This window comes from Pseudomonas sp. GWSMS-1, from assembly GCF_049847425.1.
GTDB lineage: Bacteria > Pseudomonadota > Gammaproteobacteria > Pseudomonadales > Pseudomonadaceae > Aquipseudomonas.
The window spans coordinates 1-57513 of the sequence record NZ_JBMHHV010000001.1 but is presented as its reverse complement, the minus strand read 5'-3'; the positions used below and the strand labels follow the sequence as shown (position 1 = coordinate 57513).

48 protein-coding genes and 6 pseudogenes (1 of these 54 only partly in view) are annotated in these 57513 nt (G+C 56.5%); 27 read left to right on the top strand and 27 right to left on the bottom strand.

Going from position 1 to position 57513, the window contains the following annotated elements; all coding sequences use genetic code 11:
* From ACEPAJ_RS00270 to ACEPAJ_RS00250, 5 genes are all read left to right on the top strand, one after another.
* Positions 1–475: the 3' portion of a hypothetical protein gene (locus ACEPAJ_RS00270; RefSeq protein WP_069900554.1), read on the top strand. Its footprint begins 551 nt before the window's first position; only the last 475 of its 1026 coding nucleotides appear in the window; its start codon lies off the left edge, out of view; its stop codon occupies positions 473–475.
* 130 nt (positions 476–605) lie between these two features.
* Positions 606–893, top strand: coding sequence for a hypothetical protein (locus tag ACEPAJ_RS00265; protein WP_425912872.1), 288 nt, complete (start codon positions 606–608; stop codon positions 891–893).
* Between the two features lie 103 nt (positions 894–996).
* Complete coding sequence (gene istA / locus ACEPAJ_RS00260) at positions 997–2496, top strand: IS21 family transposase (protein WP_139134708.1); 1500 nt, start codon at positions 997–999, stop codon at positions 2494–2496.
* The gene (gene istB / locus ACEPAJ_RS00255; RefSeq protein WP_324747545.1) at positions 2489–3292 is read left to right on the top strand and encodes an IS21-like element ISPst3 family helper ATPase IstB; all 804 of its coding nucleotides are present in this window, start codon (positions 2489–2491) and stop codon (positions 3290–3292) included. The genes istA (ACEPAJ_RS00260) and istB (ACEPAJ_RS00255) overlap by 8 nt, the downstream gene beginning before the upstream one ends.
* Before the next feature lie 208 nt (positions 3293–3500).
* The gene (locus tag ACEPAJ_RS00250) at positions 3501–5039 is read left to right on the top strand and encodes an IS3 family transposase (protein ID WP_100773587.1); all 1539 of its coding nucleotides are present in this window, start codon (positions 3501–3503) and stop codon (positions 5037–5039) included.
* Positions 5040–5083: 44 nt separating this feature from the next.
* Here ACEPAJ_RS00250 and ACEPAJ_RS00245 read toward each other — a convergent pair whose 3' ends face one another.
* Positions 5084–5914, bottom strand: coding sequence for a hypothetical protein (locus ACEPAJ_RS00245; protein ID WP_286976168.1), 831 nt, complete (start codon positions 5912–5914; stop codon positions 5084–5086).
* A 24-nt stretch (positions 5915–5938) separates the two neighbouring features.
* Here ACEPAJ_RS00245 and ACEPAJ_RS00240 point away from each other — a divergent pair, with 24 nt between their 5' ends.
* Entirely contained in the window at positions 5939–6715 is a 777-nt protein-coding gene (locus ACEPAJ_RS00240; protein WP_092233637.1) for a hypothetical protein, read from the top strand.
* 334 nt (positions 6716–7049) lie between these two features.
* Here ACEPAJ_RS00240 and ACEPAJ_RS00235 read toward each other — a convergent pair whose 3' ends face one another.
* Positions 7050–7502, bottom strand: coding sequence for a hypothetical protein (locus ACEPAJ_RS00235; RefSeq protein ID WP_059395175.1), 453 nt, complete (start codon positions 7500–7502; stop codon positions 7050–7052).
* Between the two features lie 85 nt (positions 7503–7587).
* On the opposite strand from ACEPAJ_RS00235, the gene ACEPAJ_RS00230 reads away from it, so the two are divergent.
* The 4 genes from ACEPAJ_RS00230 (at position 7588) to ACEPAJ_RS00215 (ending at position 9507) form a co-directional block, all read left to right on the top strand.
* Complete coding sequence (locus ACEPAJ_RS00230; RefSeq protein WP_059395176.1) at positions 7588–7875, top strand: helix-turn-helix domain-containing protein; 288 nt, start codon at positions 7588–7590, stop codon at positions 7873–7875.
* Between the two features lie 322 nt (positions 7876–8197).
* Positions 8198–8464: an antitoxin Xre/MbcA/ParS toxin-binding domain-containing protein gene (locus ACEPAJ_RS00225; protein ID WP_080761430.1), complete on the top strand. Its 267-nt coding sequence runs from the start codon at positions 8198–8200 to the stop codon at positions 8462–8464.
* A gap of 442 nt (positions 8465–8906) precedes the next feature.
* Complete coding sequence (locus ACEPAJ_RS00220; RefSeq protein WP_034138156.1) at positions 8907–9095, top strand: AbrB/MazE/SpoVT family DNA-binding domain-containing protein; 189 nt, start codon at positions 8907–8909, stop codon at positions 9093–9095.
* Positions 9096–9318: 223 nt separating this feature from the next.
* The gene (locus ACEPAJ_RS00215) at positions 9319–9507 is read left to right on the top strand and encodes an AbrB/MazE/SpoVT family DNA-binding domain-containing protein (protein WP_034138156.1); all 189 of its coding nucleotides are present in this window, start codon (positions 9319–9321) and stop codon (positions 9505–9507) included.
* A 343-nt stretch (positions 9508–9850) separates the two neighbouring features.
* On the opposite strand, the pseudogene ACEPAJ_RS00210 reads toward ACEPAJ_RS00215, so the two are convergent.
* Positions 9851–11546, bottom strand: a pseudogene (locus ACEPAJ_RS00210) (phosphoethanolamine transferase).
* Between the two features lie 441 nt (positions 11547–11987).
* On the bottom strand, positions 11988–12257 hold the full coding sequence (locus ACEPAJ_RS00205) for a hypothetical protein (protein ID WP_425912868.1): 270 nt from the start codon (positions 12255–12257) through the stop codon (positions 11988–11990).
* Between the two features lie 44 nt (positions 12258–12301).
* Here ACEPAJ_RS00205 and ACEPAJ_RS00200 point away from each other — a divergent pair.
* The 3 genes and pseudogenes from ACEPAJ_RS00200 to ACEPAJ_RS00190 all read left to right on the top strand — a co-directional run.
* Positions 12302–12373 (top strand): annotated as a pseudogene (locus tag ACEPAJ_RS00200) (zinc-ribbon domain-containing protein); the annotation flags it as partial.
* A 118-nt stretch (positions 12374–12491) separates the two neighbouring features.
* A pseudogene (locus tag ACEPAJ_RS00195) lies at positions 12492–13333 on the top strand (cation diffusion facilitator family transporter).
* A gap of 162 nt (positions 13334–13495) precedes the next feature.
* The gene (locus ACEPAJ_RS00190; RefSeq protein WP_034138159.1) at positions 13496–13846 is read left to right on the top strand and encodes a DUF3147 family protein; all 351 of its coding nucleotides are present in this window, start codon (positions 13496–13498) and stop codon (positions 13844–13846) included.
* Positions 13847–13879: 33 nt separating this feature from the next.
* On the opposite strand, the gene ACEPAJ_RS00185 is transcribed toward ACEPAJ_RS00190, so the two are convergent.
* Entirely contained in the window at positions 13880–14206 is a 327-nt protein-coding gene (locus ACEPAJ_RS00185) for a DUF2790 domain-containing protein (RefSeq protein WP_034138160.1), read from the bottom strand.
* 689 nt (positions 14207–14895) lie between these two features.
* Here ACEPAJ_RS00185 and ACEPAJ_RS00180 point away from each other — a divergent pair.
* The 5 genes and pseudogenes from ACEPAJ_RS00180 (at position 14896) to ACEPAJ_RS00160 (ending at position 21710) form a co-directional block, all read left to right on the top strand.
* Positions 14896–15570, top strand: coding sequence for a heavy metal response regulator transcription factor (locus tag ACEPAJ_RS00180; protein ID WP_034138161.1), 675 nt, complete (start codon positions 14896–14898; stop codon positions 15568–15570).
* The gene (locus ACEPAJ_RS00175) at positions 15567–16985 is read left to right on the top strand and encodes a heavy metal sensor histidine kinase (RefSeq protein ID WP_034138162.1); all 1419 of its coding nucleotides are present in this window, start codon (positions 15567–15569) and stop codon (positions 16983–16985) included. The genes ACEPAJ_RS00180 and ACEPAJ_RS00175 overlap by 4 nt, the downstream gene beginning before the upstream one ends.
* Positions 16986–17370: 385 nt before the next feature.
* A pseudogene (istA, locus tag ACEPAJ_RS00170) lies at positions 17371–18393 on the top strand (IS21-like element IS1162 family transposase); the annotation flags it as partial.
* A gap of 56 nt (positions 18394–18449) precedes the next feature.
* A protein-coding gene (locus ACEPAJ_RS00165; RefSeq protein WP_169850854.1) for an IS3 family transposase occupies positions 18450–20002 on the top strand; the annotation gives its coding sequence in 2 pieces (ribosomal slippage) (positions 18450–18912 and positions 18912–20002; 1554 coding nt in all).
* Positions 20003–20402: 400 nt separating this feature from the next.
* A complete protein-coding gene (locus ACEPAJ_RS00160; RefSeq protein WP_034137073.1) occupies positions 20403–21710 on the top strand; it encodes an OprO/OprP family phosphate-selective porin in 1308 nt (435 codons plus the stop codon).
* A gap of 76 nt (positions 21711–21786) precedes the next feature.
* On the opposite strand, the gene ACEPAJ_RS00155 is transcribed toward ACEPAJ_RS00160, so the two are convergent.
* From ACEPAJ_RS00155 to ACEPAJ_RS00135, 5 genes are all read right to left on the bottom strand, one after another.
* Positions 21787–23784, bottom strand: coding sequence for a heavy metal translocating P-type ATPase (locus tag ACEPAJ_RS00155; RefSeq protein ID WP_034137072.1), 1998 nt, complete (start codon positions 23782–23784; stop codon positions 21787–21789).
* A gap of 171 nt (positions 23785–23955) precedes the next feature.
* Positions 23956–24279, bottom strand: coding sequence for a DUF2790 domain-containing protein (locus ACEPAJ_RS00150; RefSeq protein WP_034137071.1), 324 nt, complete (start codon positions 24277–24279; stop codon positions 23956–23958).
* 159 nt (positions 24280–24438) lie between these two features.
* Positions 24439–27600, bottom strand: coding sequence for a CusA/CzcA family heavy metal efflux RND transporter (locus tag ACEPAJ_RS00145; RefSeq protein ID WP_034137070.1), 3162 nt, complete (start codon positions 27598–27600; stop codon positions 24439–24441).
* 24 nt (positions 27601–27624) lie between these two features.
* Positions 27625–28875, bottom strand: a complete 1251-nt coding sequence (locus ACEPAJ_RS00140; protein ID WP_034137069.1) for an efflux RND transporter periplasmic adaptor subunit — start codon at positions 28873–28875, stop codon at positions 27625–27627.
* 66 nt (positions 28876–28941) lie between these two features.
* Positions 28942–30213, bottom strand: coding sequence for a TolC family protein (locus ACEPAJ_RS00135; protein WP_425912864.1), 1272 nt, complete (start codon positions 30211–30213; stop codon positions 28942–28944).
* Between the two features lie 405 nt (positions 30214–30618).
* Here ACEPAJ_RS00135 and ACEPAJ_RS00130 point away from each other — a divergent pair, with 405 nt between their 5' ends.
* From ACEPAJ_RS00130 to ACEPAJ_RS00115, 4 genes and pseudogenes are all read left to right on the top strand, one after another.
* Complete coding sequence (locus tag ACEPAJ_RS00130) at positions 30619–31962, top strand: OprD family porin (protein WP_034137067.1); 1344 nt, start codon at positions 30619–30621, stop codon at positions 31960–31962.
* 600 nt (positions 31963–32562) lie between these two features.
* Positions 32563–34077, top strand: coding sequence for an IS21 family transposase (gene istA, locus ACEPAJ_RS00125; protein ID WP_115287888.1), 1515 nt, complete (start codon positions 32563–32565; stop codon positions 34075–34077).
* A gap of 17 nt (positions 34078–34094) precedes the next feature.
* Positions 34095–34849: pseudogene (istB, locus tag ACEPAJ_RS00120) on the top strand (IS21-like element helper ATPase IstB).
* 203 nt (positions 34850–35052) lie between these two features.
* Positions 35053–35727, top strand: coding sequence for a heavy metal response regulator transcription factor (locus ACEPAJ_RS00115; RefSeq protein ID WP_034137066.1), 675 nt, complete (start codon positions 35053–35055; stop codon positions 35725–35727).
* Positions 35728–36015: 288 nt separating this feature from the next.
* On the opposite strand, the gene ACEPAJ_RS00110 is transcribed toward ACEPAJ_RS00115, so the two are convergent.
* Entirely contained in the window at positions 36016–36462 is a 447-nt protein-coding gene (locus ACEPAJ_RS00110; RefSeq protein WP_425912861.1) for a hypothetical protein, read from the bottom strand.
* A gap of 14 nt (positions 36463–36476) precedes the next feature.
* Positions 36477–36653: a hypothetical protein gene (locus tag ACEPAJ_RS00105; RefSeq protein ID WP_425912860.1), complete on the bottom strand. Its 177-nt coding sequence runs from the start codon at positions 36651–36653 to the stop codon at positions 36477–36479.
* 256 nt (positions 36654–36909) lie between these two features.
* On the opposite strand from ACEPAJ_RS00105, the gene istA (ACEPAJ_RS00100) reads away from it, so the two are divergent.
* Both istA (ACEPAJ_RS00100) and istB (ACEPAJ_RS00095) read left to right on the top strand, forming a co-directional pair.
* Positions 36910–38409: an IS21 family transposase gene (istA, locus tag ACEPAJ_RS00100; protein ID WP_139134708.1), complete on the top strand. Its 1500-nt coding sequence runs from the start codon at positions 36910–36912 to the stop codon at positions 38407–38409.
* Positions 38402–39205 carry an IS21-like element ISPst3 family helper ATPase IstB gene (gene istB, locus ACEPAJ_RS00095; protein ID WP_011911830.1) on the top strand — a complete coding sequence of 268 codons (804 nt, stop codon included), beginning with the start codon at positions 38402–38404 and terminating at the stop codon, positions 39203–39205. The genes istA (ACEPAJ_RS00100) and istB (ACEPAJ_RS00095) overlap by 8 nt, the downstream gene beginning before the upstream one ends.
* Positions 39206–39517: 312 nt before the next feature.
* Here the strand turns inward: istB (ACEPAJ_RS00095) and ACEPAJ_RS00090 are convergent, their stop codons facing one another.
* The 8 genes from ACEPAJ_RS00090 to ACEPAJ_RS00055 form a co-directional block, all read right to left on the bottom strand.
* Positions 39518–42172: a conjugal transfer protein TraG N-terminal domain-containing protein gene (locus tag ACEPAJ_RS00090; RefSeq protein ID WP_425912858.1), complete on the bottom strand. Its 2655-nt coding sequence runs from the start codon at positions 42170–42172 to the stop codon at positions 39518–39520.
* A 25-nt stretch (positions 42173–42197) separates the two neighbouring features.
* A protein-coding gene (locus ACEPAJ_RS00085; RefSeq protein WP_425912856.1) for an IS3 family transposase occupies positions 42198–43738 on the bottom strand; the annotation gives its coding sequence in 2 pieces (ribosomal slippage) (positions 42198–43276 and positions 43276–43738; 1542 coding nt in all).
* 46 nt (positions 43739–43784) lie between these two features.
* On the bottom strand, positions 43785–44009 hold the full coding sequence (locus ACEPAJ_RS00080; protein ID WP_425912855.1) for a conjugal transfer protein TraG N-terminal domain-containing protein: 225 nt from the start codon (positions 44007–44009) through the stop codon (positions 43785–43787).
* A gap of 8 nt (positions 44010–44017) precedes the next feature.
* On the bottom strand, positions 44018–45427 hold the full coding sequence (locus ACEPAJ_RS00075; RefSeq protein WP_346100254.1) for a conjugal transfer protein TraH: 1410 nt from the start codon (positions 45425–45427) through the stop codon (positions 44018–44020).
* The gene (gene traF, locus ACEPAJ_RS00070; protein WP_425912854.1) at positions 45424–46467 is read right to left on the bottom strand and encodes a conjugal transfer protein TraF; all 1044 of its coding nucleotides are present in this window, start codon (positions 46465–46467) and stop codon (positions 45424–45426) included. The genes ACEPAJ_RS00075 and traF overlap by 4 nt, the downstream gene beginning before the upstream one ends.
* 104 nt (positions 46468–46571) lie before the next feature.
* Positions 46572–47663, bottom strand: coding sequence for a DUF7146 domain-containing protein (locus ACEPAJ_RS00065; RefSeq protein ID WP_425912853.1), 1092 nt, complete (start codon positions 47661–47663; stop codon positions 46572–46574).
* 54 nt (positions 47664–47717) lie between these two features.
* Positions 47718–48344 (bottom strand): DNA primase, encoded by a 627-nt coding sequence (locus tag ACEPAJ_RS00060; protein WP_425912851.1) that lies wholly within the window; start codon positions 48342–48344, stop codon positions 47718–47720.
* The gene (locus ACEPAJ_RS00055) at positions 48344–48661 is read right to left on the bottom strand and encodes a hypothetical protein (RefSeq protein WP_425912850.1); all 318 of its coding nucleotides are present in this window, start codon (positions 48659–48661) and stop codon (positions 48344–48346) included. The genes ACEPAJ_RS00060 and ACEPAJ_RS00055 overlap by 1 nt, the downstream gene beginning before the upstream one ends.
* Before the next feature lie 247 nt (positions 48662–48908).
* Between ACEPAJ_RS00055 and ACEPAJ_RS00050 the strand changes: the two genes are divergently transcribed.
* Positions 48909–49715, top strand: a complete 807-nt coding sequence (locus ACEPAJ_RS00050) for a hypothetical protein (RefSeq protein ID WP_425912848.1) — start codon at positions 48909–48911, stop codon at positions 49713–49715.
* A 331-nt stretch (positions 49716–50046) separates the two neighbouring features.
* Here ACEPAJ_RS00050 and ACEPAJ_RS00045 read toward each other — a convergent pair whose 3' ends face one another.
* The 7 genes from ACEPAJ_RS00045 to ACEPAJ_RS00015 form a co-directional block, all read right to left on the bottom strand.
* Entirely contained in the window at positions 50047–50775 is a 729-nt protein-coding gene (locus ACEPAJ_RS00045) for a nuclease-related domain-containing protein (RefSeq protein ID WP_077749538.1), read from the bottom strand.
* Positions 50776–50814: 39 nt separating this feature from the next.
* The gene (locus ACEPAJ_RS00040) at positions 50815–51234 is read right to left on the bottom strand and encodes a TraU family protein (protein WP_425912892.1); all 420 of its coding nucleotides are present in this window, start codon (positions 51232–51234) and stop codon (positions 50815–50817) included.
* Positions 51218–51811: a TraU family protein gene (locus ACEPAJ_RS00035; RefSeq protein ID WP_425912847.1), complete on the bottom strand. Its 594-nt coding sequence runs from the start codon at positions 51809–51811 to the stop codon at positions 51218–51220. The genes ACEPAJ_RS00040 and ACEPAJ_RS00035 overlap by 17 nt, the downstream gene beginning before the upstream one ends.
* 30 nt (positions 51812–51841) lie before the next feature.
* On the bottom strand, positions 51842–52642 hold the full coding sequence (locus ACEPAJ_RS00030; RefSeq protein WP_425912845.1) for a TrbC family F-type conjugative pilus assembly protein: 801 nt from the start codon (positions 52640–52642) through the stop codon (positions 51842–51844).
* Complete coding sequence (locus tag ACEPAJ_RS00025) at positions 52609–53088, bottom strand: hypothetical protein (protein WP_425912844.1); 480 nt, start codon at positions 53086–53088, stop codon at positions 52609–52611. The genes ACEPAJ_RS00030 and ACEPAJ_RS00025 overlap by 34 nt, the downstream gene beginning before the upstream one ends.
* Positions 53082–53654 (bottom strand): S26 family signal peptidase, encoded by a 573-nt coding sequence (locus ACEPAJ_RS00020; RefSeq protein ID WP_425912843.1) that lies wholly within the window; start codon positions 53652–53654, stop codon positions 53082–53084. Before ACEPAJ_RS00020 ends, ACEPAJ_RS00025 begins: the two co-directional genes overlap by 7 nt.
* Positions 53655–53756: 102 nt before the next feature.
* The gene (locus ACEPAJ_RS00015; protein WP_228022317.1) at positions 53757–53981 is read right to left on the bottom strand and encodes a type II toxin-antitoxin system RelE/ParE family toxin; all 225 of its coding nucleotides are present in this window, start codon (positions 53979–53981) and stop codon (positions 53757–53759) included.
* Here ACEPAJ_RS00015 and ACEPAJ_RS00010 point away from each other — a divergent pair.
* Positions 53958–54507: pseudogene (locus tag ACEPAJ_RS00010) on the top strand (recombinase family protein). The gene ACEPAJ_RS00015 and the pseudogene ACEPAJ_RS00010 overlap by 24 nt on opposite strands.
* Before the next feature lie 3 nt (positions 54508–54510).
* Positions 54511–57477, top strand: a complete 2967-nt coding sequence (locus tag ACEPAJ_RS00005; protein ID WP_065990646.1) for a Tn3 family transposase — start codon at positions 54511–54513, stop codon at positions 57475–57477.
* The last annotated feature ends 36 nt before the right edge of the window (positions 57478–57513 follow it).

Below are 57513 nucleotides of genomic sequence, written 5' to 3'. Positions count from 1 at the left end.
GCAGCTGATGAAGGTCGAAGACATTGCCGCCGTGATGCTAAAGGCACGGATTCAGACCCGCCTGGTAGCCCTGCATACTGGGCTCGCTGATGGGGCCGTTGACTGCATCAAGCGTCGCCTGTTTCGCGAGCGCGTCATGTGCCAGTCATCTGCTGGCCGGATCAAGCAGGCGAAGGCCACTGTCACGGATTTGCCAATCCATAGCCTGGTCTTTGTCTGTTGCTATGTGATGCTTGCAGCTGACGCGATGCGCAGTGTGAACGGGCGAGGTGTCGTCGTTGCTCATGAGCAGTACAAGAAGATCACTACTGCCTTGGGCATCAGCAATGTCGACAGCCTCAGCAGCAGCAACGCATACGGGCTAGCGTCAGCGTTGAGGGCGCAGGAGATCGAGCTGAAGCCTTGCGCGTCGTGCGGGCAAAGCCACGTCCATCTCACTCTGTCTCCGGTTGCTTGCCCCTGGTGCGGTGAATAGCCCCAACCAGGAAAGGCGATACCCCATGAAAGCCCCTTCTCCCCCGGTTGGGGCTTTTTCGTTGGGTTTGGGTTCTGTCAGACCTGTGGGATCATTTACCCATGACAGATCAGATATGAAGGAGGTTGTCATGTCGGACAACAAGGTTCAGTGCCAGTGCTGCGGGAAGATGATGGTTCCTACTGTTCTGCGGTCGCGCGGGCTTTTTGTGGGCTGGCAGTATGGCTGGTGGTTCGGTGGTGGTAAGCCGGTATCCAGTTGCTGCCCGTTTTGCTTGAGTGAGGAGTGGGACGGTAAGCGTGACATCCGTGACACCATGATGTGGCGTCACGTTGGTTTCATTCTTTCGGTAATCGCCTTTTTCCTGATCTTTATGGTCGGCATGAAATTGAATGAGGTGATGATTTGTTGCCGCTGACCGAAAACTGACCCAGTAGAGGCTGTTCTGCCGACTGAAAACTGACCCAGGTGTTCAACTGCTTCTGCTCAATTTTTGAGCAGGAGAACACAGGGTGATCAGTATGGAAATGATGGGCAAAATTCGCCGGATGTATTTCCGCGACAAGCTGTCGCTGCATGAGATAGCCAAGCGCACCGGGTTGGCGCGCAACACGATTCGCAAGTGGGTCAGAGCACCTGAGGCCAAGCCGCCGGTCTACCAACGCCGCGCGATCTTCAACAAACTCAGCCCTTTTCACGCCACGCTGGAGCAGGCGCTAAAAGCCGATTCGCTGCGGCCCAAGCAACAGCGGCGCAGTGCCAAGGCGCTGTTGGCGCAAATCAAAGCCGAAGGTTATGACGGTGGCTACAGCCAGCTCACCGCGTTTATCCGTGCCTGGCGAGGGGGACAGGGCAAGGCGTCGCAGGCCTTTGTGCCGCTGACCTTTGCTCTTGGCGAGGCGTTTCAGTTTGACTGGAGCGAGGAAGGCTTGCTGGTCGGCGGCATTTACCGGCGTATGCAGGTGGCACATCTGAAGCTGTGTGCCAGCCGTGCGTTCTGGCTTGTGGCGTATCCGAGCCAGGGCCATGAGATGTTATTTGACGCCCATACACGCTCGTTCGGCTCCTTGGGCGGCGTGCCGCGCCGGGGCATCTACGACAACATGAAGACCGCCGTCGACAAGGTCAATAAGGGCAAAGGCCGGGCGGTGAATGCGCGCTTTGCGGTGATGTGCGCGCATTACCTGTTCGATCCGGACTTCTGCAACGTCGCCGCTGGTTGGGAAAAGGGCATCGTTGAAAAGAACGTGCAAGACAGCCGCAGGCGTATCTGGCTAGACGCCCAGGACTGCCAGTTTCACTCCTTCGAGGAACTCAATGCCTGGCTGGGCCAGCGCTGCCGCGCGCTTTGGAACGAGCTGACGCACCCTCAATACAGCGGGCTCAGTGTGGCCGAGGTACTGGAGTTGGAGCGCGCCGAACTGATGCCTATGCCCGCGGCCTTCGACGGTTACGTCGAGCGGCCTGCGCGGGTCTCCAGCACCTGCCTGGTCAGTGTCGGGCGCAACCGTTACTCGGTGCCGTGTGAGTACGCGGGTAAGTGGGTCAGCAGCCGTTTGTATCCGACCCGCATCGAGGTGGTGGCCGATGATGCGCTGATTGCCAGCCATGCGCGCTTGCTGGATCGCGAACAGGTCAGCTACGACTGGCAGCACTACATCCCGCTGATTGAGCGCAAGCCCGGCGCGCTGCGCAACGGAGCGCCCTTTACTGATCTGCCAGCGCCGCTGCGTCAGCTTAAGCACGGTCTGGGGCGTCATGCCGGCGGTGACCGGATCATGGCGCAAGTCCTGGCTGCCGTACCGGTCGCCGGACTCGATGCCGTGCTGGTAGCCGTTGAGCTGGTACTGGAGAGCGGCAGCCTGAGCGCCGAACACATCCTCAATGTCGTGGCACGGCTGACAGCATCCGAACCACCACCCAGCGTCGAAACCCACTTGTCGCTCAAGGAAGCCCCCGTCGCTAACACGGCGCGCTACGACCGCCTGCGTGGCCAGGCCGAGGAGGTCGGTCATGCGTGATTTGATGGCGGAACTCAAGGAGCTGCGCCTGCACGGCATGGCCACGGCCTGGGCGGAGTTAACTGCACAGGGTGAGTCGAACACAGCCTCGTCCAAGTGGCTGCTCGAACACCTGCTGGAACAAGAGCACACAGATCGCGCCATGCGCTCGGTGAGCCACCAGATGAACATGGCCAAGCTGCCGATGCACCGCGATCTGGCCAGCTTCGATTTCAGCGCCTCCAGCGCCGACGCTCGCTTGATCAGCGAGCTGGCCAATCTGAGCTTTACCGACACCGCGCAGAACGTGGTGCTGATCGGTGGGCCAGGCACCGGTAAAACCCACCTAGCCACCGCGCTGGCCGTGTCCGGCATCACCCGGCACGGTAAGCGCGTGCGCTTCTACTCCACGGTCGATCTGGTCAATCTGCTGGAGCGCGAAAAACACGACGGCAAAGCCGGGCGGATCGCCCAGGCACTGCTGCGCATGGATCTGGTCATCCTCGACGAACTGGGTTATCTGCCGTTCAGCCAGGCTGGCGGTGCGTTGCTGTTTCACCTGCTGTCCAAGCTGTACGAACACACCAGCGTGGTGATCACCACCAACCTGAGCTTCGCCGAATGGTCGAGCGTGTTCGGCGACGCCAAGATGACCACCGCCCTGCTGGATCGGCTGACCCACCACTGCCACATCGTCGAAACCGGTAACGAGTCCTATCGCCTGCAACACAGTAGCTTGGCGGCCCAGGCCAAGATCAAATCACGGGAGCGAAAGCGTAAGGGCGGCCAAGAACCGGAGGACGATGAGCCGTTCTGATTTCATGGCGACGACGGCCTGCTACATGGCTGCGTGTGGCAGGTCTTAAACAACTGAACTGGGCTAGCGAAGGAGTGGGGGCAACAGCAGCTGCGCTGGTAGACTTATCCACAGTTGCTGGTAACAAAATCAGCAATCCGCCCTGGGTCAAATTTCAATCGGCAGGGTGGGGATGCGGCGGAAATCTTGGACTACCTGGAGGTAGTTCATGTACTCATACGAAGACCGTATCCGAGCGGTCAAGCTCTACATCAAACTGGGCAAGCGAACCGGGGCAACTATTCGTCAGTTGGGCTACCCGACGAAGAACTCTTTGAAGAGCTGGCACGCAGAGTATGAGCGATGCCTCGACCTGCCGCGTGGCTACGAGAACTCGAAGTCGAAGTACTCACTGGCCCAAAGGGAAAAGGCTGTCGGGCACTATCTCGAATACGGTCGCAACATCGCCGCTACCATCAAGGCGTTGGGCTACCCCGCGCGGGATTCGTTGCGTGCCTGGATTTACGAAATGCACCCCGAGTTGCATACGCGTATTGTCGGTCGATCAGACGGGTTAGCCCGGCCGCCAGCGGTGAAGCAGGCAGCCGTCATCGCGCTGTGCACGCGAAAAGAAAGTGCGAAAGCCCTGGCTCAAAAGCTGGGCGTGTGCAGGCCGACCTTGTACAACTGGAAAAACCAGCTACTCGGCCCAGAGGTATCCCCATCCATGAAGTGTCGGCTTGAACCCTCATGGTCACCGGAACGAGAGGAGTTGCAGCGGCAACTCGAATCTCTCCAGCTCAATGTTCGCCGTTTGCAGCTTGAACATGACCTGTTGATGAGGGCGAATGAACTCATAAAAAAAGAGACGGGCATCAACCGGCAAGTCCTGACCAATCGGGAGAAGACATTGCTGGCTGATGCCCTGAGGCAGACATACTCCTTGTCAGAGCTGCTTGAAGCACTGAGCTTGGCCCGAAGCTCCTATTTCTATCATCGAGCCCGAATGCAGGTCGCGGAAAAGTACACCGAAGTGCGTCGTGCCATGGCGGACATATTCGAGCGCAATCATCGTTGCTATGGCTACCGTCGGATGCAAGCTTCGTTGAGCAGGCAGCGTGTGCGCCTTTCAGAGAAGGTGGTGCAGCGCTTGATGAAGGAGGAGTGCCTAGTCGTCGCCAAGCCGAAACGGCGTCGATACGGTTCCTACCTCGGGGAGATCAGTCCGGCGCCGGAAAACCTCCTCAACCGCGACTTCACGGCCCTAGCTCCGAATGAGAAATGGCTGACCGACATCTCGGAGTTCCAGATCCCGGCCGGCAAGGTGTACCTGTCCCCCATGATCGACTGCTTCGATGGGAAGGTCATCAGTTGGTCGATCGGCACGCGTCCCGATGCCGAGCTTGTGAACACGATGCTGGATGCCGCTGTCGAAACGGTGGTCAGCAACGATAAACGGCCTGTTGTTCACTCCGATCGTGGCGCTCACTACCGCTGGCCCGGCTGGTTATCGCGCATCGCTGATGCGAAGCTGATTCGTTCGATGTCGCGCAAAGGCTGCTCACCTGACAACGCGGCTTGTGAAGGTTTCTTCGGCCGACTGAAAACGGAGCTGTTCTATCCTCGCAACTGGCAGTCAACGAGCATCGAGCAGTTCATTCAGGCCTTGGATTCATACATTCGCTGGTACAACGAAAAACGTATAAAGATTTCCCTCGGCGCGCTCAGTCCCATTGAGTATCGTGAAAGCCTGGGCTTCGCGGCATAACCAGTCCAAGTTTTTGTCCGCATCCCCGGTGGGTCAATTTTCCATCAGCGCCAACATTCGACGAACTCTAGCGCCTCAGGATTTGGATTTGCCGCTTCGCAGGTCAATTCGCAGGTGTAATCGAACGACTCATCCAATTCGGCTCCATCGCCTCTTCTGAGATCAGAGTTAGATCCCCACTGCAGTGTTACCCCTATGCTACCGCTTACCCTGATGTGTACAGTCTCTGAGGTAATACTGGTAACCTCATGCGATTCCACATAGATTTCTTCAAGGGAATAGTGCGAGGCTAGCTCATCTACAGCGTCCAAACTTTCCCCAACAATCTGCTGGACCGTCGCATCATTGATCGCATGCGATAAACGATCCCCGACGGCGGCTCTGCACTCTTGGATGCAGGCCATCAGTCCGGCCACGGCTTCGATTGTTTCTACTGCGAGGTGCTCGATGTCGTCCTCCTCCATGAGGAAAACTTCTGGTGTGATGTGGACGTACCCGTTCAAACGGACTACGGCATCTCGAAGCTCCTCAAACTCCTGAGCGAAGTCCAACCGGAGCTTTGTTCGCACGTAGTGGTTGGAAAGCCCGCCCTGCGTTGCATACACACACCGCTCGACTCGCGTTACCTCCGGGACAACGCCTTCTGCCTTCTGCTGCCACCATATGCACTTTTTGACCTCGGCGTCTGGAGCCAGGCGCTTCAGCGTGTGACCCACCAGCTCGCGCATAGCAAAGGCGAAGTTATGAAAGCGAAGCCTGTTCCTGCGGTCTTCGAGATTAAACATCGCAGCTTCATAAAGGCAACGCTCGAACTGAGCATCACCGATTAGCTGCAAGATCCTTTCGTCCATGTTCTTCCTCTCGTCTACGACCATTCCGCATCATTGCTCAGAGCGGGGATGGAAGTCACCTACAGGCTAAGCACAACGGATGTTAAGCGCATCAGCTGGCCATGCAGTCAGGGCTTGGCCAATAATGACCGAGCAAGGGGCAACAACCCCAGATCCACACGATACACCCACGAGGATGTACTCGGCGCGGTAGGGAAGATCGCAAAGAAGAAAGGAAAAGGGAATGCAACTGTTGACGACATTGTCGCGAAGGTCCCCTTTGGATTCTGGGAAACGATTATCAAAGGCTTGAAGCATAAATCGCACCCTGCTGGCATGCAGGCTAGCGTTTTATCAATAGCATTTCCAAACGCCCCTGACCTTGCTACGACGCCATACGATGATGCGGCGTTTGTCGATAGACTGGCCAACCTACTTAGCCAAGTACGAGATGTTCGAAATAGGATTGGCCATCACGATCAGATCTGGAGAACGCCGGAGTTTGACTCCTATGGCAATCTGGGCTTTATACCTCGCCGGCCACGCCAAACGGTAAACAGCCTCCGTTTGCTCGCAAACCAAATATCTTGGCTAGCAGGCTGGATAGATCCCGAAATTACTAATTACATTAAGGCGTCCGATCACTGGTGGTCCCTGCAAGCTCTGCTGACAAAAGAAGCATTGACAGTCTATCGGAAGAACGGTGGTAGGGTCGGTACCTACGAGGCGGTGATTCGGATGACACCACAGCATGAAGCCGTCACTTGGCCTAACAAGACTCCTCGTACACCTGAAAAAATCCATAGGATCAATCGTCGCAGAGTAACTAAAAATATTTTCTATTGAAGCCAGTTACTGTTGATGAGCCGTTCGTTAGTCTTGAAAAATTCATAACCTGAAGGCCTATGCTCATACTGCACTGGGTAGCGCAAGCCTCTCCCCAAAATACACCTGGGCCAGCCTAGGCTCACTGACAACCAGTTGATCGCTGGGTGGAGAAAGTCCTAAGCTTACTGGCAGGAGATTAAACAGTTTAGGATGACAACATCTGAAACTCGCCTCCATAAAGATAGCACTGATTGCAGCTAATTCAATAGTAAAAACCAAGATAATTACTCTAGAATAGTCTATTTGCCTTCTAAAAGCCGTAACGATAAATTAAATGCGTAAGCTACTTTAATCATCCACTCACGCGTAGATCGCGCTCAGCCAAAAAAATAATTTCAGTGACCTTGAGGTTATCTCGCTGAGTTGAGTGATGAATGCTGTAACAAGCCCCGCCTACTACCTTATAGATATAGCCCTCTTCTGTTCCTGACGCGTCTTCAGCAATGCTCACTTCCTGAAGCGGTTCCATCACCCAGTCGTTACCGCCTCTCATGTGACCAGGTGACATCAGATGTGCTTGCGCGAGCCATGAGCGGTCATCAAGCTCCGAAAGCATCTGCTGTAGGATCGGTACCGTGGGGATCATCAGCATGCTGCCCACGATGTCGTCACCGTAATCGCGCACAAGCTCCACGTAAAACCATGGGTGGTGCAGCTCCAGCTCAATAAATTTCCAGTGACGGCTGGCGGGCTCGCCGAAAATACCGGCTGGGCTGAGTTCGGCATGGCTATAGGTCTTGAACATCGAAAAACCCTCAAAATATTAACAATAGTTAATGGATGTATGGCGTTCAAGACGGCTTCATCATTCCTTTTGTAGGAATGAAAAAATGGAGCTGAAACAGGCATTTGGTAAGGCCATGAGGTTGCTGAGGAAATCTCGTAGCCTCAGCCAAGAAGAGTTCGGCGGCCACAGTAGCCAAACCTACCTTAGTCAACTGGAAGCCGGAGGAAAGGGCCCTACCCTCGAAATGGTGCATGGGCTCGCCTCTGTCATGAATGTTCATCCTTTGACGATCTTGACCCAGTGCTACCTTTTTATGGACAAGGATGCCACTCTGGATTCAATCATTGAGCGCGTTCGTGAGGAGCTAAGCGTGACGCCATCGGACCGATGAGGAGGGGCGCCTGTCCCCCTTCAGCATGGACTGAGATGTCCGATCGGATGCAACCAAAGTCTGCGCGATCTGACCCTGCGGCTGGTTTGATCTTGGGCGCTACCTACGTGGAAGAGGAGAGGCAATGAAGGGCCGACGGAAGGTAAAGACTGATAAGTGGCGTATAAAGTCGGAAAATGAAGACGACGCCCGAAGGCTTTTGCGAAGGCGGGTACAGACGCAAGGAAGGTTTCTCGACATAGCAGCACATGCCGGCAAAGGAATGGAACCTGTTGGCCGAATTGCCGGTTGAGAGATAGGCTTTCACCTTTGAGGTTTGCAAATGAAGGATCCTCAGATATTAGCGCTGTGCCCATGCTCGCCGCAGGGGTGCTGGAGCATCGACCACCGAAGCTTCAAGGGCAGGTGCGAAGAAATCGTGCATCTGGCAACGCTGGTGCTTGGCAGTCGAGTGCTTGCCGCGCAATGGCTGTACAAGCCAGCAATCGGGCTAAGGCATCAGTCACCTTGCAGCACCTTGGTGACTCGATCGGGCTACCAGCAAGTTGTGACACTCCTAGGACGAATTGAACACGGTGTCTACACTTAACGCCGTTGGGTTCCATGCCAGAGGACCTGTCTACATCTCGTCTGACATAGGATTAGCTGTGTCTATCGCAGGATCTAACTCGAACCGCATCAAGCGTATGCCTAAGGGGAAGCCCCTTTGTTAGGAAGGTATTCGAGCGAACGGGCTCACGCTCCGCGGTAAACAAAGCTCTGTCTCGGATGGTGCTCAGTGGTTCGATAGCGCGGTCATTAGCGACTGGCTGCTTGCGACCTCAAGCAGACACGGCCCTAAGCTGAGTTGTCAGCGCCATCGCCGCCAGCCGGAAGCAGGATTATCACTAAACTCCTTCATACTTGCGAAAGCAGAGCTTGCCGGTGCTGGCTCCAACATCCAGCCTTCGCAGTGGGTCGAATGCTGCCAGTAGGGGGCAAGTGGGCGTAGGATGGAGGCTTCCCCATCAGCTCATAAGGAGCCGCCCCTTATGAATGAATCCGTGCGGACAACCTTGAAATGCCAAGAACCAGGTGATGGTACTGGGGATGTCATCACTGACCTCCCGGACGATATCCTCGAACGCATGGGTCTCAAAATCGGTGATTCCCTGAGCATACAGCTGATAGGCGGGAGCATAGTGCTAAAGCCAATTAGTGATGCAGACGCCCAGCCCTAAGGCAGCTTTCGACCTCAAGCAGACACGGCCCTAAGCTGAGTTGTCAGCGCCATCGCCGCCAGCCGGAAGCAGGATTATCACTAAACTCCTTCATACTTGCGAAAGCAGAGCTTGCCGGTGCTGGCTCCAACATCCAGCCTTCGCAGTGGGTCGAATGCTGCCAGTAGGGGCAAGTGGGCGTAGGATGGAGGCTTCCCCATCAGCTCATAAGGAGCCGCCCCTTATGAATGAATCCGTGCGGACAACCTTGAAATGCCAAGAACCAGGTGATGGTACTGGGGATGTCATCACTGACCTCCCGGACGATATCCTCGAACGCATGGGTCTCAAAATCGGTGATTCCCTGAGCATACAGCTGATAGGCGGGAGCATAGTGCTAAAGCCAATTAGTGATGCAGACGCCCAGCCCTAAGGCAGCTTTCGACCCACAGCGGTCGTTGTCGACCGGCCGCTTCATAGGTCGATTACGCTCAGTCGCCACCTGCTGCGACCCAGGTTACCCATGACTAGAACGGCAGCAACCGAGATGCCAGCCTAGGTCTCAACACTGGTCAATGCGCTTGATTGGCCCGAATTGCTTGAACGTACACTGCAGGCGCATCGCTCGCGGTACAAACGGATCGTGGAACACTGCGGTGGCAAGGTCGACATTCACAGCGAGCAAAACCTGGGCAACCAGATTCAACTGACTTTTCTGCTCTCCAATTGAATATTGCAGCTGATACGAGCGAGTATTTCAATCGCACTTCGAGCATTCAGAGGCCGGAGTACGTGCTTCCGGCCAAGGGCTTGCAAGGGGCAGTGAAGTCTAGGGCTGAGCGATACGAGGATGTCTGGACGCTCATCATCCCGAGCACCGTGTGGAACAGGTTGTCATGGCTCAATGGCGAGTTTGTCTGGGCTTTCAAGCAGCCCATATTCAGCCGTTCGCTCTTCGCGATAGAGTCAGACATCCAGAGCACCATTGGCACCTTGGTTTGCTCGTCCGGGGCCATCGCATAGGGCAGCCCATGTAGGTAGAGGCCACCCTCTCCCAGTGACTCCCCATGATCCGAGACGTACATGAGCGCAGTGTCGAATTTGGTGTTCGCAGCCAGGATGTCGATCAGCCCGGCCGTTACGTAGTCGGTGTAGAGGATCGAGTTGTCGTAGGCATTGATCACCTCCTGCTGCTTACATTTGTCGAGCTCATTGGTCTCGCAGACCGGCTCGAATTTCTTGAACTGCGAGGGATATCGCTTGTAGTAGGCTGGGCCGTGGCTGCCTTTGTAGTGGAGCACCAGGACAGCATCGCCTTCCTGACGGTTGATGAAGTCCTCCATTTCCGAGAGCAGCACCCCGTCCTTGCACTCGTCGCTGGTGCACAGCTGAGCATCCGCATGTTGGGTAGCCTTGTGGTTAGGCACCCGGTCACAGACCCCTTTACAGCCCGAATTGTTGTCAGTCCACATTACGCTGATGCCTGCGCGCTGAAGCACATCGAGTAGCCCTTCTCGGCTCTTGGCCAAGCCGTCCTTGTACTCATCCTTGCCGACGTCCAGGAACATGCACGGCAGTGATACCGCGGTGGCGGTGCCGCAGGAACTCACATTTGAGAAGCTTATGACATTGCGTTTTTTCAGTTCCGGATTCGTATCACGGGAGTAGCCATTGAGGGAGAAGTTGGCAGAGCGTGCTGTCTCCCCCACTGCCAGCACCAGCAGCTTGGGTTTGCGAGCTGCTCCCTGCCTTTTCACTACTGCATCGGTACCGATGGTGGTCAGTTCTTTCGGCGTGGCCAACTGACGTTTCAGGTAGCCATGACTGGCCGCAAACAGGTTGGTGGGAACCAGAATGAGCCGAATCTCCCGGTTGTTGCGCAGCAAGGACGCATAAGACTGGTATTGGCTCAGCACAATGCCGGCAAGGGTGACTAGGGCAAGCGAAAGGACAATGAGTCTACTGGCCAACGCTTTGATCCAGGGCTTACGTCGGAGCGGCACCTGACTGATCAGGTAAACGGGCAATCCCCCTACCATTGCCACCAGAGGCCGAGCTTCCAGTTCAGTAGCTCGGAGACCTCACTGACGTCGGTCTCCACGACGTTGGTGAACATGGTGTAATCAATGACGATGCCGTAAGCATTCATGAAGTAGCTGGCGAAAGCCGCACTGATCAGGATCAGGCACAGTAGCGGTTTGGCGAGCCGTGCCCATGACAGCAGACTGAGTATGGTAAACACCCAAGCAACACAACAACTGGCAGGCTACTCGCGAGCAGCCAATTAACTTCATCGGCATTGAAAATCAGCCGCGTAAGAACACGCCAAAGCTCAGCGTTCGTAAATAGCAACAACCAAAGAGTTACCAGCCCGATGAGCAGATTGGTGCTGATGCCTTTTTGTCGAGTACTGCGAATAGCAAAGATCAATCTACTGAACAGGGTGTGAACAATGGATTTCGAAGGTGTCATTATCAAACTCTAGGAGGCTGCTGATCCATGACGCATGGCTATGGAATCCTCGGTAGCTACCAGGCAAACCATCGACAGATACTGTGCGAAGGTGGGCGTGCGGAGCGCCAGAGACCCCGAGCCCTATGGCTTAAGGGCGCTTAGGATGTTTGAGGCAAAAGAATTGAATGAGAAGTAAACTCTCGCTAGGCGCATTATTTCCGGAACACGATAACGACACGATGACCTCGTGATTACAATGCTGTCAGAATCGCAGCAATGGCTTTTTTGATTGTGATCGACCAGGCTATGATAAAAAATCGGACACGTTCGACTGCTGTGTGGTTAGTGCCACCAGCGAATTAAATTAAATTTCATAAACAAAATGGGCTTGTTTTGTCGTACGCTCATTTTGAACTTTTACTTCAATTTAGAAGTCTTTCTCGCGAGCAGAACACTTCCTTAACTTTTGCCCGTGCTTATGTCACTTATCAATGAGGGACGAACACCATGAGCTTTTTCAAGAACATCTTGGGCGGCCACCACGGCCGGGGAAACCACGGCGGTGGTAAGCACCACAGTGGTGGGCACGGGAGCGATCGGCATGACCGCTATGACCAGCAGCAGAGCTGCGACGGCAATGACCGGGTAATTGACAGTGGGCGGGCAATATCCCAAGCCCCAATCACTGATCTGCAGCCTTGCAGGCAGTGCCGGACCGCTAACGCCCATCTGCGCGCTTTTGTCTAAACTGCGGAACACCACTATCGAGTGGCTGCAAGGCCTGCGGCTCCTCGCTGACGTCAGGAGCGAAATTCTGCAGCCAGTGCGGCCAAGCCACGCCTTAGCGCCTGGCCACCCTGGTAAGCCAACGCGACCACCCCCCTGCGCAAGGAGAAATACGTGTGATCGAATCATGATCATGGCAGTGCAGCAGTACGTGAGGGACATCAGAAGAAGCTAGTCATGGCATTGGCCCTGACTGGCAGCTTTATGATTGCTGAAGTAATCGGTGCATGGATAACCGGCAGCTTGGCGCTGCTGTCGGATGCATCTCACATGTTCACTGACACCGCCGCCTTGGCGATATCGCTGATTGCGCTCCAGATAGCCAAGCGGCCGGCGGATCAAAAACGAACCTTTGGCTATGCGCGGTTGGAGATCCTGGCCTCCACGCTCAACGCAGTCCTGCTCTTCCTGGTGGCAATGTACATCTTGTACGAAGCCTACCAACGCTTCTTCATGCCGACGGAGATCGCCACTGGCGCGATGATGTGGATCGCGATCGCTGGCCTGATCATCAACCTTATTTCGATGCGTCTTCTGGCATCTGCCAGCAACGAGAGCCTCAATGTCAAAGGGGCTTACCTCGAAGTTTGGAGCGACATGCTCGGATCGTTGGGCGTAATCATCGCGGCTCTCATTATCCGCTTCACTGGCTGGACCTGGGTCGACACGATTGTCGCTGTTGCAATCGGCCTCTGGGTACTGCCGCGGACATGGCAGCTGCTTCGCGAGAGCCTGGGCATCCTCATGGAGGGTGTCCCAAGGGGCTTGACGTCGCGGCAATCGAGACCACCATCCGCAACGTTGATGGCGTCACTGATGTACACGATTTGCACGTTTGGGCCGTCAGTAGCGGCAGCAACGTGATGACTTCGCACGTAGTAGTGGGTGACACAGCAGATGGAGATGCCGTGCTGGCGGGCGTCGTGGAAGCGGTCAGCGATGCGTTCGAAATCCACCACTGCACCATTCAGATCGAGCGCGCAGCTTTCCACCAGAGCATGCCGTTACCGTCGCACTGATCGGTTGGTAACCACCTGGTCAACGCACCACTCTTCAAACAGAGAGAGTGGTGTCGTAAAGGAAAGATCGGGAATGATAGGCGTCAAAACGGCAGGAGCACTTCGTGAGCGCCTTGGGAAGATTCCGACAGACTCTCTCGAGTGCCCGTAGGAGGTTCAGCAATGGCTTGGATCATCACGAAGTACTTAGTCACTGCCGGAATAGTGATTCTAGTATCAGAGCTGGCAAAACGTAGCGACAAGCTGGGTGGCCTAGTTGCCGCTCTGCCTCTGGTCACGGTCATGACGCTGATCTGGCTGTACTTGGAAAACCAGAGTATGGAAAAGATAGCTAATCATGCCTGGTATACGTTCTGGTACGTCCTTCCAACCCTGCCAATGTTTATCACTTTTCCGGTGCTGCTGCCCAAACTGGACTTTTGGCCGACGCTTATCATCAGCATCATCATCACCATGGTAAGTTTTGGGGGCTTTGCTCTGCTGCTACGTCGTTTTGGCATCGAGTTGCTGTGAGCTAAGCGCCGGGGGCAGCAAGTGGGTGGCCGCTCACCGACTATTAACGCACTCGCCTTTCACCAGGTAGCGAACCATGTGCAATTCGCCCTTCGAGTCCTCGTAGGCCATCATGCTTTTCACGTTGCCGCAGTACCGCACGTTGGGCGACACGTACACCAACTTCCCAACGTCCAGATTCATGCCATAGGTGTAGTCTTCAAGCTCTGGCATGGGCTTCTTCACGCTCTGTGCATAGCGCTCTGTAGCCTGCCGAGCAGACTGCTCAAGATCCTCATTGATCTGCACGCTACTTAGAGCATCTGTCGACAGCACAGAGAAGAGCATGAATACGGCAATTGCAGATCTAGTGGTTTTCATGAGAAGTCCATTAATAAAAAAGCGCCCACGGCGGGCGCTAAAATTCACCTTACCAAAGGAGCGTATGGTTCCAAGGTGAATGCATTGGCGTGAGCAGGGTTTCGTTACTCCCGCCATGCTGCTCCGGATGAGACGACTCCAAAGCAGCGCTGCCTGTGTGCTGTACTAAAACTAGCAAAGGCGGCTAACGACAAGATGATTGTGAAATTACAATTTGGACATGTAATAGATTGTAAAGTAATTATCTGCACTTTCGACGGATCAAGAAATCATAGCCGCGCGCAGCGCAGCGCATCCTGCGATGCCACTGATCGGTGGTTGGCAACGAGCTCTTGGTAGCTCCCCAAGGAATTTTCCTGGCAAAACAGAACGGCTTGGCAGAAATGCCGCCTTTTACGACCGAATTCACATGCCAGCTACTGAGTGCTCAACCGGCTGAAGGCCGCTGAATCCGCTAAGCTCAAAGGGTATGCCGGTATGACTGTCAGCAATCTTACGGCTACATTACAAATTTGTAGGATTTCGCCACGGCCAGCTTCTTCGCGTTAAGATTCAAGCGTCCTCAGGTGACCACGGCGTATGGACAGAGGTAGCGACTACCGCATGCCATGCACTCAGCCGAACCTTTAAACAGCCTGCAAACCTCTTGGCGGATTGGCCAATTCCTTCTTCACACCTTGAGATAAGTCATGCGCGTTCTAGTTGTCGAAGACGAAATTAAAACTGCGGAATATCTTCAGCAGGGCCTATCCGAAAGCGGGTATGTCGTAGACATTGTGCACAACGGTGTTGATGCCCTTCACCTATTCAACGTCAATGTCTATTCGTTGGTTCTCCTCGATGTGAACCTCCCAGGTATCGACGGATGGGATCTGCTGGAAACCATCAGGAAATCCAGCCGGGTCCGCATCATCATGCTCACAGCCCGTGGTCGCATCAACGACAAGCTCAAGGGATTGGATGGCGGCGCGGATGACTACTTGGTGAAGCCCTTCGAGTTTCCCGAGCTGCTTGCTCGCATCCGTTCTCTCCAGAGACGTGGCGATGAACTCGTCGAGAAGAGCTCGCTGAAGATTGCCGATCTGGAACTCGACTCCGTGCGCCATCGAGTTTTCCGTGGTGGCACACGCATCGATCTCACCACAAAAGAATTTGCGCTCCTGCACCTGCTCATGAGCAGGACGGGTGAAGCGCTGACTCGTTCCCAGATCATCTCTCTGGTCTGGGACATGAATTTTGACTGCGACACCAACGTCATCGATGTTGCGATCCGGCGATTGCGCTCAAAGATCGATGACCCGTTTGAAACCAAGCTCATTCATACGCTTCGTGGCGTTGGGTACGTTTTCGAGGAACGCGCATGAGTCCGTTCAGCCTGGCTGCAAAGCTAGGGTTCAAAGTCGGGTTGATGAGCGCAGCATTACTGCTTCTGTTCGCGACCTTTGGCTACTTGATGGTGGGTCAAGCGCTGGAAAGAAATGCCAGAGCAGACCTAGAAGTGAAGATGGCAGGCATGGCTCACAACCTGTCCACTATCAACGATATCTCCGGCGTCAACGCGGATGCGCACCAGCTAGTTGATTTGGTCATGGGCCATAACAACCTGTACGTGAGCATATTCGATACATCAACAAAGCAGGTACCTTTGCTCTCGATAGGCTCAAAGCAGGTCAATCTGGAGGTGCACAAGTTCCAGCCGGCTGCGCAGCCTAAAGAGCATGAATGGCGTGATACCCAGGACCGCCCACTGTTGAGCGCTTCTCGTATCATGCGCTTAGCCGATGGAACCGAAGTCAGCGTCTACATGACCATGGACCAGTCATCCAGTGAGGCCCTGCTCGATGCATTGCTGACCTGGGCCCTGATGATGTCGCCCGTCATCCTCGCATTGATCTTGGCCATCGCTTGGTGGACCGTGCGCCGCGGACTGCTACCTCTGACCAAGTTCTTGAAAGTTGCCTCGAAAATCTCCACCGAGAGCCTGGACCATCGCCTGCCAACGGATGGAATGCCCTCAGAGCTTAAAGAGCTCGCTGACGGCATTAACATCATGCTGGCTCGCCTAGATGACGGTGTGCAGCAGCTTTCTCAATTCTCTGACGATCTTGCTCACGAGTTGCGTGCACCGCTTTCCAACCTGATGGGTAAGGCCCAGGTTGCCTTGACCAGAGAACGATCGCTTCAAGAGTACCGGGAAGTGCTGGAATCGTGCACAGAAGAGCTGGACCGCATGAGCCGGATGGTTTCCGACATGCTGTTCCTGGCTCAGGTCAGTCACCCAGCATCCATGGTGGAGTTTGAACCCGTGTCGCTGGTCGACGAGGTTGAGCGTGTATGCGATCTCTTCAGCATTTCGGCAGAAGAAGGCGAGATCCAGCTGCAAATCTCTGGCAATGAGGACGTAGTGCGCGGTAATCGTCTCATGATTCAACGGGCCGTCTCGAACCTGGTGTCAAATGCTATTCGCTACTGCCCACGCGGCCGCACGGTCTACGTGAAGGTGCAACACGGTACGAGCGGTACGACATTGAGTGTCGGCAACCCGGGCCGGGGGATCGCGAGGGAACACCATGCGCATTTGTTTGAACGTTTCTATCGAGTGGACAAGAGCCGAGCACGGAGTGAGGGCGGTACCGGTCTAGGCTTAGCCATCGTTCAGTCGATTATGAGCTTGCATCAGGGCTCGGCGAGCGTGGAAGTAACCGAAGAGAACTTCACGTGGTTCCACCTTCACTTTCCCGAAGCCCAGTTTAAAGAACCTGTAATGGCTGCTGCTTAACCAGCGCAGACATGCATAAGCCCGTCAATTGACGGGCTTTTTTGTGTGCAAGCATCAGTGCCTGAGGACCACAGGCTCCATGGGCGATCGCAAAATCACCGACTTTATGATCCTCTGCTCCTCTGGATTGGCATTCCTCCACAGTTGGGTGAAATACTGCGTATTTCGGCCCACCGTGACCGGCTGTTTCGGTAGATCGTGACCGGACATTTCGCTAACGCGTGACCGCTCATTTCGCTATCAACGTGACCGATTTCCAGCCTGCTCCGAAACAGGCGGTCACGACTTACCGAAATCGTCGGTCACGGCTTAGCGAAACGCTTCCACCCCGTTGCGCATGACCTGACGCGACCGTCACCCTCGCCCGATTTCGAGGAGTAGAGGGATGGCGGCGCAGCGAGTAGCCATGCGTAATATCAAAGAATGTCTGCGCCTCAAGTTCGAGGGCGGCCTCTCTCACGAGAAGATCGCCCGGGCCTTGCAGCTGTCCAAGGGCGTCGTCAGTAAGTACGTCACCGCAGCCGCTGAAACCGGGATGGAGTGGCCGGCGCTGGCCGTGCTGGATGAGGTGGCGCTGGCGGCGGCACTGTTGCCCACTGCCAGGGTTCGCCAGACCCGCGGCGAGCGGGTGCTGCCGGATCTGATCACGATCCACCGCGAATTGCGGCGCAAGGGCGTCACCCTGCAACTGCTGTGGGAGGAGTACGTCGCCGCCCATCCCGAGCAGCCGACCTACCGCTATACCCAGTTCGTCGAGCACTACCGCCGCTACGCCAGCACCCTCAAACGCTCGATGCGTCAACAGCACCGGGCCGGCGAGAAGCTGTTCATCGACTACGCCGGCCCGACGCTGCCGGTGATCGACCCGGCCACCGGCGAGATCAGCCGGGCGCATATCTTCGTCGCAGCGCTGGGGGCCTCGAACTACACCTATGCCTGCGCCACGCCGGGGGAAACCCAGGTGGACTGGCTGACCGCGCTGGGTCAGGCATTCAGCTATTTTGGCGGGGTCAGCGAGATGGTGGTGCCGGACAACCCGCGCGCCCTGATCGCCCATCCCGACCGCTACGAGCCGGGCTTGAACCGCGCCGCGCTGGAGTGCGCCCGGCATTACGACACGGTGATGCTGCCGGCGCGGCCGCGTAAGCCGCAGGACAAAGCCAAGGCCGAGGTGGCGGTACAGGTCGTCGAACGCTGGATCATGGCGCGGCTGCGCCACCAGCAGTTCTTCAGCCTGCACGCGCTCAACCAGGCGATTGCCAAGCTGCTGGAGGACTTGAACCAGCGCCCGTTCAAGAAGCTCGATGGCTGCCGCCGGGAGTGGTTCGAGCGGCTCGATCAACCGGTGCTGCGGCCGCTGCCACAGCATCCCTACGAGGTGGTGACCTTCCCCCGGTGTCAGGCTAGTTGTCGCCTGAGCTGATTTATCAAAACGATAGATCGGGGGCGTCAAAGAGAGCTGTAATGTCGAGCTATTCACCTGAGCGTAAAGCTGCCCTGCTGAACAAGTTACTCCCGCCACTCAACCACTCCGTAGCTGAGCTCGCTCGCCAAGAAGGTGTCCCCGAAGCGACGCTGTATGCTTGGCGCACCAAGCTCAAAGCAGGAGGCGCGGTAGTGCCTGGAGACAAGAACAACACCGATGACTGGCCCGCTGAAGCCAAGTTCGCAGCGGTATTGCATGCGGCCACCCTGAGCGAGATCGAGCTCAGCGAATACTGCCGCAGCAAAGGTTTGTACCCCGAGCAAATCAGCGCGTGGCGTCAAGCCTGCATTACGGGCCAGATGTCCGCTAAAGCGCAGCTCAAGGCAGAGCGAGATCAAGCACGTGCCGACAAGAAACGCATTACCGAACTGGAGCGCGAGTTGCGGCGCAAGGACAAGGCGCTGGCGGAAACCGCCGCCATATTGGTACTGAGAAAAAAGATGAATGCCTTCTGGGGAAACGACAGCGAGGACGTTTGACCTCGCTGCCAGAACGGCAACAACTCGTTGAACGCTTTAACCACGCCGTCGCCTCTGGCGCGCGCAAGGCGGTGGCCTGCGCAGAGATCGGCCTGTCGTTACGCAGCCTGCAACGCTGGGCGCTGACACCGGTTATACAGGCCGATGTGCGTACGACCACGCCACGTCCGCGCCCGAGCAATGCCCTGAGTGCTGAGGAGCGTCGCACCATCCTGGAGGTCTGTAACAGCCCGCCATTTGCCAGCTTGCCGCCGAGTCAGATCGTGCCAAGGCTGGCCGATCAAGGCCGCTACCTGGCTTCAGAGGCGACCTTTTACCGCGTGCTGAAAGCCGCTGATCAGCAGCATCGCCGCGGTCGCAGTCATGCGCCGCACAAGCACGCCGCACCGACCACGCACAGTGCAACGAAGAGCAATCAGGTCTGGTCATGGGACATCACCTACCTGCCATCGCCAGTGCGCGGGCAGTATTACTACCTGTACTTGATCGAGGATATCTACAGCCGCAAGGCCGTGGGCTGGGAGGTTTACGAGCAAGAAAGCGGCGAGCGGGCGGCCGGACTGATGCAGCGTACCGTGCTCGGCGAGCGCTGCGCGGGCCAACCCCTGGTGCTGCACTCGGATAACGGTGCGCCAATGAAATCAGTGACGCTGCTGAGCAAGCTGTACGACCTTGGCATCACCCCGTCGCGCGGACGACCCCGTGTAAGCAATGACAATCCCTACTCGGAATCGCTGTTTAGAACCCTGAAATACTGCCCGCAATGGCCGCAGGATGGCTTTGCCGATTTGGAAGCCGCACGCAGCTGGGTGCGCGACTTTATCCGCTGGTACAACCATGAACACCGCCATAGCCGCATCCGCTTCGTGACCCCGGCACAGCGCCATCGCGGCGAGGATCAAGAAGTACTGGCCAAGCGTCATGTGCTGTACCAGCAAGCCCGTCATAGACACCCTCATCGCTGGTCAGGTGCAACGCGAAATTGGCAACCTATCGGCGCCGTCACACTCAACCCAGAGAGGGAGCAGCCGGCAGTGAAAATAGCAGCTTAAAAACACGGCTGACGCGACAACTACCTTGCAAAACGCCGATCATTCCTATACCGGGTTTCCTGGATGACCTAGTGGAGAAAGATATCTATCTTGTTATCAAATCGACATGCATTCGTAACCCACAGGTATTGGAGATCCGCAGATTGATAAAAAAGAGCTTTTTTGATAAGAAGGATTGGCTTGTTCGGTGACAATTTTGTTAGGTTACAAAATCTCCCCTTAACACTCCAGCAACACAACTGTCATTTTTGCTTGCAAACTAGTCAGAGTGCTTAGAACAAAGGCATCTTGTTACAGCGGGTGACGAACGTGACCTGCTCCTATCTTCAAGATCTATAACGGCCGGCACAGGGCGAAACAATCTGTCGGCTGCTAGCACTTAACACACGAGAGGCAAGCAATGATCCGTTCTTCGAACATGCGGGAAAAGCTGTTGGTCGCTGCAATAGTAGGCACATTTTCCTCGCAAGCATTTTCCGGAACAGTCACTACCGACGGAGCTGACCTAGTTCTAAAAACCAAGGGCGGTCTTGAACTTTCTACCACCGACAAGGAATTCAGCTTCAAATTGGGCGGTCGCGTTCAGGCCGACTATGGCCGATTCGACGGTGTCTTCACCAAGAACGGCGATACCGCAGATGCGGCCTACTTCCGTCGCGCCTACATCGAGTTCGGCGGCACTCTGTACCGAGACTGGAAATACCAGGTCAACTATGACCTGTCCCGCAACACTGGTAACGACTCCGATGGCTACTTTGATGAGGCCAGCCTGACGTACACCGGCTTCGCCCCAGTCCAGCTGCGTTTCGGCCGCTTCTACACCGATTTCGGTCTTGAGAAGGCAACCAGCTCGAAGTGGACAACTGCCATGGAGCGAAACCTCTCCTACGACGTAGCCGACTGGATCAACGACAACGCCGGCATGGGTGTTCAGGCGACCAGCACCATCGCTGACATGGCCTACCTGTCGGGTAGCGTTTTCAGCGAAACCAACAACGACTCCGACGGTGACAGCACCAAGCGCTACAACGTGCGTGGTGTTTTCGCACCGCTGCACTCTGACGGTAATGTCCTGCATGTCGGTGCCCAGTATGCCTATCGCGACCTCAAGGACAGCGCCGTCGACACCCGTATACGCTCGCGCCTGGGCGTTCGCGGTGTAGACACCAACGGCGGCGGCGATGCGGGAACCAACGGCAATCGCATGCTGTTCGGTGGTGCTGCTGCGCAAGAAGGCCTTTGGGACAACGATTCGGTCTGGGGCGTTGAAGGCGCCTGGGCCACGGGTCCATTCTCCGTTCAAGCTGAGTACCTTCGCCGCAAGCTGAAGGCTGATCAGTCCGCCAATGACATGAAGGCTTCGGGTTACTACGCACAGATGGCGTACACGCTGACCGGCGAACCGCGAATTTATAAGCTCGACGGCGCGAAATTCGACACCATCAAGCCACAGAACAAAGATCTGGGCGCCTGGGAAGTTTTCTACCGCTTCGACGATATCAAGGTCGAGGATGGCAATCTGGTTGCCACCGCGGACCAATCCGATGAACGCAAGGCCAAGAGCCACACGGTCGGCGTGAACTGGTACGTCAACGAGGCGGTGAAAGTCAGTGCCAACTACATCAACGTGCGCACAGACAACAACGAAAACACTGTCGGCGACGACAAAGGCAACGCCTTCATCACTCGCCTACAATACGTGTTCTGATTCCCCAATCAGGTGACACAAAAAAGCCGGGAGCGCTCAGTGCACTCCCGGCTTTTTTGTGCGCTTCGTTCAATGATCAGGCGTCTTTACGATAAGCCAACAGGCGAAGGGCATTGAACACGACAAGGAGCGTGGAACCCTCATGAATGGCAACGGCAGCGCCGATGCTCAAGCCCATGATGGTGGAGGGAACCAGGATGGCCACGATTCCGAGGCTGACGAACAGGTTCTGGCGAATGATCGAGCGGGTGTGACGACTGAGGCCGACCGCAAAGGGAAGCTGCCGGATGTCGTCTGCCATCAGCGCGATATCGGCCGTTTCCAAGGCGACATCGGAGCCTGCCGCCCCCATTGCGATGCCTACGCTCGAATGGGCCATGGCAGGCGCATCATTCACGCCGTCGCCCACCATGGCGACTTGGGAGCTGAGGCGAAGGTTCTTGATCGCCTGTACCTTGTCGTCTGGCATCAGATCTCCCCACGCTTCGTCCAGGCCGACTTGCCTGCCCACTGCTTCGGCGACGCGGTTGTGGTCCCCGGAAATCATGATCATGCGGTCGATGCCCATTTCCCTGAGTTTCTGGAGTGCCTCTTTCGCTCCTTCTCGGGGGGTGTCCAACAAGCCGATCACCCCCAGATCCTTGTCAGCACGGCGCACCACCATGGTAGTGCGGCCCGACTGGCGCAGGCGCTCTGCTGCCTCTAGGGCGGCTTTGCTAAGGGCCGGAATGGCGTCGGCACCGAACATCTCGACTTTGCCAATCCAGACGAACTGATCATCCAGCTCAGCGCGTACGCCGCGGCCAACCAGGTTTTTCAGGTTCCTGGCCTGGTATTTGCCCCTGCTACCAATCATCTCCTCGCCGTCGCGCACGATAGCTGCGGCGAGTGGGTGGTCGCTCATAGACTCCACTGCGATAGCGACGGCCAGCAGGTCCGGAACCTGGGTACCGGCTAGCGGTATCACATCGGTGATGCGGGGACGCCCCTCGGTCAGGGTGCCGGTTTTGTCGAAGGCCATGGCATTCAAAGAACCGAGTTCTTCGAGCGGAGCACCGCCCTTGATCAGTACCCCGCCTCTGGCAGCCCTGGCGATGCCGGAAAGAATGGCGCTGGGTGTAGCAATCGCAAGCGCACACGGGCTGGCTGCGACCAAGACCGCCATGGCACGGTAGAACGAATCACGGAATGGCTCATCGATGAAAATGCCAGCACACATCAGCCCTACCACCAGAAGCAGGACCAAGGGGACGAACACCCTTTGGAAACGGTCTGTGAAGCGTTGAGTCGGCGACTTTCTGACCTCGGCTTCACTGACCATTTTGATGACCCGCGCCAGGGTGCTTTCCGTGGAGCGACGCGTTACTTCGACCTCAATCAGGGTTTCGCCATTGATGGTGCCGGCGAAGACTTTCGACACAGCATCCACGGCATCCGGCTTGCTGCGGGCAAGAGCGGCATCAGCGACTGGTTGCTTGTCCACCGGGACGCTCTCACCAGTCACGGGAGCCTGGTTGATGCTTGAAGAGCCTACGACCACAAAGCCATCGGCCGGCAAACGGTCATTGGGGCGTACGATGACAATGTCGCCAGGCACGAGGAGTTCTACAGGCAACTCCTTCGTGCCGTTTGTGCTCCGCACGATGGCGGTGGCAGGGGCGAGCTTGGAAAGTGCCTCGATGGCTTTCTTGGCTCTGCCCATCGCATAGCTTTCCAGTGAATGCCCCAGGCTGAACAGGAACAACAGCAGTGCACCTTCTGCCCAGGCGCCAATGCTCGCGGCCCCCGCTGCGGCGAGCAGCATCAGCGTGTCGATTTCGAAGCGCTTCTGGCGGATATTGCTGATCGCCTCCTTGGTGGTGAACCATCCACCGAACACGTAGGCAGATACGTACAGAACTAGCGGCAGCCTGTCGATCAGCCCGAGCTTTCCGGCCAGAACTCCGGCACCGAGCAGCGCACCACAGATCAGTGCGAAGACCAACTCGGTGTTCATGCCGAAGATGCCCCCATGCTCATGGCTGTGGCCTTCGTGCCCCGCTTGGTCGTCGGGGCGTTCAAGCAAACTTTTCATAACTCGTACCTTCTGGGGTATCGCTATTGATTAGCTGAAATCTATTTCACGGCTTGCCCGAGGGCTGATCATTAAGAGTGACGCTCTTAACAAGGCACGCAGGGGAAATAAAAAATGCCAGGCTCTGCCTGGCATTTATGAATTCATTAATTATTCTATTCAAAGCGCTCACTACTTATTGTTGATGCATTGCGAGTACATGGAGTAGCGAACCGTTTTGAGCGTACCCTGGGAGTCCTCGAAGCTCATCAACCGTGGGTAGACCTGGCAGGTGCGGGGGTCTTGAGATTGGCGCACGAATTTCGCCACATCGATTTTCATGCCGTATTTGTAATCTTGAATTTCCGGCATCGGCTTGCCATTTTTCTCGGCATACTTCGCCACAGCGGTCTGGTGGTCGTTGATATATTGCAGCTGCTTGCTTTCTGAGAAAGTGTTGGCCTGCGAAGCCATCGAGAAAACAACAAGTGCAGCAGCAATAATTAGCTTTTTCATAATAACCTCTCAAATTCAAATCTTCTCGGGCGTAACTTTAGCAACGCATAGGCATCACTGGCATGACGAGAAACTTACAATTTTGAAAGGTAAGTGCATCTGGCTCATATAAAACAAAAAAGCCCACAACGTGTGTTGTGGGCTTCTCTTTAGTGGCTATCAGCTAACCACTTCGGCCTCATCACCGTCTTCATCCTTGCGGTGTGCCCATTGATACAGGGCAGGGAGCACCAACAAAGTCAGCGCGGTGGAGGACAGGATCCCGCCAATCACCACTGTCGCCAGTGGCCGCTGAACCTCTGCACCGGTACCGGTTGCCAAGGCCATCGGGATGAAGCCCAGGGACGCCACCAGGGCTGTCATCAGCACAGGTCGCAGTCGGGTCAACGCGCCTTCGTCGACGGCCTGCCTAAGCGTTCGTCCCTCCTCTCGCAATCCGCGGATGAAGGCAATCATCACCAGGCCGTTCAGTACCGCGACGCCGGACAGTGCAATGAAGCCAACCCCAGCCGAGATCGACAGCGGGATGTCCCGCAGCCACAGCGCCACGACGCCACCGGTGAGTGCGAATGGAATACCGGTGAACACCAGCATGCCGTCTTTCAGGTTGTTGAACATCAGGAACAGCAGGGTCATGACCAGCAGCAAGGCCACCGGAACCACGATCTGCAGACGCTTGGCCGCCGATTGGAGCTGCTCGAACTGGCCACCCCAGGTGGTCCAGTAACCAGCAGGAATCTGCACCTTGGCATCCAGCGAAGCGGTTGCCTCTTGAACGAACGACCCCAGGTCGCGGCCCCGGACGTTGGCGCTGACGATCACCAGACGCTTGCCGTTCTCGCGGCTGATCTGGTTCGGACCCAGCTGCAGGTCCAGGTTAGCGACCTGCGACAGCGGGATGAAGCCGATCTGATTGGCACCTTGAGATGCATTGGCCGGTACAGGGATCAGAAGGCTGGACATACCTGCTACGTCGGTACGTACGGTCTCAGGCAGGCGCACCACCATGTCGAAGCGACGGTCGCCTTCATACAACGTGCCGGCCGTACGACCGCCGACAGCGATGGCGATCGAGTTCTGTACATCCGCGATGTTCAGGCCGTAGCGTGCGGCTTTCTCGCGGTCGATGTTGATGGTCAGCACCGGCAGGCCGGTGGTCTGTTCAACCTTGACCTCCGAAGAGCCCGGTACCGCTTTGAGCGCTGCAGCGATCTTGTTGGCCGTGTTGTTGAGCACGTCCATGTCATCGCCGAACACCTTCACTGCGACGTCACTCCGTACGCCCGAGATCAGCTCGTTGAAACGCAACTGGATGGGCTGGGACAGCTCATAGTTGCTGCCTGGGACACCGGCTGCGGCTTTCTGCACTTCAGCAATCAGCTCATCGCGAGGCTTCTTAGGGTCGGGCCACTGATCCTGAGGCTTGAGCATGATGTAGGCGTCGGAGGCGTTAGGCGGCATCGGGTCGGATGCGATTTCGGCTGTACCCGAGCGCGCAAACATCCGCTCTACTTCCGGGACCTGCTCAATCACAGCCTTTTCAAGGCGTTGCTGCATTTCTACGGATTGGGTCAGGCTCGTACCTGGCACGCGCATGGCCTGCATCGCAAAGTCACCTTCACTGAGGCTTGGAATGAACTCGCTACCCATACGACTTGCAAGCACACCACTGAGCACGACCAGGACTACAGCGGCCGAGAACGCGATGTTCCGATGCCCAAGGACCCACTTCAAAATCGGCTCATAACGCAGCCGCGCAGTGCGCATCACCACGCCTTCCTCTTCCTTGACCTTGCCAGTGACGAACATGGCGATGGCTGCCGGAACGAAGGTGACGGAGAGGATCATTGCACCCAGCAGCGCCATCACAACGGTGAAGGCCATGGGGTGGAACATTTTGCCCTCGACGCCGGTCAGGGCGAAGATCGGCAGGTACACCACCATGATGATCAACTGACCGAAGATCAGTGGCCGGCGAGCTTCACCCGCAGCAGCGAAGACCTCATGGAAGCGCTCAGCTTTGGTGAGCATACGGCCATGCTTGTGTTGCGCATGAGCCAGTCGACGGATCGCGTTTTCTACAATTACCACGGCACCGTCGACGATGATTCCGAAGTCGAGTGCGCCTAAGCTCATTAGGTTGGCGCTGACCTTGTTGTTGAACATACCGGTGAAGGTGAACAGCATGGACAACGGGATCACCATCGCGGTGATGAGTGCAGCACGGATGTTACCGAGGAACAGGAACAAAATGGCGATTACTAGAATCGCGCCTTCCACCAAGTTCTTCTTCACAGTTGCAATAGCTTTTTCAACCAGGTTGGTGCGGTCGTAGACCGTCACGGCAACCACACCTTCTGGAAGGGTACGGTTGATGTCAGCCAGTTTGGCGGCAACAGCCTGAGACACGGTACGGCTATTTTCACCGATCAGCATGAACACGGTGCCGAGTACGACTTCGCGACCGTTCTCGGTGGCAGCCCCCGTCCGGAGCTCTTTGCCAATGCTAACGTCAGCGACGTTGCTGATTCGAATCGGTGCGCCATCGACACTGGTGATCACAATGTTGGCGATGTCTTCGATGTTACCGACCTGCCCTGGCGCACGGATGAGGAGCTGCTCACCATTACGCTCGATGTAACCGGCGCCGACGTTGGCGTTGTTGCTTTCCAACGCTGCGACCAGATCATTGAGGGTCAGTTTGTATGTAGCTAGGCGCTTCGGATCCGGCGCGACCAGGAACTGCTTGGCGTAACCACCGATGGTGTTGATCTCGGCCACACCTGGGACGTTCCGCAGCTGCGGCTTGATGATCCAGTCCTGGATCACACGCAGGTCGGTTGGGGTGTACGGTGTACCGTCTTCCTTGACCGCACCATCCTCAGCTTCAACGGTCCACAAGAAAATTTCACCAAGCCCAGTGGATACCGGACCCATGACAGCCTCAACGCCCTCTGGCAACTGCTCCTTCGCAACTTGCAGCCGCTCGTTGATCAACTGGCGGGCAAAGAAGATGTCAGTGCCATCCTTGAAGATCACGGTGACCTGAGACAGGCCAGAGCGAGACAAGGAACGGGTCTGTTGAAGGCCCGGGAGACCGGCCATGGCCGTTTCAACTGGAAACGTGATCCGCTGTTCAGTTTCCAATGGCGAATAGCCAGGCGCAGCAGCGTTGATCTGCACCTGGACGTTAGTGATGTCGGGTACCGCATCGATGGGCAGCTTCTGATAGCTGTAGATACCGATGCCGGCCATGATCAGAACAGCGATCATTACAACGATGCGCTGCTCAATGGCGAATCTGATGATACGTTCAAACATGAGAAATCATCCTGTCAGTTCGCATCAGTGACCGTGTTCGGCAGACGCTTTGCCGAGCTCAGACTTGAGTGTAAAGCTGCCACTGGCTGCTACTTGGGCGCCGGCTTGGATGCCGTCGATGATTTCCACGTATCCATTGTCACGGCGGCCCGTTTTTACCGGCCGAGTGTCAAAGCCTTCCCTGGTGCGCACAAATACCGAGGGTTTGTCTTCAACGGTCTGCACGGCGCCTTCAGGAACGGCCACAGCCACTCGATCGGTCTGAGAAGTGACGGCGATGTTCACGAACAGACCTGGACGCCAGGCGCCGTCAGGGTTGGTCAAGGTAACGCGAACGGTCGCTGCACGGTTTTGCTCACCCAGCAGGCTGCCTACATAACCCACCTTGCCGTCGACCTCGACGTTCATGTCGGGCGATGAAACTTTTACCGCACGGCCCGTCACCACCTTGCCCAGTTCAGTGGGAGGGACAGCGAAGGTGGCCCACACCTGATTCAGGTCGGACAAGATGAAAGCGTTAGTCGCCTCGCTGACGACTTCACCCATGGTCAGGTGCTTCTCTACCACCACGGCGTCAAAGGGTGCCCGAAGCTCGTAACGATTGCCGCCTACGGAATTGACCGAAGCGCCGATGGCACCGACCTTCTGCTTGGCATTGGCCAGAGATATCTCTGCTTCTTGCAGCGCTTGGCGTGCCTGCAGGTAATCCTGCTCGGCGGAGATCTTGTCCTGCCACAGTTGCTTCTCACGGTCGAAGGTAACGCGGGCCAGCTCTACGCGTCGCTGTGCGGCTTGTTGTTCGCTGCGCAGGTCAGAAATCTGTTGGCTGGCAATCACTGCGAGGACTTGGCCTTTCTTAACGGCTTCGCCCAAGTCGGCCTGGACACTTTCAACAACGCCAGGGACCCGAGGGACAACATGTGCAGTCCGGTCTTCGTCGAAACGAATCTCCCCCGGGAAAGTCACAACGGTGCCGAGGTCACGGGGGGCCGCAGACTCCAGGACTACCCCAGCTGCCTTGATCTGTTCAGCGCTCAGGGTCAGCTTGCCCTCTTCCTCACCACCCTCTTCGCTATGGCCTTCTGCACCATGACCCTCATCACCCTCCTCTTTGGCGGCTGATGCGGTCGTCTTCTCATCGCCATGGCCATCGTTAGCGCCGTGCTCGACGGTACTGGCGGCCTGCTCTCCGGAACTGTTGTTCCAGGCAAGGCTGCCAAATCCAAGGGCTGCCACAGCGGCGACCGCGAGGGCGATCTTGCGTTTGTTATCCATTGCTACTCCTGCTGATCATAGGCACCGACGTGTTATGCCGAGCGCCGAAGAAAATTTCTGGCCCGTTCAACGAACGCCGGCAGTCGAACCGACATCGCCATAAACCCTTTCCACCTGCGCACGCGCATTGGTCGCTGTTGCCAACGAATCGAGGTATTGGCCACGAGCGACGATCAAGGTGCGCTGGGCATCCAGCACTTCGATGAAGCCGAATTTGCCCATCTCGAAACCGCGAGTTGCGGTCTCCACAGCCTGCTGTGCGGACGGCAGAATGGTCTTGTCGTAGGACTCGACCTCCTGCATGGCGGTCGCCCACTGGTTTACTGCGGTTTGGGTTTCGCTACGCAGCCTCAGCTCAACTGCGTTGCGCTGGTCTCGGGCTTGATCTGCGCGTCGAGAAGCGGAAAGAATGTTGCCCTGATTACGATCAAACAGCGGCAATGGCATGGACAGTCCTACAGTGTAGACCCGTTCACGTACGGAGCGGTCGTACTGGCTACCCACGCTTACAGTGAGGTCTGGGATTCGCTGAGCTTTCTCTGAGCCGAGGGACGCATCGCTTTTGTCGATCTGCACCACGGCCTGACGCATTTCCGCAGTTTGATCGAGCCTCGACAACAGCTCTTCAGCGTCCGGAGGCAAACCTGGGGAGAGGGTCGGCGAATCCAGGCGATCGAATACTGTGACCGAGCTCCCCGTAATTTGAGCTAGCTGCTGGTAAGCGGTCGCTTTCTCCGTTTCGGCGCGTCTGACCTGCAGCTTGGCTTCGGCCAACTGTACTTGAGCACGAGTAGCCTCTACTGGGGAGGATTTACCTGCGCGAACGCGGCCGTCGACAATGCGCAGACCACGCTCAGTCAGCTCCAGAGATTGCTTGGCTAGATCTAGGCCAGTCTGCGCTCGCAATGCTGCGTAGAAGGCTTGAACGACCTCGGCGCGCAGAGCGTTCACTCGACGGTCCAACTCCAGCTGTGCAGCAGTCTGGCCATAGGTGGCGACGTCAACACGTGCGCCCCGCTTTCCGCCCAGCTCCAGGGTCTGGCTGAGCGTCACAGTTGTCTGGCTAGTGCTGCGACGGGTGTCTTCTACGTCGTACGAGATTGTTGGGTTGGGGATAAGCCCTGCCTGCTTGCGTGCCCCATCTGCGATCCCAATCTCCTGACGGGCGGCGGCCATGTCAGGGTTGGCATCCATCGCCGTCGAAAGCGCTTGAGGCAAGCTGATGCTTTGGGCAAATGCAGCAGGTGCCATCAGCCCGGAGATGACCGCACAGAGTGCGGCTATCTTCCAGGGTGAGATTGAGGTCTTAGGAAAGACATTGCGGATATACCGGGGCACTTTAATGGTCCTCGTGCACAAAGTTCGATAAAGCTTGGCGAGAACGCCGAAACAGCTGCCAAGCCCCACTGGATTAGGTGATGGCACTCTAAAGAGCGGTAGCTATCAGAGGGGTGACTAGAAAATTACAATTTCGTAAGAAAAGTGGGTAATGCCCGTAAACACTGAGAAATTCAGTCGAACCCAGGATTTGATTACAACCGAGAGAGATGGCTAACACACGGTGCTAGGCACCCGGATAACCTGTAGATGACGAAATTGTAATTATCCTATCACCCTCCCGTTATCTTCGGCCTGCAAATATGAGCTCGGCGCTCTTCATAGGCGCGCCGCCGGGTCAGAACATATAAAGACACCCGCGTCGGTACACATAATAAAAACTGCCGTAAATCAAAGGAGCATCAGATGAAAATCAAAGTACCACTGTATTTGGCGGCAGTTTCTGCGCTGTCTGGAAGCTATGCAATTTCTGCTCAAGCTGAAGACAAACCAGAAGGTTTCATTGAGGGCAGCAGCCTTACAGTGCTCAACCGCAACTTCTACTTCAATCGTGATAATCGCGACAGTTCGGCTCCCACTTACAACAGTGGTAAGGGCAACACCAACGGCTACTCCGAAGCCTGGGCGCACGCGCTCATTTCCAAATTCAACTCTGGTTTTACCCAGGGTACCGTCGGTTTTGGTGTTGATGCCTTTGCAATGATCGGCCTCAAGCTTGATACCGGCGACGGTCGCAACGGCGGCCGTAGCTCCTTCGACGTGCTGCCCGTTGATAACAAGGGTGAGGCGCGTGATGAATACACCAAGGTTGGCGGAGCGGCCAAAATCCGCTTGTTCGATACCGTGGTGAAAGTGGGTGATGTATTCCCATCGACGCCGGTCGTCGCAGCGGGCGACTCGCGCCTCCTGCCAGAAAGCTTCCGCGGCGTGACCGTTGAGAACAGCAGCATCCAGGGCCTCACCCTGCAAGGTGGTCGACTGCATGCAATGAGCCAACCGGTTTCCAGTAACCTGAACGACAATTTCGTTACCTTCTATGGCGGCCCGGTCAACTCGCCTTGGATCGGCTACGGCGGCGGTGACTACTCGATCAACGACAATTGGACCGTGAGTGTCTACGGCAGCCAGTTGAAAGATGTCTGGAACCAGTACTACGCCGGTACCAGCTTCGCCTACCCACTGAGCGATGACCTCGCGCTGATTGGTGGGTTCAACTACTACAAAGCCGTGGATGAAGGTAAACGCCGACTGGGCGAGTTCGACAACAATATCTGGAGTGCCAAGGTCGGTGTTCGCTACGGCGCCCACACCTTGGCCCTGTCACACCAGCGCAACAATGGCGATGACGATTTTGATTACCTGCGTCAGTCGGACTCAATCTTCGTAGACAACTCGATCCAGTACAGCGACTTCAACTCGCCGAAAGAACGCTCCTGGATGATGCGTTATGACCTTAACTTCACCAGCTACGGTATTCCTGGTCTGACGTTCATGACCCGCTACGCAAGGGGTTCGGGCGCAGACTACTCGAACGCCAACCAGTTCTACATGCGTACCGACGACAACGGCAATCCGCTCACCGATCAAAAACGTTGGGAGCGTGACGTCGAGGTGAAATATGTCGTTCAAACCGGCCCGGCTAAAGACTTGTCCTTCCGGTTGCGCCAAGCTACCACGCGTGCCACTGCTTTCGAATCGGACCTTGATGAAACTCGCGTGATCATTGAATACCCGCTTTCTATTCTGTAATTCTCTGATCGGATCAGTTTTCCATGAACTGGCCCCTCAGAAAAACGTGCATTACGCATTCACCTTGAGTGGCTTAAGTGCTCCTTTGGTAAAAGGTGAATATTTGGCGCCCTTTGGGCGCCTTTTTTTATCTAAAATTCGAGCAGTTGTTCGAGTTCATGCATCGCATGTCGATGCAGCTCATGGCTACACCAATGTCCAGCCTCCTCAATGAGGGGAACTTCGCCGTCATCTGAACGGAATGAAACCAGAACAAAGAATAGAATAACCCAGTACTTCATAAGGTCAAATCACCTATTGGAGAGAGGGCTCGCATCTGTCAAACCCAAACCGCGACAAGATATAACGCCAGACTATCAAATATATTACCTAGAAATTACAAATCCGTAATTTAGCCTGCGGATTCCACGCTGACTCGGACACCCATTCCACGCACATCCGGACAGTGATTCCACGCTGATCCGGACACTCACTCCACGAGCATCCGGACACCGATTCCACGGCCATCCGGACACTTTTCAGGCAGGCAGCTACGCAGGATTTATTCACTACCATCGACCTCTTTTTCGAAGCGAAGAGGTCGTCGTGGAGCGTTTATCCATGCGTAAAATCCGAGAGGTGTTGCGCCTCAAGTTCGACTGCGGCCTGTCCGTGCGCAAGATCGCCCGCAGCCTGGGTACTGGCCACAGCAGTGCCGGTGATTACCTCTGTCGTTTTGCCGCCAGCGGTCTCAGTTGGCCCTGTTCGTTGTCCGATGCCGAGTTGGAGCAGCAACTGTTCCCGCCGGCCCCGGCGGTTGCCAGTGAGAAGCGGCCTTTACCCGATTGGGCATGGGTGCATGCCGAACTGCGCCGCCCCGGGGTGACCCTGGCGCTGCTCTGGCAGGAGTACCGCCTGAGCCAGCCGCAGGGCTTTCAGTACAGCTGGTTCTGTGAGCACTACCGGGCCTGGCAGGGCAAGCTGGACGTGGTGATGCGTCAGGAGCACCGCGTCGGCGAGAAGCTGTTCGTCGACTATGCCGGCCAGACGGTGCCGGTTATCGACCGCCACAGCGGCGAGATCCGCCAGGCGCAGGTGTTCGTCGCGGTGCTTGGCGCGTCCAGCTACACCTTCGCCGAAGCCACCTGGTCGCAGCAGCTGCCGGACTGGCTAGGCTCGCATACCCGTTGCTTCGCCTTCCTCGGCGGCGTGCCGGAGATCGTGGTGCCGGACAACCTGCGCAGCGCGGTGAGCAAGGCCCATCGTTACGAGCCGGACATCAACCCCAGCTACCGCGACCTTGCCGAGCACTACGGAGTGGCGGTGGTGCCGGCGCGGGCGCGTAAGCCGCGCGACAAAGCCAAGGCCGAAGTCGGCGTGCAGGTGGTCGAGCGTTGGATCCTCGCCGCCCTGCGCAACCGCCAGTTCTTCTCCCTGGATGAACTCAACAGCGCTATCGCCGGGCTGCTGGAGCGGCTCAATCGCCGCCCGTTTCGCAGGCTACCGGGCTCCCGGCACTCGGCCTTCGAGGCTCTGGATCGTCCGGCGCTGCGCCCATTACCGGAGCAACCCTACGTCTATGCCGAGTGGAAGAAGGCGCGGGTGCACATCGACTACCACGTCGAGGTCGATGGGCATTACTACTCGGTGCCGTATCAACTGGTGAAGAAGCAGCTGGAGGTGCGCCTGACGGCGCGCACCGTCGAGTGTTTCCACGCCAACCAGCGAGTGGCCAGCCACCTGCGCTCAATGCACAAGGGCAGGCACAGCACGCAGGCCGAGCACATGCCCAAGAGCCATCGCGAGCATGCCGAGTGGACGCCGCAACGGCTGATCCGCTGGGCCGAGCAGACCGGGCCGAGCACCGCCGGCGTGATCCGGCACATCCTCGAACGGCGCATCCATCCGCAGCAGGGCTACCGGGCCTGCCTGGGCATCCTGCGCCTGGGCAAGACCCATGGCGAAGTGCGCTTGGAGTTGGCCTGCCGTCGCGCCATCAGCCTCGGTGCGTGCAGTTACAAGAGCCTCGAATCGATCCTGCGCCAGGGGCTGGAAAACCTGCCGCTGGCCCAGCAGCACCTGCCCCTGCTGCCGGACGACCACGCCAACCTGCGCGGCCCCGGCTACTACCACTGAACACAAGGAAACTCACCATGCTGCCCCATCCGACCCTGGACAAGCTGCAAACCCTGCGCCTGCACGGCATGCTCAAGGCGCTGAATGAACAACTGAAAACCCCGGAAATCGACAGCCTGAGCTTCGAGGAACGCCTCGGCCTGCTGGTCGACCGCGAGCTGACCGAACGCGATGACAAGCGCCTGAGCAGCCGCCTGCGCCAGGCCCGGCTCAAGCACAACGCCTGCCTCGAAGACATCGACTACCGTAGCCCGCGCGGACTGGATAAGGCGCTGATCCTGCAACTGAGCAGTGGCCAGTGGCTGCGCGACGGCCTCAACCTGATCATCGGCGGCCCCACCGGTGTCGGTAAAACCTGGCTGGCCTGCGCCCTGGCCCACCAGGCCTGCCGAGAGGGCTACAGCGTGCGCTATCTGCGCCTGCCACGTTTGCTGGAAGAACTGGGTCTGGCCATGGCGACGGCCGCTTCGCCAAGCTGATGAGCAGCTACGCCAAGACCGACCTGCTGATCCTCGACGACTGGGGCCTAGCCCCGTTCACCGCCGAACAGCGGCGCGACATGCTGGAGCTACTGGACGACCGCTACGGCCAGCGCTCGACCATCGTTACCAGCCAGATGCCGGTGGACAACTGGCACGAGCTGATCGGCGACCCGACCCTGGCCGACGCCATCCTCGACCGCCTGGTGCACAACGCTTATCGGATCAATCTGAAGGGTGAATCAATGCGCAAACGGACGCAGAAATTGACGACGCCGGGCACCTCAGACTAACAATGCCACCCCTGCGTCGCTGCGCTCCGACTGCCTGTCCGAATGATCGTGGAACAGGTGTCCGGATCAGCGTGGGCTGAGTGTCCGAATGGCGTGGAATCCGCAATTTAGCCCCCAGACAACTCTTTTTGATTTACCATTCATTTCAATAACGCCGGCGCGCGTGCGCGGTTAATTGCTCAGTGATGTCGAGACAAAATCCCATGCGAATTCTGGTAATTGAGGATGAAGTAAAAACTGCGGAGTATGTGCGTCAAGGCCTTACTGAATGCGGTTATGTTGTAGATTGCGTCCATACCGGTTCAGATGGATTATTCCTGGCCAAGCAGCACGAATATGAGTTGATCATCCTTGATATCAATCTGCCGGAGATGGATGGGTGGCAGGTGCTTGAACTGTTGCGACGTAAAAACTGCCCTTCTCGTATCATGATGCTGACGGCTAGAAGTCGCCTAGCAGATAAGGTTCGGGGCCTGGAGAACGGTGCAGATGACTACCTAATCAAGCCATTTGAGTTCCCAGAACTGCTGGCCCGGGTCCGCGCCTTGATGCGCAGGTCTGACCACCCTGCATCCGTCGAGATAATTCGTGTAGCTGACCTCGAACTCGACCAGAGCCGTCACAGAGCCTTCAGGGATGGCCAGCGCATCGATTTGACTACAAAAGAGTTTGCACTGTTGCACTACCTGATGCGCAACACGGGGGTGGTACTGAGCCGTACGCAGATCATCTCACAGGTTTGGGACATGAACTTTGACTGCGATACAAACGTTGTAGAGGTGTCGATTCGAAGGCTCAGAGCCAAGATCGATGATCCTTTCGAGACGAAGCTTATCCACACGCTCCGAGGCGTGGGCTATGTTCTTGAGAAGCGGTAAGCGACCAACCGCCTAGCCTTGGAAACAGCTCGACTAATTATCCAGCGCCTACTACATTGACAGTTAAATTTTAATTCCAACAGCACTTATCTTCGCAATAAGCATGTCAAACCAACAAGCACCACCCATTGACCCGGAGTCAAGGAGACCAGACCACGAGAAATTTAGTGATACGCAATCCACTCAGAGTACTGATAGGACGGTCGTGGCGGAACGGGGCAACGAAAGCCAACAATCCAGCCATTAATCGCAAAAATCGCTCTGGGTTGCCGATTGGAAAACTACCAATCAGACAGTGGAATCTAGAGATCCACCACATAAAACGCAATTCCCACCAGTACGATCTAGCTCTCCGGGGCCAACAGGTTTTACCATCAAGATACTAATATCAATCGAGTGACTTAGCATTGCCTCGATAAGGTCAATGTATTGAACTCGAATCGCTTCATACATAGTCCGCACCATAACAACTTCACGCTGAAGCTTATGATTCTTTTCTTGAAGATTCCTGTATTTAGCATCGCCATCATGATTAATCTTTGAAACTAGACAAGACCGCAAGCAAGCGTCAATTTCAGATTGATATTTCCTGATTGTCTCTCTAGAAACTCCTGCGCATTTAGAAAATTCTTTTTGGCTATAAACATATCCTCCAATTTCTTTTTGGCGAACACTTATCAATTCCAAAATCTTAGAATTGAGATACCCCTTTAGACGCTCACCTCTGAGCTGCATAAGCCCCCGATATATTAATTCTTTTTAAAAATCTCATTCAACAGAAAATCAGCCGACAGTTCAATATTTTTGAAATGTTGGTATTGCGGACTCAACTCCCCTCCAGCAGTTAAGATATGATTCTTTATTAAGTTAGCGTCTCGGCTCAATCTTTCAATTTCCAGACGCTGCGCATCATCTTGAACGTTCACTATTAAATCCTCGCAAGGCTTGCCATTTGTCCCCTTCGCCAAACATGACAGACTGTGCTGGCATGGTTTCAACGCAAGGTTGTGAGCGCACGCTCCATGTGGCATTGGATTAACCACACGAATGGCTGCTGAAAGATATTCTGTTGCCGCTGACCGAAAACTGACCCAGTAGAGGCTGTTCTGCCGACTGAAAACTGACCCAGGTGTTCAACTGCTTCTGCTCAATTTTTGAGCAGGAGAACACAGGGTGATCAGTATGGAAATGATGGGCAAAATTCGCCGGATGTATTTCCGCGACAAGCTGTCGCTGCATGAGATAGCCAAGCGCACCGGGTTGGCGCGCAACACGATTCGCAAGTGGGTCAGAGCACCTGAGGCCAAGCCGCCGGTCTACCAACGCCGCGCGATCTTCAACAAACTCAGCCCTTTTCACGCCACGCTGGAGCAGGCGCTAAAAGCCGATTCGCTGCGGCCCAAGCAACAGCGGCGCAGTGCCAAGGCGCTGTTGGCGCAAATCAAAGCCGAAGGTTATGACGGTGGCTACAGCCAGCTCACCGCGTTTATCCGTGCCTGGCGAGGGGGACAGGGCAAGGCGTCGCAGGCCTTTGTGCCGCTGACCTTTGCTCTTGGCGAGGCGTTTCAGTTTGACTGGAGCGAGGAAGGCTTGCTGGTCGGCGGCATTTACCGGCGTATGCAGGTGGCACATCTGAAGCTGTGTGCCAGCCGTGCGTTCTGGCTTGTGGCGTATCCGAGCCAGGGCCATGAGATGTTATTTGACGCCCATACACGCTCGTTCGGCTCCTTGGGCGGCGTGCCGCGCCGGGGCATCTACGACAACATGAAGACCGCCGTCGACAAGGTCAATAAGGGCAAAGGCCGGGCGGTGAATGCGCGCTTTGCGGTGATGTGCGCGCATTACCTGTTCGATCCGGACTTCTGCAACGTCGCCGCTGGTTGGGAAAAGGGCATCGTTGAAAAGAACGTGCAAGACAGCCGCAGGCGTATCTGGCTAGACGCCCAGGACTGCCAGTTTCACTCCTTCGAGGAACTCAATGCCTGGCTGGGCCAGCGCTGCCGCGCGCTTTGGAACGAGCTGACGCACCCTCAATACAGCGGGCTCAGTGTGGCCGAGGTACTGGAGTTGGAGCGCGCCGAACTGATGCCTATGCCCGCGGCCTTCGACGGTTACGTCGAGCGGCCTGCGCGGGTCTCCAGCACCTGCCTGGTCAGCGTCGGGCGCAACCGTTACTCGGTGCCGTGTGAGTACGCGGGTAAGTGGGTCAGCAGCCGTTTGTATCCGACCCGCATCGAGGTGGTGGCCGATGATGCGCTGATTGCCAGCCATGCGCGCTTGCTGGATCGCGAACAGGTCAGCTACGACTGGCAGCACTACATCCCGCTGATTGAGCGCAAGCCCGGCGCGCTGCGCAACGGAGCGCCCTTTACTGATCTGCCAGCGCCGCTGCGTCAGCTTAAGCACGGTCTGGGGCGTCATGCCGGCGGTGACCGGATCATGGCGCAAGTCCTGGCTGCCGTACCGGTCGCCGGACTCGATGCCGTGCTGGTAGCCGTTGAGCTGGTACTGGAGAGCGGCAGCCTGAGCGCCGAACACATCCTCAATGTCGTGGCACGGCTGACAGCATCCGAACCACCACCCAGCGTCGAAACCCACTTGTCGCTCAAGGAAGCCCCCGTCGCTAACACGGCGCGCTACGACCGCCTGCGTGGCCAGGCCGAGGAGGTCGGTCATGCGTGATTTGATGGCGGAACTCAAGGAGCTGCGCCTGCACGGCATGGCCACGGCCTGGGCGGAGTTAACTGCACAGGGTGAGTCGAACACAGCCTCGTCCAAGTGGCTGCTCGAACACCTGCTGGAACAAGAGCACACAGATCGCGCCATGCGCTCGGTGAGCCACCAGATGAACATGGCCAAGCTGCCGATGCACCGCGATCTGGCCAGCTTCGATTTCAACGCCTCTAGCGCCGACGCACGCCTGATCAGCGAGCTGGCCAGCCTGGCCTTTACCGACACCGCGCAGAACGTGGTGCTGATCGGTGGGCCAGGCACCGGTAAAACCCACCTAGCCACCGCGCTGGCCGTGTCCGGCATCACCCGGCACGGTAAGCGCGTGCGCTTCTACTCCACGGTCGATCTGGTCAATCTGCTGGAGCGCGAAAAACACGACGGCAAAGCCGGGCGGATCGCCCAGGCACTGCTGCGCATGGATCTGGTCATCCTCGACGAACTGGGTTATCTGCCGTTCAGCCAGGCTGGCGGTGCGTTGCTGTTTCACCTGCTGTCCAAGCTGTACGAACACACCAGCGTGGTGATCACCACCAACCTGAGCTTCGCCGAATGGTCGAGCGTGTTCGGCGACGCCAAGATGACCACCGCCCTGCTGGATCGGCTGACCCACCACTGCCACATCGTCGAAACCGGTAACGAGTCCTATCGCCTGCAACACAGTAGCTTGGCGGCCCAGGCCAAGATCAAATCACGGGAGCGAAAGCGTAAGGGCGGCCAAGAACCGGAGGACGATGAGCCGTTCTGATTTCATGGCGACGACGGCCTGCTACATGGCTGCGTGTGGCAGGTCTTAAACAACTGAACTGGGCTAGCGAAGGAGTGGGGGCAACAGCAGCTGCGCTGGTAGACTTATCCACAGTTGCTGGTAACAAAATCAGCAATCCGCCCTGGGTCAAATTTCAATCGGCAGGGTGGGTCAATTTTCCATCAGCGCCAACAGATGATTAGCCACTTCGAGTTCGGACTAGGCTTTCTCGGTCCTTTGTGCTCGCTAGTTGGCGCAATCGTCTTCTACAAATGGTTTACAAAATAAACCCGGCATAAGCCGGGTTTATTTTTATTCATTCAGATTTGGTCGTCTCTTAGACTCAATCCACTCCTTGACCTCACCAGCGGCGCTCTCCAGTGGCGCAGCTATCTGTTTCGCTCCAACTACCAGCGTATTTGACGCATCGGGCCTGAGTAGACCCTTGAACCCGTCAGACACAGGCGAGCTGGATTGCATAGTCACATCTGCCTGCGGTAGTGGTGCGGTTGCCGCCTCAAGTCGAGCTCTTTCGTGATCCTGTGCCTCAGAGACTCTTACCTGAGCATCGCTGTTGGCACCATCAACCACTAAAGTCCCGTCCTGCTTGAGCCCTTCATACCCTGATAGGTTCATGTCGCGCTCGGAGTCATATGCCCCCGCAGCAGAGCCATACGCCCCCTGTACTTGAGACCTGAGGCCAGATGTATCTGGCGAGCTGTCTGCAAGACCAGCGTTGCGGCCAGCATCGCCGGCATTTACGTTGAAGTCGAATGGCGACATCCCTGAGTTGATTAGCTCACCGAGGCGGCCGTCTTGATTGAGAGCTCTAATCGCGGACATGGCAATTCGCTCTTCACGGTCGGACGAGAGACTGCCAATGGACTCGCTGTTCATTGCAGCCGTGAACGCAGCGCGACCCGATTCAGTTGAGCCCGCCATTTCAGCGAGAGCTTGTGCAGTTTCAGCGCGACCCAACCCTCTACCGAGTGATGCACCTGCCGCTTGCTTGAGGTCCATAGATTGACCGGCAGAGAATACGTCCTGCATAGAGCTTGCCTTCTGATAGGCAAGCTGTGCGGTTTTGGCTTCGGTGAGTTGCTGGTTGAGGCTTTCGGTCGCCTTCTGCGATATCGAGCTTTGAGAGCCGTTCGTGAAAGCCTCGCCTGATTGGAAAAGGGTTTGATCTGAGCTGCTTGCCTGGACAGCATTCGTCAGCTGTTGCATGGCTTGTCTTGCTTGCTGCTGCTGAGCACTGTTCATTTGCTTGAACTGCTGGGACTCTTCAAGTTTCGTCCCTGCAGCGCCGAACGGAACAGATGCCCCAACAGATGCCGCAAAAGTACCAGCTGCAATCTGGTCTTGAGAGTAACCGAGTGAGGACAAAGTGGAGGCCGCGTCGGTGTATTGCGAATTGCTCGACAGATTGAGGCCGGCACCTACATTACGTCCAAGATTCGCCAGATTTTGGCGTCCCTCGGTCGTTGTGGCAGAGCGTTCAACAGCTGAAGCTAGACTCTTCTGATAACTCTCGGTCGCAGCTACGGAGTTACTCTGTGTGCTCTGTACTAAGGCACTAGCGGCTTGCTGGGCGCTGATTTGTTCAGCGACTTGGGTTGCTCCTGTTCTGTTCACACCCTGAGTCAGTTGATCGGAGGTGAACATGCTAGATGTGCTAAGCACTGGAGATGGTTGCTGAGTGCGAGGATTGACATCCTCCGACTTGAACTTATCTGCAGCTGTTGCCTGGCTCATGATGGAGTTCGCGACCATTGCAGAGCCGCTGACGATGAACAGGGCAAGCGGTGGTACCGATGCCGCTAGCAGACCGCCAATGCCAAGTGCCTTACTGATTGCTTGGTCCATGTCCATGACCTGTAGCATGGCAAACCCTGCGCTTGTTGGATCGTAGGCGTTAAGAACGCCCTGGATCTCGGCATTCGCGTACCAGAGCGTGAATGCGTTCACGATGCTCAGAAGTGGCATCCACATGCCTACGGCAAGTGGGAGTACCAGGTATTTCCCGAGGATCGACAGACCTGGGCCACCGAGGAGCAGAGCAAATGCCATGAAAGGTGTCATCGCGTACAGCAAGCCCTCGAAGAAAGCGATCATGGGGCGCATGTAGTGCTTGAAGGTCTCGCCTTTGCCTGCCCACTGGATGTTCTGTTGGTTAAGCGATTCACGCAGAGCCAATGCAGCGCGCTTCTCTTGCCAGTGTTCCAGGGCCTGCACCCGCGCATCGTTGAACATGGGGGCAATGAGGCTTGTCATCACATATTCCTGTGATGCTTTCCCCGAGATGGCGAACGACTGAATAGCGTCACCAACTTTCAGGTCAACGTCGCCTGCGGTGGCGAGCCGGCCAGATGCCTTTTCATCCGAAAACCCTTTATCAAGCAGATCCTGCATCACATCGAGATATACAGCCGATAGAGATGTGCTAATCCAGGATTTAGCTACAGAGCATGACTTTAAAGCACCAACGCCGAAGCCAGCAGAGCCGTCATATACATAGATGAATTGGCTGGTTGACGCATTGCTTAGAAGGCTTGCAATACCAGATGTACGATATAACTCATCAATTGATTTATCGTTTCGTAGTGCTGATGGGTTTAGCGTACAAAATGTAAGGTATTCGGTAACAGTTTTAGGCAGGCTTGCACCAGATGCTGCCCCGTAGTTATTGAATTTGTCTAGCGACATTGGATTCCGCAAACTATCTCTGACTTTCGTAAGAGTTGTCAGCGGTGAGAATAGACCATAATCAGTCATACCCGGCGTCGAGAAACCTTGTTCGGATACCCTAGTAATTTCATAGGACACTGTGGATATCATCGACCCTACGAAAACTGGCCCAAGTGGCACATTATCGACGATCCGAACTTGTCCGGAAACGGTATCTTCGATTACTGCTGTGGCTGTTGGGCCGTAAAACATCATGTACAGAACCACGGCGTTTTGCAAGGTAGTTGTCGCGTCAGCCGTGTTTTTAAGCTGCTATTTTCACTGCCGGCTGCTCCCTCTCTGGGTTGAGTGTGACGGCGCCGATAGGTTGCCAATTTCGCGTTGCACCTGACCAGCGATGAGGGGCTTGCTGGTACAGCACATGACGCTTGGCCAGTACTTCTTGATCCTCGCCGCGATGGCGCTGTGCCGGGGTCACGAAGCGGATGCGGCTATGGCGGTGTTCATGGTTGTACCAGCGGATAAAGTCGCGCACCCAGCTGCGTGCGGCTTCCAAATCGGCAAAGCCATCCTGCGGCCATTGCGGGCAGTATTTCAGGGTTCTAAACAGCGATTCCGAGTAGGGATTGTCATTGCTTACACGGGGTCGTCCGCGCGACGGGGTGATGCCAAGGTCGTACAGCTTGCTCAGCAGCGTCACTGATTTCATTGGCGCACCGTTATCCGAGTGCAGCACCAGGGGTTGGCCCGCGCAGCGCTCGCCGAGCACGGTACGCTGCATCAGTCCGGCCGCCCGCTCGCCGCTTTCTTGCTCGTAAACCTCCCAGCCCACGGCCTTGCGGCTGTAGATATCCTCGATCAAGTACAGGTAGTAATACTGCCCGCGCACTGGCGATGGCAGGTAGGTGATGTCCCATGACCAGACCTGATTGCTCTTCGTTGCACTGTGCGTGGTCGGTGCGGCGTGCTTGTGCGGCGCATGACTGCGACCGCGGCGATGCTGCTGATCAGCGGCTTTCAGCACGCGGTAAAAGGTCGCCTCTGAAGCCAGGTAGCGGCCTTGATCGGCCAGCCTTGGCACGATCTGACTCGGCGGCAAGCTGGCAAATGGCGGGCTGTTACAGACCTCCAGGATGGTGCGACGCTCCTCAGCACTCAGGGCATTGCTCGGGCGCGGACGTGGCGTGGTCGTACGCACATCGGCCTGTATAACCGGTGTCAGCGCCCAGCGTTGCAGGCTGCGTAACGACAGGCCGATCTCTGCGCAGGCCACCGCCTTGCGCGCGCCAGAGGCGACGGCGTGGTTAAAGCGTTCAACGAGTTGTTGCCGTTCTGGCAGCGAGGTCAAACGTCCTCGCTGTCGTTTCCCCAGAAGGCATTCATCTTTTTTCTCAGTACCAATATGGCGGCGGTTTCCGCCAGCGCCTTGTCCTTGCGCCGCAACTCGCGCTCCAGTTCGGTAATGCGTTTCTTGTCGGCACGTGCTTGATCTCGCTCTGCCTTGAGCTGCGCTTTAGCGGACATCTGGCCCGTAATGCAGGCTTGACGCCACGCGCTGATTTGCTCGGGGTACAAACCTTTGCTGCGGCAGTATTCGCTGAGCTCGATCTCGCTCAGGGTGGCCGCATGCAATACCGCTGCGAACTTGGCTTCAGCGGGCCAGTCATCGGTGTTGTTCTTGTCTCCAGGCACTACCGCGCCTCCTGCTTTGAGCTTGGTGCGCCAAGCATACAGCGTCGCTTCGGGGACACCTTCTTGGCGAGCGAGCTCAGCTACGGAGTGGTTGAGTGGCGGGAGTAACTTGTTCAGCAGGGCAGCTTTACGCTCAGGTGAATAGCTCGACATTACAGCTCTCTTTGACGCCCCCGATCTATCGTTTTGATAAATCAGCTCAGGCGACAACTAGCCTGACACCGGGGACCAGTACAAGCCCAGCCTTCTGGAAGGTGATTGCCTGGTTATTGAAGGCTGCTTGGAATGCCAAAAGCAGCACGCCCAGTATCGCGCCAACCCTTGCAAGGTCTTCAGCTGTGCCAGCACCTGTAATCATGGCAACGGCGTTAAGCATGATCTGCAGGTACTCTGCACTGCCAGTCGTATAGATTGTAAAGTCCATATTAGCTATTAACCCCCGGCATTTTCGTTGCGAGTACCCTCAACCAGTTTTCCTGGGTCAAGGTTTGGAGAATTCTCCATGATCTCGTTAAACAGTCGGTTTACGTCTTTGTATGATCCATATTTGTTTATGTAATCGGTTTTCTCGATTGCAAGTTCCGAACGAATAGTTTGTAAGTTCTCTCGAACTTTTACGGCATCAGCCATTTCCATAGATGACAGGCCGCGTTCGGTGATATCGAGCAGCCGTTTAATCATTTGGTAACTTGCGTCGGCGGCCAGCTGCTTGGAGAACATGCTCAAGTAGTTGTACCCGGCTTCCGGGCCAGCCTTGCGTGTGATCTTGAAGAGGTTAATCCCGACCTGGCTTTCGCCAAGCCACGTCATGCGGCTCCGATCTGACAGCGTTACCTGATCGTTGTAGAGTCGTTCAAGAACGCCATTGTTTTGCAAGTCTTCGATGATCTTTGTTTCAAGACCTTTGAACGACGAGATTGTTGCTATGTCTGGCTCAAGGCACTGGTCGAGATCGCTGGAATCACACTTGTAGAGCTGTATCGGTTTACCATTAGTGCCTTCAACGAAAAGTTCAAGTGACGCGCCATCGAGCTGAGGGATTGGTTCGGCTTCGATAGTCTTACCGCCCTTGTTGTCATTTTTTAGGACTACGTTGTAACTGCCGACCATAGACATAATGAATTCGGCATTTTCATCGCTGCCAAACATGATCTGGCTCGACAGGCCAGTCTTACGCATGGCACACCAGATCACGTTACCAGTGTCGCTGCAGGACTTTGCTTTGCCAGCGGATACAATTCGACTACCTGGCGAGTCTTCTTTTGTTGATTTGGAAGAAAAATAATCTGGTGCGACGTTTTCCATAATCCCGGTCATAGCTGACTTCAAATCACGCTTTTCTTTAAAAGCGTCAGCAGTTCCTTGCACGATGCCTTGAGCGAGTTGGCAAGAGTTGGAGAACATCTGATTCAGCGACTGGATTTTGTTTGTCAGGTTGCGGAGTACACCGTTAGTTGCCGAATCCATAGCCTCGATTGCCATTTCAAACGCAAAGCCGGAGACGACACCTACAGCGTTAGATGCGACGTTTCGCATCATGGCGACGAATTCCTCGCCGTTGATGAAACTGAATGAGCCGCTGTACAGATTGATACCGCCACACCCGCCCTTTGCGCTCGGTGGTGTGATCGCAATCAAATTGGCAGTAGAGATTCTGTTGCGCAGGGTCAGCCCACCCCCTGATACAGCGCCCCGCGATGCTGTCTCGTACACGCCAGGCGTAGTGACGTTGATCATCGCGCCGTACATCTCGTTGACTTGCTGCTGGAGAGTGGCCATAGCCGACATCGGTGTGTTGAACGCGATAGCGAGCGCGATGGCTGTTAGGGTTGGGCGCTTCATTCGTCATCTCCGTATTTGTCTTGGAATGCTTCTCGGGCCGCCTTCTGCATGCGCTCCACATACTGTTCTGGGCTTTCGAGTGGGTTTGGTGTGCTATCAGCCAGATCCTTGCCGTCGATGAGCCCAACCGAGGCAATGCGAGAGGTCGACTGGTACTCCTCGGTCGATATGATTCCCTCGTCACGGGCGGCGGATAGAATCCGGCTGGTCGCCGTTTCCATTGAAATCGTGCTGTAGCTGATGATCGTTGTGCTGCTGGGTGGCATAGCCAGGCCAATGGCCGGGGTCATGAATACCCCCAGCTGATCAGCTAGACCGTTGTCCAGCTTGTGAGGTCCGAATGGGCTGTTCGGCAAGGGTTTCCCATCCATAGAGATGGTCATGACCGTAAACCCGTACCGATGCTTTAGGCCTGAGAGCGCGGCCACAGCTTGATCGCAGAGCGTGCAGTCGTCCCCCCTGAAGAACAGGACGAGGGCGGCTTGCTCCGATACCGCCTTCAGCAGCTGGTCTTTCTGCTTACCTGCTGCGGTAGCAAGTGCATCAGATGCCGCGTTTGATGCCGGGTAACGCAGGTCCTCATCGAGCAATGGGTTATTGCGAATAACCTCCATCGACCGGCGCGAGAAGGTCTCAGACTTGTCCATCATCAAGCGCTGGGTGAAATAGTACGCCTGGAGGTTTTCGTCGGTTGGGTTGTCGATAGCTGCTTCACGCAGCTTCGGGAGAACATCCTTGATCCAGGCCACGGAACCAGGTGGCGGGCCAACAGGCGCTGCAGGTGATTCTGCTGGAGGAATTTTTTCCTGCGGTTGAGTCGGTGAAGCCGGTGTGGGTTTCGGCTTGGGTTTCAGTTCTTGCTCCGGAGCAGGCTCTTCGTACCAGAACCACCCTTTCTCCTTTTCACGGTAGAAGGACTCACCTGCTATAGCGGGAGCTTGGGGTTCTGCTGCAGTGGTACGAGTGGGCTCATCTGCCGCATTCGTGATGGCGCAGAAGAGCGAAGCAAGGACGAATGGTGGTAGGAATTTGAGAGGCATGAGTCCGGCTTGAGCATGGCTATGGATGCTCAGATTTTGACTGCCGGTGTAGTGCAGGTGCGGCTATATCTGGCTGGATTTCATCCAGATTAAAGGCATGATGCCTACCGCATTGCGCGGTAGGCATCATCACCCAGGAAGCCCATTGGGCCACGTCCTAGAAGGACATCGTTCCAGTCGACTCCCTTAGCACCCGTTGGGATTGGCATGTTCGGCAGCATGATGCGCGCCTTGATGCCCATAGCCCAGAGGCGTTGTTTCAGGTTCTTTGCAGCTTCTTGGCCCCTGCCTTTGCTATCGAGGTCAGCCCAGATTCGGACTGCCTTTACTGCGGGCGGCGGACAGAAGTTTTCGAGATAGTAGGCATTGACCAGCGGCCAGACCGGGAGGCCCATCGCTGTTTCAATCGCCAACGCCGTTTCCAGCCCTTCGCAGACATCCACCACTTCTCCCGGTTGGGAGGTCCGAATACCGCCACCAACCACGGAGCGGTCGGACGGGATGGGGAACATCATCTTGGAGCTTTCGAGCGGCGCTTTCTCACCTTTTGCAGTCAGAAAAATCCGATGCAACACAACCGCTGCGCCTTCCGTATCGGAAATGATGGCAACAATGGCTGGGAAGTCGGCTCTTCCCTTCTCGACCTTTGCGGACAAGGCGGGATGGAATCTAACTGTTGCTTCCAGGCCTGGACGATCCCAGGCGAGGATTCCTCTTGAACGCAGGTAGAGCCGAGCTGGCTCTGCGCTTGGATGAGTCAAGGGTACAGACCCTTTCCACACCTTGCGCATCGTCTCTCGAAGCCACTCATTGCTGGGTTGCTTGTTCTCCTGCTTCACCTGGCGAGGGACAACCTGCCGGGTTTTTCCTGCAATGCTGTCACGGCCTTCTGGGTCTTTTACACCAAGCAGAGTGCCAACTTCCTGGAGTGCTTCGTGGAAGCGCCAGTTGCGTACCCAGGTGAGGAGAGCCAGACCATCAGGCTTGAAGCCGCAGGTTTGACATACCCCACCGCCAGTTGTGCCGGCTGTTTTACGGAAGACCCGAAACCCATCCAGCCCACCATGCACAGGGCATGGGAAGGCTTTACCAGGTTTGCGTTGAGCTTCCACTAGCTCCGGGGCCAGTTTTTCGTAGATGCCAAGCCACCGGTGCTTGGCTTCTTCGAGCACATCGCTTTTGTTCGGCGCGTACATAAGTCACCTCAGTCTCACGGTTAATGAAAAGCGCCCCGTAGGGCGCTGGCTTGGTTATTGGTTCACCCGGATATCCCAGGAGTTGCGGTAGGTGTCCACCCAGTCATCCTGGAGTACACCATCCACGTTCACTTGCTTGAGAACCTTGATGGGCGTTTTGCCCTGGAACTCGACAGTGATCGTTTGACCTTTCTGGGCACCGCTACGACGCAATGCTGCGCCCAGTTCGATACCCCAGATCAGGTGTTTGCCGATACGCACGAAGAACGATTTCCCGTTTTTCTTGTTGAATCGGTAGTGGTGATAGCCGGAGCCGGCGTAAACGCCAGTGACGGTTTTTCCTTTCTGTCCGTGGAAGGACAGTTCAGTTGCATCGCATTGCGCTTCTTCAACCTGCTGATCCAGCTCCTCAATGTGCGGGGAGCTGAAGTTTTCGACCTCTGCCTCATTCAGAGGGATAAATTCCCCCTTGATATTGGCGTCTGGAAGCTCATCAGGAATCAGTTGCTCAAGGCCCTTGCGAGCAGAGGAATTGAACAGACGGTTGATCTGAACAGGTTCCAGCTGCTGGCTTTCTTCTTTGCTGACTTCCGGGAGCAGATGAACAAGCCGTGCAGAAAGCACGGCTAGGCCATCACGAGCGCGGAGATAGGTTGGAGTATCGAGATTGACGGTAACCATCACAGACACTCCTCACGGCGACTGTAGGCCGGGAACTGGAAGTTCTCGTAGTCGACGCGATCACACCAGGTTGCTTTGACACAGCCCTCGGTGATTTTTACAGCCTGTACGGCAGTTGCTTGTGGGAGTTGACGCTTGAACCAGCGGAACAGCTGCGGGACGTACTCGGGGAGGTAGAGTATTGCGCAGGCTACAGCTACACAGAGCATGTAGGGCATGGCGGCTTTGGTAATCTGCGGGAAGTAAATCCCACAGAGCAAAGCAACCAACATCCCCCAGCTGAACAGCACTTTTGCTTTGAGGCTTTTAGCGGCCATTTCCGTTCTCCATCATTTTTTAATGACGGAGAACCCCCAAACGGGAGTAGCCCCGTCAGGGTTTTTGGCAAACAAAAAGGAGGCGCGAAGCCTCCTTTGTTTTTGATGCTCTGCTAGCGCAGGCATGGTGTGGTTGATGTGCTCAACCGAGCATTGCCTAACTGCATACACAGTTACGGCGACCAGTATCAGCAGCATGCTGACACGAGGTTTCTTGTTTGCCCCTCAGGGCTTGATCGGCGTACCGATGAATGACGCCATTTTGCGGAGGGCTTGGCAGCCCGTCAACCGGCAACAACCTGCCTTCGTTAATCTGGATGGATACCGCCCGAATAAGCGCACAAAGAGGGTCTGGGCTTTGTTGCAATGCCTCCTGCCACCAACCACAGGAGCAGGCATCATGGCCGAGAAACAAACAACCCCGCGCAAGTTCAAATACTCCACCCCGTCGCTCGCCGGCACCTTGACCCTCAACACCGAGCAGGCCAAGCGATTCGGCGGCAACATCTTCGACAACCTGACCACCAGCCTGTTCATCATCGACGTGATGGCGCGCAAGCTGGCGAAGAACAACAAGGCCTTCAACCACAAGGCGGTGGCCACAGCGGTTACCACCCTCATCGACAACATGCAGGCTGAAATCAGCAGTGAGATTCAGCGCATGGAGCACTTCATGAAGGCCGAGAAGATCGGCTCGGAAGTGACGTACAGCAACCCGCTTGTTCGCCAGTTCCGCATCACCAGCCCTGAGATCATGCGTGTCTCCACGCTGCTGAATGACTTTGACCGGCTGATTGTCCTGATCGATACCGCTTGGTTGCACGGCAAGCTCGATAGCGCAGAGGCTGACGAGTTCCGCGACCGCAAGGTGAAAGCCGTTGGCAAGTGCCTCAAGAGCCTGATCAGCAATGGCATGGCAGCTCGTGAAAAAGCCTACGCATCGAGCGAGGCGGCTGAAGTTCAGCAGGAGATCGCGAAGGTTGAGGCAGAGGTCGCCGCCGAGGCGCAGGCTCGCGAAGTGACTGAGCAAGCCGAGTCGGCCGACGCCGCCTAATCATCACTCAGCAACAACGCCCCTACTTTAGGGGCGTTCGTTTATCTGGAGGTTGCCGTGAGTACAACGAACACAGCAAGGAAACCTGGTCGAGTGAGAGTTCCAGCGGCCTCGACACCAGGTAGAAATCGCGATGGCTATCAGGCCGCGACTGGCATGCTGATGATGGATCTTCCTCCGCTTGAAGTAGGGCTGAGAGCTATGCAGAGAGGGCAGCAACTTCAGCGTGGTTTGGAAAAGTCAGACGAGGGCTTTTTCCCTCATGATCTAGACGACATAGATTTGCCGAGTAGCTACCAAATGAAACGCCCCTTTTGGGGCGTTCAGGAGGTCATTTGCGTTGTGGTGTCGTTTGTGGTCGGCATCCCTCTCGGGATATGGCTGGGTCACTGGATCTACGCCCTGCCGGGCTGATGGCCTCGTGCTTTTTTCTCAGCCGCTCCACATGGCGTTGAGCGGCAAAATACCCCCCCTTGATTCGCTTGCGTTCAAGAGCACTACAGATCGAGCCAACATGGCCACGGCTAAACACCGGGGCTCGATGGCTCTGAATCTTGCGCACAGCCCCCCAGATTCCATACACCCTCTCCGGCAGCCCCCCATCGAAGGTGGCTGTGCCAGCCATTACGGCATAGCTATGGATCTTCTGCCCATGTACGCCCAGCAAGCGGCCTATTGATCGAACGTGGGCGTGGTTCTGGAATAGCGGGTTGCGAATGCTGTACTTGCGGCGGCCTACTATTTGAAGCCAGGTTTCGGGCTTTAAGGGGTCAACGACAATCCGGCCCTTGAAACACTTGGTTTCCAGCACCCAAATTCCATATCGGCTGACGACTATATGATCGACTTGCGTCGACTCGTCGCTGTGCTGCCCGCGATAGATCGCGTTGGCAAAGACCCGATACTCGCCACTCAAGCAGAGGCGAAGCATGAAGTTGACCTTGTACTCGCCCCACCATCCCCTGTAGTACGGAAACTCAAGCAGTCTGGTGTGAGCTATAGCTGCCAGCACGAACATGGCGATTACGGCTGGCGTGTATGTCCAAAGGAATTCGGTCATAAAGCGAAGCCGCCTCTCGGCGGCTCTCCATTGGTAGGGTTAGAGCTTTGAGCAGCAATCTGTCCAGCGCCAGATCATGTACATGGCGTCATTTCCGGTGCCGGGAATGTGTCGACCTGGCCCGCCTTCCCAAGTCTGCGGTGGTTCTCCGAACCACATACCCCGCTGAGTCTGGCTTTTAGGCCAGAACTGCGTGAGCTTGTACTGGCTCTTTGGGATAGATGGGTAGATAGATGCGCGGCACAGGTTCTCGTCCCCCATCGTCCTGCGAGCCAATCCTCGGCGATGCTGCTGAGATAGAAGCCTGGCAGTGATCAGCCCGGTTGTTCGATTGAAGTCCTGGCTGCGCGTATGGCCTGCGAGCGGGTAGATGCTCCCCCAGGTTCCAGTACACCACCATAGCGATTCAAGCGGCTCTTTCCGTGCAGTCACCAGGGCGGACTCAGCAGCGCATGCCAGGTGAGCCGCAGGGTTTGCTACAGCGGCAGACTCGGGTGCTGGAAGAACGCCAAACCTGGATTGTTCCAGGTAGGGTCAATCTCGGTGAACATGATGATGTCCAAATCGAGGTATCCGTCCGGGTTGCACTTAGTCGGCGTGTAGAGATCGAGATCTGCAGCAACGGAAACGCATAGAGATGGGTGTGGTAAAACGAACCGTCATGCTGGCCCGTCAGCGAGTGGTTGTCCTGGTTCAATCGGCCGTAGCTGCGCTTGCTGCCCATAGGCAGAGTTACACCCCCCAAGGTCGGTGAACAGCCAGGTTTTTTGACTGTTTCAACTATTCGCGCCGGCTCCCACATCGCTGTGACTATGCCCGGCTTGTAGATGCCAGACGAACCTTCCTCGCAGATGCAGTACGTCTTCTTGCTGGCCTTGGCCGGTGCAGATCCGGGAGTAATCTGGACACCAGCAACTCGAATCGGGAACAGGCATGTCCAGCAAATATCAGTGAATAGTTTCGGGCCTAGTAGACCTGAGTCCTCGCAAAGGGGTCGGCGGCGAGCGCCCTTCCTGGTTGGGTCAGCAGCCCGCACAGCACAGCCCCGCAAAGCATCAGCAGAACATTACGGATTCGCATGGGCAACCTCCTGCACGCTAGCCTCGGTGTGCTCGGTAACGATGAAGTGAGTGTCGTCTGCCGTTACCACTGAGGGAACACGCTCAATGCCAAATCGCGACGCCATGTCCGGTTGAAGCAAGAGCAGGGGAGCGTCCATCGAGTCCTGAGTGGCGTTGAACAGTTCCCAACCAGAGGTGCTGGGTATCTGGGTTGCCATGATGGATACCGTCACTCCCAGCGGCGCAGAAGCCTTCTCGCGCTTGGCCAGATCTACCTGCCAAGCTTTGGTAGGGTCGATCACCACGAGCTTCTGGTCGAAACGTCGCAAAGCCAGGGGATTTATTCTGCCGGCAGGAGTCACGACCTTGCCTTCACTGTCCAGGATGTCCTGCGGGATGAGAACAGAAGCGTCCACTCGGCGACGGGCTGGCTCGGAAGCAGCGGGCAGGTAATGGCCGGTATGCACGTCCCAGAAGCGGCTGATGGCCCGCTTCTTCATGGCGTCATAGTCCAGCTCTTCCAGGCGCTGCTGGGCTACGGCCATCAAGTCTGGCTCGGAGATATCGACGGGCTGACCGATGATGCCAAGGTCGCCTTTCTTCCCCTCGGCAATCGCGTCTTGAAGATACTCGACGGAGCTGATCCCGGTGACCTTGGCCACGAGCTTGTCCTCGGGCGTTTCTATTGCCACGGCCGGCACCAGGCTGATGCCATGCCGCTGAAACGCCAGCGGATCGAGCAGCACGCTCACCGTGCTTTGCGTTTCCTGAGTCATTCGGTGCATGCGGGTGACGGCATCAGCCATCGATACACCATTCGGGATGCCTCGAAAGACAATTCCGTCGCTGCCTGGCCATCGTATAGGCTCATCAGATCCATGATCGCCTGGTCGCCCATCGAGAACGACACGAAGATGAGGGTGCGGTGGCCATCTCCCAGCGGATGTTTTTTCTCTGGCTTGGTCTGCTGGGCTTCTCCAACCTGATCAGCCTTGGGCTGGTCAGCTTCCATTCGACGCTGCGCCTCCTGCACCACGATGTTCTCTGCGAGCGACTTCACCCAAGTCATGTCCTCGGTCTGCTGCAGGGCATCAGTTGCTGCCCTACCCTGCTCGCTGATTTGCTTGGCCTGCTCCAGTACCTCGGGTGCAATCGAGTCGATATCGAGCTTCTTGATGCCCAGTTCTTGCTGAGCCATAGCCGGTAATGCCAAAGCCAGCGCAAGGGCGCTGGCGAGTGCTGTTTTCACCATATCGGGTATGCCTTTCCCATAATCTGTTCGGAGCCTGCAGAGCCCCAGTAGCGGGAATCGAAGGAGTCCGCTGTCTCGCCGAAGAACCAGAATCGGTCAGTACCAATGGTCGTGCTCCGGACGTACCGGGCTGGATCAATTCCGTACTGAGCGGCCACATCGAGCCCGTTGGCAACGACCTGACCGTTGATGCTCGTTTCACTCAGCCCCACCGAGACGGAATCACCTGGCATTCCCTTGAGCACTTTCACCACCGTGGTGCCATCGACGAAAAGCGGCGAAAGCCCTTGGGACTTGAAGGCGAAAATATCGCCTCGAACCGGCTCACGGTCAGACTTGTCGATGACCCATACCCGGTACGGAGGAAGGCACAGGCTTTCTTGTGTTGCGATGGCAAGGGAGAACCGGCTGGTTAGCGCGATAACCGAACCGGCAACGACTGCGGACAGAGCCGCCGCCGTCACCAGGAACTTGGCCGTCAGCCGGCGAGGAGCCCGTTGGCGGGCCACCTCAGCCTCGGCTCTGGCTATCGCGCTCTGTATGGAGAGCGGATTGCGCAGAACCATCAAGGGGAGCCTACAGAATTCGGAAAAAATCGTACGCTAAGGTTTTCCGATCAGTCATAGGCTCGCCAGTTTGATGTGTTCCGTTCCTGGCCCAGCCAAAACCTATCGGTCTTCGCGGGTGTGCCACAGGCGCAGCAGGTAGATAGTGGAATCCACTATCTCGTAACGCATCTCGTATTGGCCGATCTGAATTCGGCGTACATCCCTTGGTTCGAACTCTTCTAGTCGTTCGCCAATGCGCGGATTGGTCAGCAGCGTGGTAGGTGCTGCTGTAAGTTCATCTACATAGCCTAGGGAGGCCCCTTGCAGGGGCAACGTATCGGCTATGTCCGGGTCAACAGCTACGAACAGAACCCGAAATGTCAGCTGAAACAAAACGAGGTGAACAAACTGTTCACCGACAAGGCCTCTGCCAAGGATACCCAGCGTCCGTAACCGGAGGCCATGCTTGGCTTCGTCCGTGAAGGTGATACGGTCGTGGTACACAGCATGGATCACTTGGCCCGCAACCTGGATGACCTGCGCCGCCTGGTGCAAAAAAATGACCAAGCGCGGCGTGCGTATCGAGTTTTAGAAGGAAGGGCTGGTATTCACGGGAGGTGATTCGCCGATGGCCAACCTGATGCTGTCGGTCATGGGAGCCTTCGCCGAGTTCGAGCGAGCGCTCATTCGCGAGCGAATCGCCCAGGCCAAGCAACGCGGCGGTTACCGGGCTCGTAAAAAAGCCCTGTCCGACGAACAGACTGTCGCAGTCCGGCAACGGGCCGCTGTCGGTGAACCAAAGGCCCAGCTAGCCCGTGAGTTCGGTATAAGTAGGGAAACCCTTTACCAGTACCTACGCACGGATGACTGATACATGCCCCGTCGCTCGATACTCTCGGCTTCTGAGCGCGAGACTTTGCTTGCGCTGCCGGAAAGCCAGGACGATCTGATCCGCTATTACACCTTCAACGAGTCCGACCTGTCGCTGATCCGTCAGCGACGGGGTGATGCCAATCGTCTCGGCTTTGCCGTGCAACTCTGCCTGCTGCGCTACCCCGGTTACGCGCTGTCCAGCGACAGCGTGCTGCCAGATCCGGTCATTGAGTGGGTGGCACGACAGGTTCAGGCTGCGCCCGAAAGCTGGGCGAAGTACGGTGAGCGCGATGTCACCCGCCGTGAACATGCCCAGGAGTTGCGAACCTACCTGGGCTTGTTGCCGTTCGGGCTGTCAGACTTTCGCGCCCTGGTACGTGAGCTGACCAACCTGGCCCAGCAGACCGACAAAGGTTTGTTACTGGCTGGGCAGGCTCTGGAGAGTCTGCGTCAGCAACGGCGGATTTTGCCGACCCTGACGGTGATCGACCGGGCCTGCTCCGAAGCAGTGGCGCGAGCGAACCGGAGGATCTACCGTGCTTTGATCGAGCCGCTAAGCCAGCAGCATCGCAACAAACTCGACGAACTGCTGACCATCAAGACAGGCAGCAATAGTACCTGGTTGACCTGGCTACGGCAGTCACCGTTGAAACCGAATTCGCGGCACATGATGGAGCACATCGAGCGGCTGAAGATTTTTCAACTGGTGGCCCTGCCCGAAGGGCTCGACCGGCATATCCACCAGAACCGCTTGCTCAAGCTTGCCCGCGAAGGTGGGCAGATGACGCCGCAGGATCTTGGCAAGTTCGAGAACGAACGGCGCTACGCCACCTTGGTTGCCGTGGTGCTGGAAAGCACCGCGACAGTGACCGATGAACTGGTGGATCTACACGACCGCATCCTAGTCAAGCTGTTCAGCAGCGCCAAGAACAAGCATCAGCAGCAATTTCAGAAACAGGGCAAGGCGATCAACGACAAGGTTCGCTTGTACTCGAAGATAGGTCAGGCCTTGCTGGAGGCCAAAACTACCGGTGGCGATCCGTTCGCCGCCATCGAGGCGGTCATCCCCTGGGACGAATTCGCCCAGAGTGTGACCGACGCCGAGCTACTGGCCCGTCCCGAAACCTTCGACCATTTGCACCTGGTCAGCGAAAACTTCAATACTCTGCGCCGCTACACTCCAGCCTTTCTGGAGGTGCTTCAACTCCGGGCCGCACCGGCAGCTCAACGTGTGCTGGATGCCATCCAGCAGCTGCGCGAGATGAACGCAGACAACCTGCGCAAGGTGCCATCGGACGCACCAACTGCGTTCATCAAGCCGCGCTGGAAACCGCTGGTGATCACGCCGGAAGGCATTGACCGGCGTTTTTACGAAATCTGCGCCTTGTCTGAACTGAAAAACGCGCTGCGTTCCGGCGACATTTGGGTCAAGGGCTCACGGCAGTTTCGTGACTTTGAAGATTACCTGCTGCCGCCCGCGAAGTTTGCCGCGCTCAAGAAGGAACAGGCGCTGCCATTGGCGACCAATCCCAACAGCGACCAGTACCTAGAGGAGCGCTTGCAGCTGCTAGAGCAGCAACTGGCGACCGTCGCCAAGCTGGCCAAGGACAATGAACTCCCCGACGCGATCCTCACAGAGTCCGGACTGAAGATCACGCCGCTGGATGCGGCAGTACCGGTCACCGCCCAGGCGCTGATCGACAAGACCAGTCAGCTACTACCGCGCATCAAGATTACCGAGCTGCTGATGGACGTGGATGAGTGGACAGGATTCACCCGTCACTTTACCCACCTGAAGGATGGTGCTCAGGCCAAGGATCGAACGCTGTTACTGTCAGCAATCCTTGGTGACGCCATCAACATTGGGCTGACGAAAATGGCCGAGTCGAGTCCGGGTATGACCTACGCCAAGCTGTCTTGGCTGCAAGCCTGGCACATCCGTGACGAAACCTACTCGGCGGCTCTGGCTGAATTGGTCAACAATCAGTTCAACCACACCTTTGCGGCCAACTGGGGAGACGGCACCACCTCATCCTCCGATGGCCAGCGCTTCCGTGCAGGCGGTCGAGGCGAAAGCACCGGGCACGTCAACCCGAAATACGGCAACGAACCAGGGCGGCTGTTCTATACCCATATCTCCGATCAGTACGCGCCGTTCAGTACCCGAGTGGTGAATGTCGGAGTGCGGGATTCGACCTATGTGCTCGATGGTCTGCTGTATCACGAGTCGGATCTGCGGATCGAGGAGCACTACACCGACACGGCTGGCTTCACCGATCATGTCTTCGCCCTGATGCATCTGCTGGGCTTTCGTTTTGCCCCGCGCATCCGCGACCTGGGCGAAACCAAACTGTATGTCCCGCAGAGCGTACAGGACTACCCGACGCTGCGCCCAATGATCGGCGGCACGCTGAACATTAAGCACGTCCGCGCTCACTGGGACGAGATTCTGCGTCTGGCCGCGTCGATCAAACAGGGCACCGTCACTGCCTCGTTGATGCTGCGCAAGCTGGGCAGCTATCCACGTCAGAACGGCCTGGCCGTGGCCCTGCGGGAGCTGGGCCGGATCGAGCGCACGCTGTTTATCCTCGACTGGCTGCAAAGTGTCGAGTTGCGTCGTCGCGTGCACGCTGGATTGAACAAGGGCGAGGCGCGCAATGCCCTGGCCAGGGCGGTGTTCTTCAACCGCCTTGGTGAAATCAGGGATCGCAGCTTCGAACAGCAGCGCTATAGGGCCAGCGGACTGAACTTGGTGACCGCCGCTATCGTGCTGTGGAACACCGTCTACCTGGAGCGGGCAACCCAAGGGCTGACTGACGCCGGAAAGCCGGTGAATACCGATATGTATCAATATCTGTCGCCGCTGGGCTGGGAGCACATTAACCTGACCGGCGATTACGTCTGGCGGCAGAGCCGCAAGCTGGAGGAAGGGAAATTCAGGCCGTTACGACAGCTCGGAAAGCCTTAGCGTACGATTTTTTCCGAATTCTCTCGGCTCCCCTTC

What these genes read in the sequence shown, in the direction of transcription:
- ACEPAJ_RS00265 (WP_425912872.1), top strand. Translation starts at nt 606, where the DNA reads ATGTCGGACAACAAGGTTCAGTGCCAGTGCTGCGGGAAGATGATGGTT.
- istA (WP_139134708.1), top strand. Translation starts at nt 997, where the DNA reads ATGGAAATGATGGGCAAAATTCGCCGGATGTATTTCCGCGACAAGCTG.
- istB (WP_324747545.1), top strand. Translation starts at nt 2,489, where the DNA reads ATGCGTGATTTGATGGCGGAACTCAAGGAGCTGCGCCTGCACGGCATG.
- ACEPAJ_RS00250 (WP_100773587.1), top strand. Translation starts at nt 3,501, where the DNA reads ATGTACTCATACGAAGACCGTATCCGAGCGGTCAAGCTCTACATCAAA.
- ACEPAJ_RS00245 (WP_286976168.1), bottom strand. Translation starts at nt 5,914, where the DNA reads ATGGTCGTAGACGAGAGGAAGAACATGGACGAAAGGATCTTGCAGCTA.
- ACEPAJ_RS00240 (WP_092233637.1), top strand. Translation starts at nt 5,939, where the DNA reads ATGGAAGTCACCTACAGGCTAAGCACAACGGATGTTAAGCGCATCAGC.
- ACEPAJ_RS00235 (WP_059395175.1), bottom strand. Translation starts at nt 7,502, where the DNA reads ATGTTCAAGACCTATAGCCATGCCGAACTCAGCCCAGCCGGTATTTTC.
- ACEPAJ_RS00230 (WP_059395176.1), top strand. Translation starts at nt 7,588, where the DNA reads ATGGAGCTGAAACAGGCATTTGGTAAGGCCATGAGGTTGCTGAGGAAA.
- ACEPAJ_RS00225 (WP_080761430.1), top strand. Translation starts at nt 8,198, where the DNA reads ATGAAGGATCCTCAGATATTAGCGCTGTGCCCATGCTCGCCGCAGGGG.
- ACEPAJ_RS00220 (WP_034138156.1), top strand. Translation starts at nt 8,907, where the DNA reads ATGAATGAATCCGTGCGGACAACCTTGAAATGCCAAGAACCAGGTGAT.
- ACEPAJ_RS00215 (WP_034138156.1), top strand. Translation starts at nt 9,319, where the DNA reads ATGAATGAATCCGTGCGGACAACCTTGAAATGCCAAGAACCAGGTGAT.
- ACEPAJ_RS00205 (WP_425912868.1), bottom strand. Translation starts at nt 12,257, where the DNA reads ATGGGCGTTAGCGGTCCGGCACTGCCTGCAAGGCTGCAGATCAGTGAT.
- ACEPAJ_RS00190 (WP_034138159.1), top strand. Translation starts at nt 13,496, where the DNA reads ATGGCTTGGATCATCACGAAGTACTTAGTCACTGCCGGAATAGTGATT.
- ACEPAJ_RS00185 (WP_034138160.1), bottom strand. Translation starts at nt 14,206, where the DNA reads ATGAAAACCACTAGATCTGCAATTGCCGTATTCATGCTCTTCTCTGTG.
- ACEPAJ_RS00180 (WP_034138161.1), top strand. Translation starts at nt 14,896, where the DNA reads ATGCGCGTTCTAGTTGTCGAAGACGAAATTAAAACTGCGGAATATCTT.
- ACEPAJ_RS00175 (WP_034138162.1), top strand. Translation starts at nt 15,567, where the DNA reads ATGAGTCCGTTCAGCCTGGCTGCAAAGCTAGGGTTCAAAGTCGGGTTG.
- ACEPAJ_RS00160 (WP_034137073.1), top strand. Translation starts at nt 20,403, where the DNA reads ATGATCCGTTCTTCGAACATGCGGGAAAAGCTGTTGGTCGCTGCAATA.
- ACEPAJ_RS00155 (WP_034137072.1), bottom strand. Translation starts at nt 23,784, where the DNA reads ATGAAAAGTTTGCTTGAACGCCCCGACGACCAAGCGGGGCACGAAGGC.
- ACEPAJ_RS00150 (WP_034137071.1), bottom strand. Translation starts at nt 24,279, where the DNA reads ATGAAAAAGCTAATTATTGCTGCTGCACTTGTTGTTTTCTCGATGGCT.
- ACEPAJ_RS00145 (WP_034137070.1), bottom strand. Translation starts at nt 27,600, where the DNA reads ATGTTTGAACGTATCATCAGATTCGCCATTGAGCAGCGCATCGTTGTA.
- ACEPAJ_RS00140 (WP_034137069.1), bottom strand. Translation starts at nt 28,875, where the DNA reads ATGGATAACAAACGCAAGATCGCCCTCGCGGTCGCCGCTGTGGCAGCC.
- ACEPAJ_RS00130 (WP_034137067.1), top strand. Translation starts at nt 30,619, where the DNA reads ATGAAAATCAAAGTACCACTGTATTTGGCGGCAGTTTCTGCGCTGTCT.
- istA (WP_115287888.1), top strand. Translation starts at nt 32,563, where the DNA reads ATGCGTAAAATCCGAGAGGTGTTGCGCCTCAAGTTCGACTGCGGCCTG.
- ACEPAJ_RS00115 (WP_034137066.1), top strand. Translation starts at nt 35,053, where the DNA reads ATGCGAATTCTGGTAATTGAGGATGAAGTAAAAACTGCGGAGTATGTG.
- ACEPAJ_RS00110 (WP_425912861.1), bottom strand. Translation starts at nt 36,462, where the DNA reads ATGCAGCTCAGAGGTGAGCGTCTAAAGGGGTATCTCAATTCTAAGATT.
- istA (WP_139134708.1), top strand. Translation starts at nt 36,910, where the DNA reads ATGGAAATGATGGGCAAAATTCGCCGGATGTATTTCCGCGACAAGCTG.
- istB (WP_011911830.1), top strand. Translation starts at nt 38,402, where the DNA reads ATGCGTGATTTGATGGCGGAACTCAAGGAGCTGCGCCTGCACGGCATG.
- ACEPAJ_RS00080 (WP_425912855.1), bottom strand. Translation starts at nt 44,009, where the DNA reads ATGGACTTTACAATCTATACGACTGGCAGTGCAGAGTACCTGCAGATC.
- ACEPAJ_RS00075 (WP_346100254.1), bottom strand. Translation starts at nt 45,427, where the DNA reads ATGAAGCGCCCAACCCTAACAGCCATCGCGCTCGCTATCGCGTTCAAC.
- traF (WP_425912854.1), bottom strand. Translation starts at nt 46,467, where the DNA reads ATGCCTCTCAAATTCCTACCACCATTCGTCCTTGCTTCGCTCTTCTGC.
- ACEPAJ_RS00065 (WP_425912853.1), bottom strand. Translation starts at nt 47,663, where the DNA reads ATGTACGCGCCGAACAAAAGCGATGTGCTCGAAGAAGCCAAGCACCGG.
- ACEPAJ_RS00060 (WP_425912851.1), bottom strand. Translation starts at nt 48,344, where the DNA reads ATGGTTACCGTCAATCTCGATACTCCAACCTATCTCCGCGCTCGTGAT.
- ACEPAJ_RS00055 (WP_425912850.1), bottom strand. Translation starts at nt 48,661, where the DNA reads ATGGCCGCTAAAAGCCTCAAAGCAAAAGTGCTGTTCAGCTGGGGGATG.
- ACEPAJ_RS00050 (WP_425912848.1), top strand. Translation starts at nt 48,909, where the DNA reads ATGAATGACGCCATTTTGCGGAGGGCTTGGCAGCCCGTCAACCGGCAA.
- ACEPAJ_RS00045 (WP_077749538.1), bottom strand. Translation starts at nt 50,775, where the DNA reads ATGACCGAATTCCTTTGGACATACACGCCAGCCGTAATCGCCATGTTC.
- ACEPAJ_RS00030 (WP_425912845.1), bottom strand. Translation starts at nt 52,642, where the DNA reads ATGGCTGATGCCGTCACCCGCATGCACCGAATGACTCAGGAAACGCAA.
- ACEPAJ_RS00025 (WP_425912844.1), bottom strand. Translation starts at nt 53,088, where the DNA reads ATGGTGAAAACAGCACTCGCCAGCGCCCTTGCGCTGGCTTTGGCATTA.
- ACEPAJ_RS00020 (WP_425912843.1), bottom strand. Translation starts at nt 53,654, where the DNA reads ATGGTTCTGCGCAATCCGCTCTCCATACAGAGCGCGATAGCCAGAGCC.
- ACEPAJ_RS00005 (WP_065990646.1), top strand. Translation starts at nt 54,511, where the DNA reads ATGCCCCGTCGCTCGATACTCTCGGCTTCTGAGCGCGAGACTTTGCTT.